The organism is Sorangium sp. So ce124, assembly GCF_051525235.1.
Classification (GTDB): Bacteria; Myxococcota_A; Polyangia; order Polyangiales; family Polyangiaceae; genus Sorangium; species Sorangium atrum.
Genome location: NZ_CP150312.1, coordinates 3,163,446 through 3,221,116, shown reverse-complemented (window position 1 = coordinate 3,221,116; position 57,671 = coordinate 3,163,446). Strand labels below are relative to the sequence as shown.

Below are 57,671 nucleotides of genomic sequence, written 5' to 3'. Positions count from 1 at the left end.
CGTACGCTGCCGGCCATGGCGCCCACCGGCTCCACGACGACGCTCTACCGCCCGGTCAGCCAGGCCGAGTTCGACCTCATCGCGGCGTCCGGCTGCCGCCGCTTCCCGCCGCGCCTGCCCGAGCAGCCCATCTTCTACCCGGTCTGCAACGAGGAGTACGCCACGCAGATCGCGAGCCGGTGGAACACCGTCGAGGGCAAGGTCGGCTACGTGACGCGATTCGCCGTGCGCAGGGACTTCCTGGCGAACTACGATGTGCACATCGCCGGGTCGCGCGTCCACGCGGAGTACTGGACTCGGCCGAGGATCTGGAGGGGTTCAACGACGCGATCGTGGGCACGATCGAGGTGATCGGCGAGCATCGGGCCGATGGGCAGGGCGCAAGATAAGGAGGCGGCCGTGGAAGGAGCGTCACTCACCTCGCCGACATCGCCATGCCGTGCAAACCGCACGGAGCGGTACGGATGGCTCGTCCGCGGGCAGGACACGCGCGATCCGTGCTCCCGGCCGTGAATGTCGTACGTTCTGGAGGCAGCTCACCCGGCAAGAAACGTCTTGAACACCTGCGCCACCAGGTCGCAGAACTCCTGCGTCTTCCCCGCCGCGGCCATCTCCTGCACCGCGCTGGCTTCCAGGAGGGTCGCGCCCGGGCCGTCGTTGAATGTCCGCGCGCTGCCACGAGCGAGAGAGCACAGCGCCTGCCAGCGCGCCTCGTCGCTGGTGGTCGGTCCGTACGCTGCGAATACCACGTCACCGTTGGGCATCGCGGTCACCCAGAGATCGTCCGTCTCCTCATTCTTACGCTTGACGCACAGGTAACGGCCATCCTCCCACTCCTCGAGCTTTTGCTCCTTCGGGTCCCATTCCCACTTCCCCTTCACTTCGAGCTCATCCCGCCGCGTTGCCCGCACCTCAAGCAACCGCGCCCGCGCCCATCGGTACGGGTCGGTGGAGCGACGCACGAGAGCAATATCGTCCGTCATGCGCTGGGCCGCCTGGCAGTAGGTGACGACGTTCGCCACGAGGCGATGGACGAGATCCGTCGCGCCGAGCTCTACCGGGACGAAGCGCAGGTAAACAACGTCCGGCTCAGAGGACATCCGAACTTTCGCCGGATCGTACACCTCGCCCGGCAGGCTCGCGGCAGCGTCGCGCAGCGGGTCGAGGAGAGAGAGGGCGCCGAGTTCGCGAGGAATCGTCGCGCCGGCATCGAGCCAGAGCCACACGCAACAGGAGCCGGGCACACCGCGGCTCGCTCCCGGATACACCTGCACGACGAGCCCCCCGAGCTCACCGAGATCTTTCGGCCTCCACTCGGCGATCGGCTCAACCAGTGAGTCTAGCTCCTTGTCCGCCCAGATCGTGAGCTCGAACGCGCCGCTGGAGAGCGCCTTCACCCGCTCGGCAACGTCCGCCAGTGTCTGCTTGAGAAACTGGACGTAATCGTGCCGCGTCGCCTCAAGCACGTCGAGATCGCGGTCGTAGGCCGCGAGTGCCTCGTTCCATACAAGCTTCTTCCCCATTAGCCCCTCCATGGAGCTTCGGCCTCGCCGAGCCCTTCAAGAATCTCCTGAGCCTCGCGCGCGTCGCGGCTTCGGAATCGGCCGCCTCCGCCAACGCGAGCGAGCAGCGCCTTCGCCGCGCGCAGATGATTGGCGCGCCCGCTCCGATGGATCTCCTCCGCGACGAGCAGGCACAGCGCCCGTCCCCACGCAGTCATGCCCTCGGCTTGGGCCGCCGAGGACACCCACCGCGCGAGATCGCGGTGCACTACCATCCCCGTCCAGTTCGGTGGAACTTCACGATCATGGGGCGCAGCCAAGAACGAGCACGCTTCGACAGCGCCACGCGTCTTGGCCAGGCGCTGCAAGGCATCGTGGTACTCCTCGTACTGCCTGGAGCCCTCGCCGCTGGACACCTTGTTCTCGATCAAGAGGAGCGCCCGCGGGGAAAGGACGAGCAAGTCCGGCACGCGCGACGATCCCGCGCCTTCCGGCCACCGCATCTCGCTGCGCACCGTGATCTGGCTCTTGAAGTCGGCCAGATCTGCTTCGAGTTCCTTACACCCCAGCCCGCGCGCGATCGCGAGCAGCACCGCCCTGCCTGCGCCGTGGTCAGCATCGACGGAGACCAACCATGCGAGCGCGCGGTTGTGGTGCCGCTCGCTGCCATACAGACCCATGACGTCGAAGAGCGAGGGCACGAGGCCGGTCCTTTCCGCCCGCTGGACGGCCTCTTGCAGCGCATCGATCCACCGCTGCGGATCGATCGCGCGCTCACCGAGGCGGGCGACGGCGTGGATCCGACCCGCCGCCTCCTTCCGCTGCGCCGCCACGCGAGCCGCAGCCGCGACCACGCGAGCGATGGCCTCGGTAAATCGGTCGTTGTCCATGCGTGTCACCTGCGCTCCCTCCCCCCGCTTACCTGGAAACCGAGTTGCTAAACAGGACGTTCCGCCGGGTCGCGCATGTGGGCTGCGTCCCCGGCGGGCGCCCGGGCACTGCCTCGCCTCTGCCGAGACGTGCCAGATATCCGGCACGGGGGTGACCGGCGACTGCTGGTCCGTGACAATCCCGCGAAGTCTTGGCGCTCCTGGGCCCTTGGGGCCACCGATCGGGCGATCGTCGGCGAGGGCGACGGCGGCCGGGCACTTCTCGGCGGCGGCGCTGACCTACGCCCCGGCGACCGACGAGGTCTCGCCGATTCGCGCCACCTGCTGCCCGTGCACCCGAGGGTTGGCCGGTCCAGATTCACGCGGTTTCCGAGGAGCGTCGACAACAGAGCCATGGTTACTCCTTCGCCCCTTTCGCGGGTGTGGGTGTTGAAGCAGAGCTTTGCAGCGCATCGCCGCCAAATACCTCCGTGGTCCTCGTGATACGGAGCGCGGAGGTGCCCTCTTCGCGCCTGGCGTTGACGAGGCGGAGCCGCCGGCCCGTCGCCAGGGACCCCTGCACGGGCAACACGTCTGCATCGCAGACGACGGTGAGCTCCCGGCCGGCGCGGTCGCGCGCGATGAATCCCGTACGGCTCACCATGTTCTGGATGACCACCTCCAGGTCGATCCATTCGCTCTGGCGCTGGTCCTCACCGGACCCTCCGCTCCACTGCCAGTAGTCATCACAGAACTGCCGCACGCCGCAACCCGCACAGTGAGGCCCGAGGCTCGCTCCCGCCGGCTTTCGCGAGAGGCCCTCCTGGCACCGGCGGAGCTTCTCCTCGAGCTCTTCCTCCACGCGGACGAGCTCTGCTTCCGTGACCGGCCATGCCTCGACACGCGCGCCGTAGCGGAGCTCGATGCCCGCGGCCAGATCGCCCGTGCTCCGCCACCACATCAGCGCGTAGAGGAGCAATTGCTCGCGGTACTCGGGCTGCGAGGCTCCGGTCTTGAAGTCGAGGATCACGGTCCGACCTTCGCGCCGCACGACCAGATCGATGAAACCCCGGATCGGGAGCCTCGGGTGGCGGATCTCCTCCTCGGACAAGAAGCCCTGCGCCTCCAGAAGCTGGAGGCGAGATCCGGCTTGCCGGATGGCCGCCTCGCGCTGCTGGGGGAGCGGCGCGAGCCTCGCGGCCTGCGCGGAGATGCTCGTGTACTCCTGCCGGAAGGCCTGGGAGACCCTGTTGTAGACGTCCCGCGCGGTTGCCTGGAACCGGAAACCGAGCGCGCGGGGGTTGCCCGCTGCGCGATCCTCGACCCCCTCGATCAGCCTGCGCGCCGTGCCGAGGATATCGAACTGCGCGATGGCCACCCGGAAGGCCTCTGTTCCGAGCTCTGGGTAGCCGGCGAGGGCCATCGTGCGGAACAGGCGGCTCAGCATCTCGTGCACGATGACCCCGAGCTCGGCGGGCTCGCTCGGCCGCTCCGGGCAGCGCGCCAGGTTGTCGTATCTCGAGCTCGCAAGCTGCCACTGCCGCAGGCACGCCCCCATCCGCTTCAAGCTCGAATAGCTGAATGTCTCCGGCGGGCCCGCCCACTCCGTCGGGCCCGTCAGGCGATAGAACGCCGGCGCCTCCATAGTCACCCTTCCTCCACGCCGAGGAGCTTGCAGGCGCGCGGCAGATCGTGGAGCAGAGTGTGCGTATCGAGGGCCACAACCGGCGTCATGGTGGCCTGTGCTTCCTCGATCGCTCGCGCCCCGACGACGTCGGCGTCGACGAGCGGGTGGTGGACGTCGACCCAGAGCTCGCCTCCGGCCAGGTCGAGTCGGAGGGGCACCGGCGCCATCGTGGAGGCCCCCAGCTCGAACCGTACGCCACGCAGCGAGAGCAGCTCGGTGAGCGGAAGGAGCGCGGAAAGCGCCTCTTCGGGGGACACGGAGGGCACGGCGCCCTCGAGCAGATACTCGAGCAGCGCGATGCCCAGCCTGCGATCGAGCGAACCGTGCACGGTCTGGTTATTGTAATGACGAAGGCAGCGGTGGCACGACGAGGTGCAATCGCAGCCGCCGAGAAGTTGCCTCGCCTCCTCGAGAATGGCCCCGAGATTTCTGCGGACCTGATGGGTGTAGCCGGCGCCGCCGGGGAGCAGATCGTAGAGGTAGAGGTCCGCCTCGCGCGTGACGTCGCCGGGAACGGGGTTCCAGTTGCCGGCGAGCTCGCCCTCGTCGATCTGCAGGATGCGCGACGCCGCGAGGCAAAGGGCCTCGACCAGCGAGGTCAACGCCATCCGCCCCGCGCGGCCCGAGCGCGGCGCATCGACGGCGCATTTCATGGGTGAGGCGAGCGTGAGCCGCAGGAGGAGCACATCCGTCGGGAACTGGTGGCCCATGTAGAACGGTCCGGCGACGGTCCCCGTGCACTGGCCGCCCTCCTCGATGGGGTGCGTGTGCACCTTGGCGCGGCCATCCTTGCCCACCAGGCGAGGCGTCGTGAACCCCGGACCGAAGACCGGCTCCGCCGACCCGCACGCGGGGCACACGTGAAAGCCACGGTCCCCGACGCCCTTGTTCACCACGACCATCGTCTCGGGCTGCGCGAGGAGCCTGATCCGTCCGTCAAAGCGCACCTCGTCCCATCGCCTGACGGTCTGCACCTCGAGCTTCGCGGGCGTCGACATCCCCGCGTAGCTGATCGCCCCGCCGCGATCGATATCGCGCTCCTTGTTCACGTCGGGCGCGAAGCCCTCGGGCCGGATAAAATCGAGCGTCGCGAGCTGGGGCTCGCGGCACACCGGGCAAGCTGGGAGCGTGCGCGCCGCAGCGTCCAGCGTCATGTACCCGCACGACTTGCAGGCGCTGTACGCGTTCACCCGGGCGAGGACGTCGCGTACCCCGGGTGGATAGGGGGAGTAGAGCGCGGCCGACTCGAACCGGAACTTGTCAATCGTGAGGGTTCGTCCCGGTGCATACTCGGAGAGCGCGATCTGGAGATCGCGCTGCGGACTGTAATCGAAGCGGCGCTTGTAGGTCTTCGCGCCGGGGCGCCGCCGCTCCGGTACCCAGAACGAGACGGTGTCCGTCGGGAACGCGTACCGGGGCAGGATGGCGCGGTCGATGAGCGTCTGCAAAAGGTGCTCATCGAGCTGCATCTCGAGGCCGGCGCGCTGCGCGTCGTCGAGCCCCTCCGCGCACGCCAGGTCGACCGGCAGATCATGCTCTAGCCTCTGCACCAGCCGCTCGATCGCGCCGTCGATCACGCCCTCCGCGTGCGTCTTCTTCCCGAACCCATGGCTATACGATGGGATCCACGCGCGCAGATCAGCGAGGAGCCGGGCGCGATTGCCATGCAGCCAGGCGACGAGGCGCTCGAGCGAGCAAGCCTCGCCCGAGGTGAGGAAATCGCGGACCGTCCCGAGGGACGCGAAGAGCTGATAGGATGGGCCGGTCGCGGCGACCGTCTCGTGGAAGAAGGCCTGTACGAGGAACGCATGCACATGCCGCTCGAGCACCTTCTGGTTCTCGATGTAGACGACCGGAGGACGGACCTCGCCGGAGATAATGCGCTCCGGATGCTCGTAATACCAGGCGTCGTGCGAGCCGCCGTGGGCATAGGTGATCACGGAGGCGATCGTGCGGCCGCGCCGCCCGGCCCGCCCGGCCCGCTGCTGGTAGTTGGCGACGTGCGGCGGCACGTTCCGCAGCGCGACGCCGGTGAGGGCGCCGATGTCGATGCCGACTTCCATCGTCGTCGTGCAGCTCAGGACGTCGATCGGAGGCTCGCCCTCGACCCGTACGTCCTGGAAGCGCAGCTCGTACTTCTCCGTGGTGGAGAACGCATCATCATCGTTCAGATTGGAGAGCTGGGCCGAGTGCTCCTCGGTCGTCAGCCCGAAGGGCTCGCGGGAGTCGCCCTGCAGGGCGCGGTGCACCTGGTCCCGGTAAAACCCGTACCGCGCGTCGAGGTACAGCGCGTCATCCTCGACCGCCATCCGGCCGAGGCAGTCGGTGCAGCGGCCGCGGATCTCGTGCACGTCGAGCCGGCTGCAGCTCGTGCAGCGCGACCAGCGCTCGTCGGTGCGGGGGCGCAGGACGAGCAGGTTGGGCTGGAGGTAATAAGCGTCGTTCATCAGGACGAGGAATCCCTTGCTCCTGACAAGCGAGACGAACCACGCGGCCACCTTCTTCGCGTTCTCCTCGCCCACGGTGGCGTGCATCCACTCGCCGAAGCGGATGGGGATGAGGTCATTCTTCGCGTCGAGCCGGATGCCCTCGGGCCGCTCCCAGGGCTCTCCGAGCTGGCTCAAGCTGGCCCCCGGCGGCAAAAAGCATTTGCGCTCGAGCTGGGCGCGGAGCCAGGCACGAAAGAGGCCCCGGACCTCCCCGGCGGACAGGCCCACTTCCGGGAAGTCATTGAAGAGGTAGCCCAGGGCGGGCTCCTCCTCGACCGTCGCGAGCCCCATGGCCTGGAGCGAGAAGTACCTGTCGGTGAGCTCGGCGAAGAGGCTCTTCGCATACGAGAGCGTGGCCTGGATGATGTTCTGGGCCGCGTGCTCGAGGAGCGTCTCGAGCGGCAACGACCGCGCCTGCGCGAGGTAGGCGTGGAACTCGCCCTCGTCCGCGGCCGGGAACAGATCGATCCCCCGTCGCGTGCAGACGCGGAGCAGCGCGGGAAACATGCTGCCGATGCGCGGCGATCTCCCGATCGTCTCGAGCTCGCGCGCCGCGAGCAGGAGCACCTGACGGAAAGCGTCGCGCGAGTGGCTCATCTCGAGCGCGGGCGCGAGGCGCGCGGCCCGCTGGCGTCCGTCGCTGAAAACCAGCACCTTGCGTCCCTCGTTGGGCAGGTGGGGGTCGCGCTTCTGCGGCGGCTGCTCGGCAAATTGTGCCTCGATGAGCGCGGTAAACGGCTGCTCGCCGCGGGTGCGCAGGTCCGTGATGAAGGCCCTGCGCAGCACGGTGAGGGGCAGTCCAGGGGGCTGGCAGAGCGGGCAACGCGTGAACTCCGGCTTGCGGCGCCCGGTCTCCCTGTCGCGAGGGAGCCAGATGCGCCGCACGCGGGGGTCATTGGCGTCGCTCGCCGGGACGATGTGGCCCGTGGCGAGCTGGATCGCGGCCTCCTCCACGCCCTCCTCGTTCCGGGGGCGGGTGGGGAGGATCTCGATGGTCTCCAGCTCGCCATCGAGCTCGCCCCAGAGGAACCGGGCGGAGGCAGCCTGGCCCTTCGGCACCCGGGCGAGCAGGTACGCTCCGCCGCAGGTGCGGCACGAGGCGAGCTCGAAGACGCGGGCGCCGCAGGCGTCGCACTGGGTTCGCGGGGTCGCGAAGAGCTTGCCGAGCGGCGCCTCTTCGCCTGGGCGCTCCTGCCGCCCGCAGCAGCGCGGGTCGATGCAGGCGTAGATACCCGCGAGGCCGCGAAACATCATGTGAATGCGCGTCGGCAAGAGGCTCGCCTCCGTGGGCGAGCGCCGCGCCAGCGTCCCGAGCGAGAGGAGCACCTCGGTGGCCTTCCGCGCGACAGGGCTCTCCGGAAAGAGCGCGCTCGAGAGCTCGCCGAGCGGCCTCGCCCGCTCCGAGGTCAACGCGAGCGCCTGGTTCAACCACGGGCGCCCCTCGAGGGCGCGGACCAGGCGTGCGGGGATCTCGGCAGACGAAGGCCGCGATTGCGCATCGCCGAGATGCCGGAGGATCGGCTCCACCGCGTCGACGAGCGCGTCGGGGCCAGCATCGCCTTGCAGGGCCGGCAGATGCACGCGCGCGAGGACCTCGGCGAGCGCAGGATCCCCTGGCGCGGCCGGCGAGGGCTGCTCGCGCACGCCGAAGACGACCTCGAAATGCTCGGGCGGCTTTCCCGTGAGATCCGCGGCGAACCGGCGCGCCGTCTCCTGCGCGTCCCCGCCACCGAGCGAGGCGCTGGTGCAGATGACGCGGACCTTCTCCGGTTTGTCGATGACGCCCAGGCGCGCGAAGAGCCGCCGGAGCAAAAAGGCCACCTCGGCGCCCTTGGCGCCCCGGTACATGTGCGCCTCGTCGAGGACCAGCAGGAGGCTCGCGCCAGGCTGCTCCAGCCAGCGCCGCGTCTCGTCGAAGATGGGCCGCTCGAAGGGACGCATGAGCATGTACTCGAGCATCGAGTAGTTGGTGACGAGCACATCGGGCGCCCCGCCGCGCCCCGTCTCGGGATCGTGCACCATCTCGTGCCGGGTGAGCAGCTCGCGATCATCGCGCCCGGTCTGCAGCCGCTCGGGCCAGTTGTGCTTCGTGTAGGGCTGGCCCTTCTTCTTTCCGGTCTTGTAGGTCGCCTTCTCGGCGCGCTCGGCGGCAAGGAATGCACGCAGATCCTTGGCCGGAAAGCGGCCAAGCTTCTTCAGCTCGAGGGCCAGATCCGCTGGCATCTCGAGGTATTTCTTGAGGAGCGGCTCGACGCTCGCCCCATCCTTGCCGGGATTGCGCGGTCCTGGATAAGGCGTGCGTCCGGTGTACATGCCAAACAGGGGGTGGCGGCGGCCCGGCCCGAGCTCGCGGAACTGGTGCATCACCGCCGTACTCCCGAGGAGCAGGCGCAGGCGCGAGATCTGGTCGTTCACGAGCGCGTTCATCGGGTAGAGGATCAGGCCCCGCACGGCCCGCGTCGCGAAGCTCTCGGGGCGCGCGGTCGCCTCCTCGTAGAGGCGCGCGAGCAGGGGAACGAGGAAACATTCGGTCTTGCCCGACCCCGTGCCCGTCGCGACCACGAGATCCTTGCCGTCGACCAGAAAGGCGCGGAAGGCCTGCTCCTGGTGCTTGTAGATCTCGGGGAAAAGCAGGCTCCTCTCGGGATCGTAGTCGGTCCTCGTTCGCGTCAGCCGATCGAGCAGCCCGGCGATCTCTGGGGGTAGGCCGAAATCGTCGTACGTGCCGCGGAAGACGTGGTAGCGCGGCGTGGTCTCGACGAAGGGCTCCTGCGAGAGGAGCGTGCCGTGATCCGTTTCATCGAGCAGCACGCGGCGCGCCTTGATGAGCGTGGCGTCGCTCAGGGGATAGGCGCTCTCGATATAACGTCGAAGTTGACCGCGGAGGCGGTGCGCGAGGCGGGTCGGGGTGTATTTCTCGTCGTCGTCGGCGCGCTCAAAGACAGCGAGCGGAGCCGCAGGCTGGGGAGGCTCCTGGGGTGGAGCTGGCTTTTGCCTCGTCTTGCGCGCCCCGGAGGGCTCGGCGTCGCCCACCCTGTCCAGCCATTCGCCGAGCGCGTTCGCGACGGGGCCCTCGACGCCCTGGAACGACTCGACCAGCGACTCGGGCTTCATTCCGGCGAACAGCGCATTAAGGAAGGCCGGCGTGATGGAGCGGACCCCCGCGAAATCGAAGACGTCGCCGGGCTTGAGCTTGCGATGGAGGAACTCCGCGTCCTCGACGTTGCAGAGGCCACCGTCCTCCTCTGCATACTTGTTCATCCGGAAAACGGTCACGACGCCTCCTCGACGCTCCACCGCTCGCCCCCGAGGCGGGTGACGGCGATGTCCTCGCAGCCTTCGCGCTCGATCAGCATCAGGCCGCGCATGGCACGGGTGCACGCGACGTAGAGGAGCCGGCGGTGGTGCCGCATGGCCTCCTCGAACGCGGAAGGCTCCTCGTAGTCGGCGGCGATCGGGTAGCTGCCCGGGCGCAGGCCAGAGACCACGACGATCGGGAACTCGAGCCCCTTCGACGAATGGAAAGTAAGAACCTTGATCTCCGGCGCCCCGAGATCGAGGTCGCGCCCCTCGAAGAAGCGCGCGGCGAGACCCGCGGCCCTGAGCCCCATGGCCATCGCCTCGCCGGTCGCCCTGTCCGGGACGAGCACCGCCGCCGCGTGCATCTGGATGCGCAGGTGACGGGCCATCTGCCGGATGAAATGCGCCGCCCAGTGGGCCTCGCGCGCGGGAGGCGCGCCGCGGAGCAGCACGGGCATGGGGCCCTCGTGAGGGCTCGTCGACGCGGGAAGCTCCTCGTCGGGCTCCGGCTCGAGGAGCGCAAACGCCGCCGTGTCGATCTCGACGGTCGAGCGATAGTTGCGCTGGAGAATGGCTGTCCGCCCCTTGAACATGAGCCGCGGATCCGCGCTGCTCCAGCCTGCGCCGCGCGAGTAGATCGACTGCTTGGAGTCCGCTGCGAAGAACAGACCTTCGGGGCTCTTGGCGAGGTGTGCGAGCAGGCTCAGCGCCACGGGTGGCAGGTCCTGGGCCTCATCGACGAGCACGTGTTCGAAGCGTTGCTCGTCGTCACAGGTGCGGGCCATCTCGGCCGCCTCACGGCGTAGCGCGCCGAATGTCTCGGCGCCCGAGGCCTGAAGTCTCGCCCGGAAGGCTTCGTAAAGCTCCCACACGGCGGCGCGCATCTTCGCTCCCAGCGCCACGCCGCGCCCGGGCCGAGGCGCCGCCTCGTACTCCTCCAGCGTGCGGAGCTCGCGCCCTTCGATGATCCACGTCATCTCGTCGAGCAGATATCGATCGGAGATCCTGGCGAGGGCCCGAGCGCGGAGCTTGCGCTCGAACATCGTGGGCCCTGCGGGCAGGAAATTTTCGCGCACGGCGGCGAGGACGGAGAGGGGGTCCGTCTCGATGCGCTCGATACGGCGCCGCCGGGACACGATCTCGCGGGCCAGCTCGTCGCATGTGGCAATGCGCACGCGCTCCATCTCGGCCGGCGTGAGGATCTGCTCGAGGAGCTGGCGGCTCGCGCTCTGCAAGGCGCGCGTGTACGTGGTGAAGAGCGCGGTCTCCTTCCCGGTCGCATGCGGTTGCCTGAGCACGGCCCGCACGCGGTAAAGGGCCACGGTGCTCTTGCCCGTTCCCGCGCCGCCCCGCACCATCGTGGGCCCTTTCAAGGCCCAGGTCGTGAGCTTTTCCTGGTCCGGGTCGAGCCGGAGCAGGAACGAGAAAAGGGTGCCCTCCTTGAAGCGCAAGAGGTCGTGCGGGTCGTGGACCGCGAGGTCGGGCTGCTGCACGACCTCGCGGAGCGGCCTGGGGAAGAGGTTGTCGACCACGCACTCGATCACGTACCGCGGTACGTCCGCCGCGAGCAGCTCGTCCTCGTTGGTGCAGAGGAGCAGGGGCGGGTAGTGCCTTTGCGGGATGTGCAGGGAGGCAAGCCATGCAGGCGTGATCGGAAAAGGTAACTTCTTGCTTGGCGCGGGCGCGGGCGCGTCGGCAGAGAAGGCGAGAGGGGGCCTCTCCGAGGGAGTGTCCAGGACCTCCGCCTCTTGCTCCTCCCCGCGCGGCGGGAGAGCCCCCGGGGCCTCGGCGCCGATCGCAGCCGTCTTGTTGCCGTACGTGCTCGAATCGCGCCGGCGGATGGCAATGAGGCGGATCCACGTATCGCCGAAGCTGTAGAAGACGCGGTAGTCCCCAACGCGCAGGCGACAGAGGCTGCCTTTGCCTTTGAGCTTCTTCTTCAGCTTCCCGTCGGGGATCGGATCGTCGACGAGCCTGGCGAGCTTTTCCCAGAGCACCGCGGCCTGCTCGGACGGGAAGGCCTGGATCTCGTGGGCGCAGCTCGGCTTGATGTTGAGCTCTCGCCGATCTCTCACGGCTCCCTCCGCGCCTCCTCGACGGCGGCACCGAGCCGCTCCCGGAGGAGCACCGCGGCTTGCTCGAACGCACCTTCGTCCAGCAGAACGCGCCGCGGTTCGTCGAGCATCTCGCCCACCGCGGCGAGAAGGCGGTACTCGGCGGCTGGAAGGAGCACCGGCAGCGCGATCTCCTGCCCGCCATCCGTCCGCGTCACGTCGAAGCGCACTGGTAGGCCTGCGGCCGCGTCGACGGCGAACATCGTGCGCCTGGCCTCGTCGCCCGTGAGGGGGACGAAGGCTCTTTTGTCTCCGGAGGTGCGCGCCCATGCGTACGCGGACCATCCGCCTGTCTGGCGCGCGCGGACGAGCGCGGGCTCGTCGCCGAGCGGCACCCTCTCCCACCGCGCCGCCCGGGAGGCGTCCTCCCCCTTGGGCTTATAGATCCCGAGGTCGTCCCAGGAGAGGGCGCTCGCCCGGTCCTCGAAGCGCGAAGCCGCGTCGAGCCGCGCCGCGAGCTCGCCCAGCCAGCGATCATGGGGCGCCGAGCGATCAAGCCCCGCCCAGCGAGCGACGTCGCTCACGCGCCCGCTACGCTCTTCGACCCACGCTTGCACGGCTTGATCTTCGGAGACAGAGAGCCGTCGGGGAAGCCCTGCCATGTGCCCGAGCGTGCTCATCTCGCTCGAGGGCAGCGTCCCCACGAGGAGCCAGCGCCCTGCGCTCACGCGCACGCCCCGAAGCGGCGCGCAGGCCACCTCTCCGCCAGGACCGGCGCTGAGGTCACCGATCGCTTCGAGCGTGCGTACGATCTCCCCGATTCGTTCCGCTGTGACGCCGAAGAGCGAGAGCAGCTTCTCGACCCGCTGCACGAGCACCCAGCGCAGCGTCTGTCCGAGCGCGAAGAGCTCCGCGCGGGTCACCTCCGCGATGACCTCGGTCCCGCGGTCGGGATGGCCGCCGTAGCGGTCGGCGACCCGTCTTGCGTACGAATCGGGTGTGAGGACCTCGAAGCGCATCGTCATATCCATGAACTCAGGCGTGGAATCGCGAAAGGAACGCCTCGAAGAGCGCGCCGGTGCCGTCCTCGACCGCGTCCCGGAGCGCGAGCGGCGCCGCCGCGAAGGCCCGACCTCGCTCCCAGAGCGCCCACGAAAGGCCGTCGGTCAGGATGGCCCGCACGAACCCGTCGCGCCTGCCCAGCCTGGAGGCGAGGTCGCGCGCCGTATCCCTGGCCGTCGAAACCAGATCGACCCCGCGCCGCCCGAGAATCAGGGCGGCGGGCCGCTCCACGGTGATGCGTTCGTCCTCCCGAACCGTCGCCTCCAGTGCGAAGATCGCAAAGCCGCGGGCTCCGCCTGCGTCGTCCAGCATGGGCGCGATCTCGCGCACCTGATAGCCGAGGACGGAGCACACGGGGTCGATCCAGATCGTCCGGAGAAGGGAGAGATCGGGCTCCTCCGCGACGGCCGAGCCCCGCTCCGCTAGGAGCGCGCGGAGTTTTTCCCGGAGATGTTCCGGGGAGAGACGCTGCGTATGTCGCAGGGTGACGGCCCCCAGGTCGCCGAAATCGAGATGCAGATCCCCAATGCGCTCCGTCTCGCGTTCCGCCTGGATCGCGGCGAGCAGGTCCTCGGCGGGCACCTCGCCGCGCCTATTGGCGAAGAGCGGCGGCAAAATCCTCGAGCGCGCGCCTTCCCAGCGTGCGCCGATGCGCCAGAGCGGCGGGGCATGAATGCGCAGGCGTGACGCATCGAGGTGGCCGAGATCGAGATCCAGGCTCACCGCGCCTTCGACGGCTATCGACTCGCCGTCGAGCTCCAAGGAAACCCTCGCGCCGGCGATCCCCGGGGTGCGACCTGCCTGCTCGTCCACCTCGAAGAAGAGCCGCTCCGGCTCGCGCGTCTTGTCGAGGCTAAGCACATCCAGCGCGTAACGGCCGGGGACGAGCGGCCCGAGCTCGACCAGGTGGTCGTTGCCCGGTGGCAGGGGGAAACGCGTCTGCCCGTGGGGCCCGGCCAGAAAGAGCACAAGCGCACCCGGCTCCTTCGTTTCGACGCCGGCCACACGCACGATCGGCGCGTCCTCGGGGCGAAAGCAGGCGTAGCGCTCGCCGCCTCGTCCGAGGCGGTACTCCCGCGCGGCGATGCCGGCGAAGCTCACGTCGAGCGCCGTCTGGGCCACCGCGAGGCCCATGCGCACGAGCCGCGCCGCGAGCTCGGTGGGCACCGGCGTTGGCAGCGTGATCTCGACGCGCTGCCACGGTGCGGGCGTGGCAGGGACGTCCACGGCGGCGAACCCCTCGACCGGGAGCTCGGGCGGGATCACGAGCCGATAGGAGCGACCGGGCGAGAGCACGGCGCCCACGAGGAGCTGGCCTGCCCCGGCGGCGTCGAGGCGGAATGCGCTCGCACGGCTGGCCTGGAGACCGGGCAGCTCGAGGGCCTTGAGCTCCTCGCCCAGGTCCTCGTCGAACGCGCCCGCAGACCACGCGTACTTCTCGGTCGAAGGGCGGACCCGCGTGCGACACGTGCCGCTGCGCAGGTTCGACGCGAGCACCGTGACCCTACGCTCCCCGGTTACGAGATCGAGCGTCTTGACGAACTGCGGGAGCCCGACGAGAGCGGTTGTCACGACGTACAGGTCGTCGTCGAGCTCGAGCGACGCCGTCCACGCGCTCGCCTCCGGCTTGCGGTCCGAGGCGGGCGAGGGGGCGAAGAAGGAGGCGATCGAGGCCTCCTGCCGCTTGTGAATCTGCGCGGTGGCATCAGGCGAGCTGAGGTCCCGCGGCGTCGGGCCTCGCGGAAGAGTCACCTCGCGGACGAACAGCGGGTCCGCGAGGAGGGAGAGGGCTTGCGCCTGCGGGTACGGGACCGGACGCGTGCCAGGCGGGAAGAAGAGCGGAGGGGACGCCTCCACCGGCGGGGGCGCTGGTGGGTCCACTGCGACCGGCCCGACGAGGGGCGGCGCGAGCCGCAACTTGCCGGCCTGCGCCCGCGCCTTGAGCCTGGGGTACTCCTTCAAGAGCTCGAGCGCCTGCTTGATAAGCGAATCAATCTCGACGTCGCTCGGCGCCGCGCCCACCTCGGCGAGAGCCTCCTCGACCTCGTCCGGGCCGCCGATGACGTTGAGCAGCTTGTTCAGTGCATTGATACGGCGGAGCCCATCGAGCCCGCGCGCCCGCGCGACGCGGGCGAGCATCCGCAGCGCCTCCGCGCTCCATGCGGCGAGCGTCCTCTCCGCAGCAGGGCTCATCGCGCCTCGTAGACCCTGAGGACCTCGTCACCGTAATGGTTGATGACCTTGACCCCGATGAGCCCGGAGGAGGGCGGATCGAAGGGCCGGCTCTTCGTGGTGTAGAGCGAGGCCCAGGTGTCCTCGTCGATCTCGGCCTTGAGCGCGCGCTTGAGCTTCTCGTAAGGGTCGTTGGCGCCGGTGAAATAAGCGTGTCGCACGAAGAAGCTATCGCCGCTGTACTCCGTGTCGATGAACCAGCAGGCGATATCGGCGGTCGTGTGGCTGCGGATCTCGCCGGTCGTGGGGTCGTAGACGTCGAGGCCCTTGATCTCGGCGACGAGCTTGCCGTCCTTCGTCTTCTGGAGCGAGATATCTGGCTCGCCGAAGACCATGAACAGGTTGCCTGCGCCGGTCTTCTTGAGGAGCTCTTCCCCCATGGCGAGGTCGGGGTTCATGCGGGAGAGCAGGACCGTGATCGACTTCTGCGCGGGGCTGCCCTTCGGCGAGGGAGGCGGGTTGCTTCCGTTCTTCGGGGAGAACTCCCTGGCGGCCTCGTAGGCGAGGGCATCGAAGGCGAAGCCGCAGACGACGGCGAGGTCGAGTGCTTGAGGGCCTCCTTGGCGGCGCCACGGACCTGCTCGGGGCTGACCGTACCGTGCTCGGGGCCGATGGAGATGGCGGCGCGGCGGATGGCGCCGGACTTGTGGGTGAACTCGCCTTCGGCCTGGATCCACTTGCCGGGGAAGGGGTTCAGGCGGTCGAAGAGGAGGCGCTCGTTCTTGACGGTGTTCTGGACGCCGGCCTTCTTGAGGTTGTCGAGGATGGTGGTGATGAAGGTGCTCGCATTGGCGCCGGCGGTCTGCGACTTGGGGACCGGGATGCTCGCGTCGAGCATGCGGTGGGGGGAGAGGCTCTCGACGGTGAAGGGCCCGGAGACGCGGATGCGCTTGGGGTCCTCGTAGGGCTGATCATAGAGGATCTCGCTCTCGGCGCGGCGAGCGATGGAGGCGTCGATCTCCTTCTGGCGGGCGCGGCGGAGCTGCCACCATTCGGCGTGCGCGGCCTTGGCCTCGGCGGGCCAGGAGGCGTCGGCATCGCGGTGGATCTCCCACTCCTCCCACTTCTTCTTGAGGAGCTTATTCAGCTTGGTGCGCAGAGGAGCGAGCTGTGCCCCGAAGCGGGCATGTATAGTGTCGACTTCGTCATTGTTTGCAATTGACTTCAGGGTGACATGGGGAACCTTCTGGTATACAAATCCTTGCCGGATGTCGCCGTGCCCTTCAAGGGTCGTGGCGGATCCACTGATCTCGCAGGTCTTGCGGATGCCTTCAGGCGAATCCACCAGAAGATAATAATGATATTTGCTGACCATTAGTCGCGTGCGTGCGACGGCGAGAGAAATGCGGCTGGTATCTGTCGTGATCCATCGCCGCCCCCACTGCTCTGCGACGGCGGCCGTTGTGCCCGAACCGCAGGTCGGATCTAGCACTAGATCCCCTGGATCCGTCGTCATGAGCATGCAACGCTGCACGACTAGGTTGGATGTCTGTACGACGTAGACTTTGTCTGAAGGCGCAGAGGTATCTTGCCATACATTCTGCAGCGGGGTAACCGGGTAATCCGAATGCTTGAGCACGTATCGCAGTGTCGCGCCCGACGCATAGGGCTGGAGGCGGTTCGCCACCGCAAGGCGTTGCATGCCTACGATGGGCGTCTTCCAGCACTTCCCATTCGGGAGCTTGTACAGCACGCCCTCATGCTCGAAATCATAGATGCCCGTGGCAAACGTGCCTGTCGGATACATCCCAATAAGCTGGTATACGCTCGAACCCGTAGGCAGCTTGCCGTGATTTGCGATCTGATCCGCGCTCATCTGCACGCGTTCGCCACCTGCCAATTCCACATAGTTCCAGTGCGAGTCGCCTTCGATGACGCTTTCCTGGTAGAGTGCCCGGTATTTTACTTCCGACTTGCTTTTGGCGTACCAGAGCAGGTAGTCGCAATTACCCTCAAGCAAGGAGCCGCCAAGCGGCATGGTCTTTTTGCGGAATGAGATCAGCTCGACGCGATTGTCATGGCCGAATATCTCGTCGAGCAGCAGCGCCATGTAGTCAAGATTCTCGGTACTTATCTGGACGAATATGCTTCCGCTGTTGGTGAGGAGCTCGTGCGCGGCATAAAGCCTGTCCCGCATGTAGGACAAATAGGAATGAATTCCCAGTTCCCATGTGTCTCGGAAAGCCTTAATCTGCTCTGGTTGACGAACGAGATCATCTGACTTCCCGTCCTTTACGTCACGCTTGCGTGTTGATACCTGCCAATTCGAGCCAAACTCGATGCCATAGGGCGGGTCAAATATATCATTTGAACCTTGCCCTTGAGCCCCTCCTTTTGCGCGAGCGAGGACATCACGACCAGCGAATCGCCGAGGATCATCCGGTTCGTCCAGCGCTCGTCGTGCTGGTAAAACTCGATCTGTTCCTCGAAATCGCGCTTCTGCTCGAACGCCTCGAACAGCCCAAGCTGCGGCCTCTTCCCCGCCTGCCGCGCCCGCAGATCCTCGATGAGCGCCTTCGGATTGATCTTCTCCTGGATGTAGATCGGCACCACCGGCACCGCGAGGTCTTTCCGATCCTGCTCGTCCTTCCCCTTCCAGACGAGCTGCGGATCCAGCGTCGGATCCCGCGGATAGAGCATCTCTTGCGGCGTCTCCTCCTCGTCCGCCACGAGCTCGCCCATCTCGCGGGTCGGGATGTTCTTGCGCGTGTCCTTGTGCACGAGCGCGTCGATCGGCGTCTCGGTCGTGGAGGTCGTGCTGCCGCTCTTCTTGCGTCCCGCCATGATCAGCTCTTTCCTGCCGTCGCCAGGCGCCCGAGCGCCCTTCGAATGACGTCCTTCGCGTTCCACGGGTCCGTGACCTCGACGAACGCCCACAATCCGTGCCCCTTGTCGTTGTTCACCGCGGGAACCCAGAGCTTCTGGGCCGTCTCCACCTTGGCGGCCTTGTCCTGCTCCCGCTGCCCCGTCACCTCCAGGACCAGGTGCAGCGGCCCGAGCGCCTCGTGCCGCACCTCGGCGATGAAATCGGGGTGATACCGCCGCTCGATCCCATCGATCGTGTACGGGATCGTGAAGCCGAGGTTATGGTTCTTCGCGTACGACTCGACCTCGTCCATGTCCTCGAGCGCCTGAGCCACCTTCTGCTCCCAGCTCTCTGTGTCCGCGACGACGTGGGAGATGTGGCACTTGTCCTCGCGCGTGAGGTACGTCGGCCGCGCCGTGACGAAGTCCACCCCGTCCGTCGTGCCCACGGCCGCGTCCGGATGGAAGACCGGCAAGACGTGCGCCTCGCCGTCGTGCGCGGTCACGATCGACCGGTAGATCTTGTCCGCCGCGTTGCTCCCGTACTGCGAGAGCAAGAGGAGCTGCGGGAACGTGTCGTCGCTCAGCGCCACGCACTCCGCGAGCCAGCGCTTCGCGATCGCGAGCACCTGCGGGAAGAGCCAGCTCTGCAGCGAGCCGTCGTTCTCCCGGAAATAACGCTGCAGGACGTGCCGGCCCAGCCAGAACGCGACCTCCTGCTCGCGGTGCGCGCGCAGGTGATCGAGCGAGTGGATCACCCGCTCGCCCATGATCGACGACATCTCCGTCTGCGTCGGCGTGTCCCGCGTCGTGAGCACGAGCCGCGCCTCGGGACCGAACCTCGCCTCGAGCCGCTCCGTCGGGAGCTCGAACCGGTAGCCGATCACCCGCGGGAACTGCACCCGCCGCGAGGCGCGCTCCCGCAGCGCGCGTACGTGCGTCCGCGGTTTGTCCTCCGGCAACGGCGTCGTCCCGTCCGTCATCGGGATGAACCGGAACGGCACGCCGTAGACCTCGGCGTACTCCGGCGTGAACATCCCGTCCTTGTCCGGCTGGTAGCTCATCCGCCGCAGGCCCCGGCCGATCACCTGCTCGCAGAGGAGCTGCGTCGTGAACGCCCGGACCCCGAGGATGTGCGTCACCGTGTTGGTGTCCCACCCCTCGGTCAGCATCGAGACCGACACCACGCAGCGCACGCCCTCGCCGAGCTTGCCGGGCTTGCCGACGGTGTTCATCACCTCGCGCAGGAGATCGCCGTCCGTGAGCGCCTCCGCGTCGCGCCCGGGGTGCATGCGCCGGTGCTCGCGCTTGAAGTCCTCGATCTCCTTGGCCGCGATGCGCTTGAACTCGTCGCTCATCGCCCCGCCCGCCTCGAGCTCCGCGCTGTCGACCAGGATGGTGTTGGGCCGCGGGAGCCACCTTCCCTCCTTGACGTTGCTGAAGAGCGCGAACCGCCCAGGGACGGGGATCTTGCTGTCCTCGGGGCCGGGTTTCTCGAAGCCGGCGATGTACTGGTAGACGAGCTGCGACACGGCCGTGTTGTTGCAGACCACGATGAACACCGGCGGCGTCGAGGCGCTGTGCGGCCCGCGCGTCTTCTCCCAGCGGCGGAAGAGGGCCTCGTAGTTCGAGTAGAGGCTCTCGAGCGCGCCCTCGAGCTCCTTGGGGAGCACCGGGTCGCGGCCGTCGGCGTCCTTGCCCGCGCGCTTCTTCGGCAGCGCGTCGCGCACGTGCGGCCAGAGCTCGCGGTAGATCGGCTGCTCGCTCTTCAGCGAGTTGTCCGAGACAGGCACGCGCGGCACCTTCACCACGCCGGCCTCGATCGCGTCGACGAGCGCGAAGTCCGAGACCACCCACGGAAAGAGCGTGCCCTCCTGGTAGCCCGAGCCGCGCAGGAAGAAGGGCGTGGCCGAGAGGTCGAAGACGGCTGGGACGCGCTGCTTGCCCCGGCCTCCCTCGGGCGCGCGCGCGGCGTCCTTGCGGCCGAAGTGGCGGTGGACGTGCTCGAGCCCGGTGATCCAGATGCGCGCTTCTTCCTCGCGCGCCTCGACTTCCTTGCGCTCGTCGCCGGTGATCTTTTCGTCGTTCGGCTTACCGCGGTAGCAGTGGTGCGCCTCGTCGTTGAGGACGATGACGTCGTGGCGCGGATCGAGCCCGCCGCAGACCCTGCGCACCATCTCGGCGGGCGTCTCCTGGAACGGACTGGGGACGCCGGCCTTCTGCAGGATCTCCTTCGTGAGCTTGGGCGCCTCGAGCTTCTCGCGGAGCTGGAAGGCGTGGTAGTTCGTCACGACGATCCGGAGCTGCCCTAGCTGCTCGCGCAGGTCGGCCGGGACGAGATCGAGCGCCCGGTAGTAGTTGCCCGGGTCCTCGGGCAGGAGCACGCGCAGGCGGTCGCGGATGGTGATGCCGGGGGTGACGACCAGGAAGTTCGTCGAGAAGCGCCTGTCCTCGGGGTTCGCCAGCTTGTTGAGGCCCTGCCACGCGATGAGCATGGCCATGACCACGGTCTTGCCGCTGCCGGTGGCCATCTTGAAGGCGAGCCGGAAGAGGAGCGGGTTGTGGGCCGTCTGGGCGCGCCCGAGGATGTCCTCGCCGAAGCGATCCTTCAGGGGACCGGCCGCCTCCAGCAGGTAGATGGCCGTCTCGACAGCCTCGAGCTGGCAGAAGAAGAGCTTCTGCTCGCGCTCCTCGCGCCGCCAGTGCTCGAGCAGGTGCCGCGTGCGGCGCTCGACGTGCATGTAGCCGCCCTGGCGCCACCGGGACACGCGGTCGCGCAGGCCGTTGACGAGGGCGATCTCCTCGCGCCGCTCCTGGAGGACCTCGCCGATGGTGAGCTGGGTGCTCTTCTTCGGCTGGGGGATGGGGATGAAGTAGCTGCTCGGGCGGCGGCCTTCGATGACCGTGTCGGTGATGCCCTCCGCGGTGAACGCGAAGTGCCGCGTGGGCTCGTGGAAGGGAGAGTTGAGGATGGGGTTCTGGATCAACCCACGCCTACTGCTTGCCGTCGTCGCTCGCGTCACCCGCACCTGCCTCGCCGTTGCGCCGGACGAACATACCGCGCGCAGGACCTCCTGATCCACGCCGCGACGGAGGGGAGACGAGCCTCTGTTGGCGACGAGGGGTCCTGGAATGTCTGTCAGGGGTGTTCCAACGTCAACGGGACAAAAGTCCAGTACAGATGTCGGCGAGCATGCGCTCGGCCTAGGGCTCGGTGAGGCCCTCGAAGGGCTCGAGGAGCCAGCGGCTGAGGTAGAGGGGAACCGGGAAAAGCCGTGGCAAGGTTCTCGTGAAGGAGCTCGATGAACGCGCGCCTGCCGAGCTTGCGGCGGAAGCGCTGCCAGCGGGCGAAGTCCGGCTCGGTGAGGTGTCGATGACGGAGGCCGGCGGCCTTCAGGCGGGCGATCGAACGGAGGGGGTCTCGAGGAGGTTTGCCAAGGTGGGCATCAACGGCGGTGACTGTCGCCGGATCCGAGGGGAGAGGCAACCCGGACGGTGCCGCACACGGGAGGACGCGGGAGGTTCGCGAGGCCTTGACAGGAGCGGGGCGACTGCTCCAAGCTCAGGCCTGCGCCAGGGGTTGACTTGCAGGAGGAGCCATCCCTCCCCCCCTAGACGGTGCCGGTGGCGACCCTCTCCGAGGGGGGTCGGACAACAGAAGCCCTTGTTGTAGCCGCCGCCTCATTTACCGCGGGGGGTTGTGGTTCGCGTCGCGCCGTCACCGGCACGATGCAGCAGGGGTTTGCGCTGCCTCACGGCGGCGGTCCGCGGCGAATGGTGGTTCGTCATGCAAAAGACGGAACTCGCGATGCTCCTGCGCGTCTCGAAGGGGGACGTGCTCAAGGTCGCGTTGCACATTTTTCAACAGCAGAAGCTAACCAAGGACGATCACGAATTTCTCTACCAGCACATCCAGGCGTTGACTCTGGATTTCCTGATGGAGTGGATTGCACGCAAGCCGCCGCGATCCGCGCCCATCGTGGAGGCGCTGTTCGCGCAGCTTCCCCAGGGCTCCCAGCTTGGATGGTTCGCGGCGAGCCTGGAAGGGTGGCCGGCCCGACTCGATCCGGAAGCGCTCGAGGATATTGCGGAGCGGCTGCGGACCAGGGTGGATGCTGCGTGCTGGTGGGATATCGCCAGGCACCTCCGAGGGATGAGCCCGTTCTTCCACGGTGTGCTCGAGCGACGGGAGGATTGCGACATCGCGGCGTGGCTGTTTCCGCACCGGCGCGACGACATGGCTTGCCGCGAGGCGCTGCGCGCCGCCGCGGCAAGCGGAGACAGAGAGCTCACCTCGCTCGACGTACTGACGAAGATCGGGGAAGGTCCGGCATTCCACGACGGCACACGTCGAGACGCTGCTGGCGTGGAGGAGGGCAAGGCGGAGGAGCGCGACGCGCAGCTGCCGCTCGTACCCGTGGACGCTGGCCCGCCGCAGGCCGTGCGGACGCTCCGGGGGCGCGCGAGCGTGGTGGCATGGCTCGAGTCGCGCCAGATGCTCGAGATCTTGAGCCCAGAGGACGCGCTGCCGGCCGAGGTGCCGTTCGAGATCTCGGACAAGCTGAATCTAGAGTTGAGACTGGGTCCGAGCGAGGGGCGCTACCTGCTGACCCTGGCACTGCACTGGCCTGGCGATGCAGCGGAACGGATCCGGGCGAGGGCGTGGTATGTAGCACAGTTCCTGGCGGCCGCCCGCAGGGGCGTGCGCTGGAGCCACCTGGTGACGGAGCTCGTGGGTCCGTCTCATGGGTTCGAGTTCGAGGGGGTCTTCAAGGGCCACACGCGGGAGGACCGGGCGCTGGCGGCGGAGTTGCTCGACGAAATCGCGTGGGCGTCGCTCGACGGACCGGTGGTTGCGCCCTGGCTGGTCCAGTCGGTGTACGCGGCGTTCCAGCGCGGCGAGCCCGATGCCTGGGAGCGCGCATTCCGGTACCTGGACCGCTGCTTTTCCGATCCTGGCGTGCTGGATGTCGATCCGGCCGAGGAGGGCAGGCTGGTGATAGCCTGCCGGAGCCTTACCGACGGCGGGTTCCAGTGGATGCAGGCCGGGGAACTGGTCGGCTGGGTCCTGCTGTGGGCGCCACTGCCTGAGGGCGCGGACGAGGCCTTCGAAGAACGCCTCTTCAGCTACATGGGGAAGGCCCCGACTCTCTTCAACGACGTGCCAATGCAGTTCGCGCGGCGCGTGTCGTTCCCGATCACCCCCGCGCGCGCTGCTCGGCTACTGGCCATGGTCCTCGAGAATCCGAACCTTTTGCGCGAGTTGCCGGCATCGAAGCTGAGCGAGATGGCGGCTGCTGTTGACCCGCTGCCGCCGGATCGGCTGCCAGCGCCGGAGGTGCTCTTGCGGCCATACCGCGAGACGTCTATTGCGGACGCCATTGCGGCGTACCGACGCCTCGGCGGGGCCGCCGCCGACGCGCGGCTCCACGGCTGGGCGCAGGCGCCGCTGCGCTGGGAGCGCGAGGGGGCCGGCGAGAACGTGTTGGGGTACGAGCTGCCGGAGGCTCCAATCCTCGTGTCGCTCCAGCGTGCGCAGCTCGCGCCTGATCTTCTGCTCACCGAGGATCTGAAGCAGGAGCTCGCCGCTCGCAGTCGGGGTTTACCGGTGCTGCCGGCAGCGAGGGTGCATGCGCAGGCGCCCTGGCTGCTGGACGAGGCGACGCTCGTCGCGATCGCAGAAGCGCGAGCGGAGGAGCCCGGCGAGCGCTGGTGCCGCTGGCCCGACGAGGTGGATCTGCCTGCCAGCATCGCGTCGGCGGTACGCCGGCGGGCGCGGGTCGTTGCGGACGGACGGGAGTTCCTGGCGCTCGCGCGCTGGCTCGCCAGGCAGGGCGAGCCGCCGGCCGATCTGGTGAGCCTGGCCCTGGACAGGATCGCACAGCGCCCGATGGCGCATGACGCAATGGACGAGCTGATGAGGTGGCTGGCAACGGTGCTGTCGAGCCGGACATTGTGGGAGCAGCACGGACCCCGTGTGATGGAGGTGCTGGTGCAGCAGAAGGCGTGGGCGGCCATCTACAAGTTGATGCGTGACAGCGCGCGTCAGCCGGACCCAGCGACGGGAGAGGCCGCATCGCGGCCCAAGCTCCTCGCCGCGATGCACGAGGCGCTGGCAGTGGTACTGCTGCGCCGGCTAAAGGCTGCGATCCAGGTCAGCGATGCGGAGACAGCATCCGCGGCGCTTCAGGCGCTGGTCGCGCTGCACCCGCCCTCGCGTTTGTCCCGCAAGCTTTACGAACTGAAGGGGCTGCCTTCGCCCTCGCCAGAGGTCAGCGAGTTGCTCGCTCTGAACCTGCGGCTGCTCCGCAAACGGACAACCGGGGAGGCTTCGCTCTCCGACATCGACGCCGCATTGTCGCTCCTCGCGGACACCAGCGCGGCTTGAGTAGCCAGCGGGGAGAGAGCGCTCCGCCCCCGCAGGGATGACGCTCATCCCGCGTCGCGCTCCTCCGGCGGTAATGGGCAAAGATCGATGGCAACCTCCCGCAGCCAGAGGCGGAGCTTCGCTCGGTCCTCCTCCCCTACCCTGTCCAACCGGCGCGCGAGCGCGCGGACCAGCGCCTCTTGATCCGGCTGCCCCAGGGCATAGCGATACAGCGCCAGATCGGCCTCCAGCGCAGAGAGCCTCCCCGCCTGCTCCGAGAAGCTCGGCATGACCGCCGAGCGCAAGATCTCCGCGCCCTCCACCTGCCACCACGGCACCAGCCCGCCGGCCGACTCCTCAGCGCGAAGTCGCGCCGCCAGGCTGCGCCAGGGGCTGCGGTCGTGCGGCAGATCCACGATGCGTCCAGCCAGCGCCCGCCGCACGGCCAGACCCCCGTGGCGATCCACCCGCCCCTCGCGCTGCTCCAGGTCCACCGGGTTGCTGGGCAGGTCCCAGTGGACCACGTGCCGACAGTAGCGGTGGAAATCGAGGCCCTCCTGGCCGATGGACGTGGTGACGAGCGCCATCGGCCGGAACGGCGAGTTGAAGGCGTCGCGCACCCGGTCGCCGCGCATCGCCTGCTGCTCCTCGAGCGCTCCAGCGCCGAGACCGAACGGCAGCACGGCATGGCAGCGGAGCCGCATCGCCTTGCCACGCAGCAGCGTGTGTACCTGTAGTCGTGCACCGTGGTGGACGCCGAGCACCTCGCCGAGCTTCTCCAGCGCTTCGGCCTCACCCTCCTGGTGCACCTCGACCGCATCGACGCCCTGGAGGGTGATCAGGTACTCATCCAGGACCGCCTCGAGGTTGCCGCCCCAGACCGCCGCGCGCACGGCGTCAGCGTGCGACCGCCGCCCGCCCCCCTGCTTCAGCACGAGATGCCACTCGGGTCCGTCGAGGTACGTGCGCAGGGGCCCCAGGCTGATGCGACACACCGCATCGATGCGCTCCCCCTCGTTCTTCGCGCCACCGAACACCCTCCGTACGGCGCGGTACAGCGCCACGCCGGGCCCCGTGAGCGCCAGATCGGCGAGATCCTCCAGATCACCCGAGGAGGGCGATCCGGCCGGCGCCGCCGCGTCGAGCGCCTGCCGCAAGGATCTGGATGCGCGCCCGTGCTCTTTGCCTTCCCTCGCGACCCAGGCCGCTGCTCCCTTGCGCAGCGCGCTCCAGCCGGCGGGGTTCCGCCGCTCCAGCGCGAGCGCCCACCCGAGCGGATCCCGCCGCGTTCGCGAGCGGTCCTCGCCGAGCTGCTCGACCAGCCGGGCGCGCACCTGCTCTCGTGCGGCGGCGTGGTCGAGCGTGCCGCTCGCGATCCCGTACATGGCCAGCGGATCGCCGATCGCGGCGAGCGCCGGGAGCGGCAGGAACATCAGCAGCAGCCTGCGGTTGTGCCCGGACGATGTGCCGAAGGTGAAGGCCTCGGCGGGCAGCGGGCGCAGGCGACGCTTCCCGCGAGGGCGCCGGCCGGCCCTGACCGAGCGGGTCCGGAAGTAACCGTAACGCCTCCGCCCTGCCGCCCCGCCGAACGCGCGCCGCTCGGCCTCGTAGCTGAGCAGCGTCGCGAGCGCGCGAGGAATGGCGCGGAACCTCGAGAATACCAGGGCCTTCGTGGCGCTCGGGAAGTCGGCGAACGGCCCGGCGAGCGGCCACCACGGTCGGGACGGCGGCAGCCAGGGGAGCTTGAGCAGATCCGCGGGCAGCCGCTGGAGCAGGCCGCGGAGCCTGGGATGGGCCCAGGCCTCATGGGTGTAATCGCCGAGGCGAGCGGGAACGAGGCGGGCCGTCTTCGCGAGACCGCCGGCGCGGCTCGAGTCGGCATGCTTGCTGGCGACGTAGTCGTTTCCCATCATCTGGAGCGGGTACGGGATCGAAGACCAGAACGCCTCGACGGCGTAGCGATCGTCGTCGCGGACGCTCTCCAGGAAATGCCTGAAGACGACGAGGTCCTGCGCCGTGACCGGCGCCTCTGCCGTGCTGCGCGTCCTGCTGCGTCGGTCCTGCGCGGGCGGCGCGAGGAGTTCGCGCTCGGTGCGCGCCATCACGCGGCGGAGCCGCTGCTCGATGCGCCGCTTGGCCTCCAGGGCCCGCGCCGATCCGGAGGCGTCGCGGATCAAGGCGTCCCGGTAGGCATCGAAATCGCGCTTCAGCTCGGCGAGGTGCTGGCCAGCGGTGTCGGCGAAGAGGAAGCGGAGGAGCTGGAAGAGCTCGTCGTGGTGCTGCCCGCCCTCGCGGAAGCGCGCAAACAGCCGGTAGGGCGTCGCCGAGAGCAGGAGGACCGCCGGGCGCCGGTCCTGCGTGTGGCCGCCAGCGCCCTCCGGCGCGAGCATGGCACGCAGGACGTGGTGAGCCTCCTCCTCGTGATCCCGTTCGCCCTCGTCCTCGTGGCCGTCCCCGCCCTCCTCGTCGTCGACGAGCATCTCGAAGAAGCGCTGGAACTCGTCGAAGATTACCAGATCCGGCGCAACGACATCAATGACCGCGAGGGTCATGGCCCGCCGCAGCCGCCCCAGCGTGTCGGTGAGAGACGCGTCGTCACCGTCTCGGAGCCGCTGCCTGACCGCGTCCGCCAGCGTCGAGGTCCATGCGTGCTCCTTCAGCCCGAGCTCGCGGCGCAAACGTCGCTTGAACGGCTCTAGGTACGCCTCGGCGTCGTCGGGCCAGGGATTGCTGTCCCACAGGCTTCTCCAGCGCTGCCCGACCGCTCCCTGCAGAGCACTACGGAGCCACTCGGACTCACGCAGCCCGCAGATCTGCTGGAGCGCTCGGCCGATCAGCACACGTTCTTCCGCGCGACCGCGGCCCGTGGTCCTGATCGATGTGTCCGGCGTGAGCGAGTAAAGATGGAACGGGGCCGGCCCCGGGCGCGGCTGGCTCGGGACGAGGCCGAGGCGATCCACCTGAACCCGGGCTGCCTCCCGGTCCTGCTCGGGCAATACCTCGAGCAAACGCGCGGTGTTCTGGTGGGCGATGCCCAGGCTGGAGCAGACATAGAAAATGCGCGGAGGCGACGCGGGGCGGCGCATGAGCTCCTCGATGACCCCGCGGGCGACCAGCGTCTTTCCGAGGCCAACCTCATCAGCCACCAGGAAGCGGCGCGATCCCGCCGGATCCCTGAGCGCCTGGACGGCCGCGGCGACCGTCGCCTTCTGGAACCGCTTGCACGTGGCGCCGAGCTTCACGAGTAGACCTCCTCGATCGCATGCCAGAGCGCCTGCAGCTCGGCGAGCCGGGGTTCCTCAGCGTCGGCCGCGGACAGGTACGCGGCGAGCGCGCGGCCGATCTCCGCCACCTTGGCGCGAGGATCGGGTGCTCTCGCCAGCGCCCGCAACAGGACCTCGACGCCCACGCCCGCCGCCCGATCGCCACCGGCATGATCCTGGTGCGCCAAGCGCGCCGATGCGCTGCGCTCTTCGCCGTCCATGCCGTCCGGTAGATCGTCGTCGAGGAGCCCGCGCAGGTACTCGAGGAACTGCTCCGGCGGCAGCGCGCTCCGGAGGAGGGCGCGATCGCGGGCATCCGGATCCAGGGCTGGCTCGATGCGCACGTGCTGGAGCCAGGCGCGCTCCTGCGCGTCAACGCCGCCGCCGGTGCGGAGGACGAAGAGGAGCAGGGTGCTTCGCTGCGCGAGCTCACAGCCGGCGAGCGTCATCGACGTCGCGCCCGGAGACCAGGCCCAGAGGTCCGCCGGGCGCGCCAGGCGGCCCACGCGGAGCTCGACATCGCGCGCGTCCGCCAGAAGAGGCGGGGTGTCCGCGGAGAGCTCCGCGCCTTCGGACGGTGTGCCCTCCCGCAGCGTGAAGGAGCGCGCAGCGATCCAGTGATGCCATCGGTCGAGCGCCTCCTCGTCCTGCTCCGGGCTGTGGCTGCGCTCCGGCAGGTGGTACTCGGCCGCGACCTGCTCCGACCAGGCCCAGAGCGCGTCGGCGAGGTCCACGCGCCCCTCGAGCAGCAACCAGGCCTCGACATTGGCGCCGAGCCACCCGCGGCCCGTGAGGTTGGCGCTGCCGATCAGGACCGAGCTCGTCCGAGACTTCCAGACCGCGATCGCCTTGGCGTGCAGCCCGCGCGCGTCCTCGAGCAGCTCGGGGTTCTCCGTCGAGGAGCCGTCCGCATCAGCTTCGTCCGGCGCCGCGCGGCGCGACGGCTCCTCGGACGCCGATGGCAGCGAGCGCAGGTCAAGGCGCTCCAGGTACCTCCGGCTCGAGGTCTTCTGTGCGACGCAGTTGAGATCCGCGGTGCCGGCCACGAGGCGTCGGTCCTCGGCGTTCTCGGAGAGCTTCGCCGCTGCCTCCGCCCCCTTGACGTCCAGGAACGGCGAGATCCAGAGCACGCCCTGCGCGCTCTCCAGCAACTCAGGCAAGATGGTCCCGTCCCAGGCACCGGTGCGCTCCTCGCCGTGGAATCCGAACCGCATGAAGCGGACCTTTTCCGGGTGCTCCCATTCGACCTGATCCACGTCCGCGAAGCGGTCGGCAAAGGGCGCGAGGTCCGCGAGGCGGCACGCGAACCGGACGAAATCGCCAACGCCGCGCAGGTTGGCTTCGCGCGGCCCCCGTACATATCCCTGCAGCGCGACGCCGAGATCCCACGACAGATCGCGGGTTAGGTTGCGTGAGCCCACAATGAGCACGTAGCGGACTCCGTCCTCCTGCTGCGCCGCGCCGGGGTGTCGCGCGCGGATCTGCCGAACCAGCCAGACCTTCGGGTGGAAGGCGCCTTCATTGAGCGGACGGTGCGCCATGCGCACGAAGCGGTCCAGCATCGGCAGGAGGGCTTCCTTCGTTCGTTCCGGCGCGTGGACGCATCCCTGCTGCGCCACGACGAAGACCCTCTCCGCGAGGCGCTGCATGGCGCGCAGGGCTGCGGTGAGCCCGAAATCCGCGTTATCCCGCGCGGTCCCGTCGAGGCTGACCAGCGCCGCGGCGCAGGTCACGAGGTCGAGCGAGTAGGTCGTACCGAGCGCGGCATCGGTGACGAAGCCGGGAGGTGGGCGGAGCCAGTCGAGGAGCGCGAGGCCCCCCATGGAGCGAACGCGCTGCTGCTCTTGATCAGACATCGGGCAAGCCCTCCTGGATGTCGCGGAGCATCCTGGAGACCATAGGCCAGCGGTAGTTGATGTCCGCCACCCGGACCGTACCCTGCCCGAAGCCCTCGCGACGCCCGCGGCCGTCACGCCGGGGGAGCCTCGCTCGCGTGCGCTTGCGGTCCCACTCCAGGCCGGTGAACAGCTCCAGGGTGGTATTGTCGAGGAGCTTTGTGTGGACGTCCGAGGCGCGCCGGATGGTGCTCACACGCGCCTGCACGTGGGCCAGAAGCTCCGGAAGCCGCCCCGGAAGATGAATATCGGCCATGAGCCCCTGCAGCGGCAGCTCGCACGCGCGGCGTACCGTCTCACCTTCGTCCTCCTCCCAGTAGCTCCGCAGGTATTCCCGGTAGTAGGCATGGTCATCGGGGAGAGGCAGGCGGCCCGCGGCCCGTAGATCCTGCTCCCGCAGCGCCTCGACGAGCGCGGCGTAGATCGCCCGCACCAGCTCGGCGAGGGCCGAGGCGCCGTCCGCCCGCTGGAGGGCCGCCACGGCCGACGCGGGATGGAGGTCGGGGCCGCTGTGATCGCGCTCGAACACCTCGGCTGCCCGGCGCATGAAAGGGTCTCCCCAGACGGTCTTGGCGGTCGGCCGGAGACGCTTGCCGAGCAGGGCTGCGGCCACGCCGAGGAGGCAGGGAGGGCGGCGCTGGGCGAGGCGATCCCGGAGGAACTCCGCCTCGTGGGGCGCGAGCTGGAAGGAGACGTCGGCGTCCTCCTGCATCCACCATGCAGGCAAGGGAGGCACGTCGAACAGGCCGAGCGGCTGCTGATCGACGCGGTCCTCGCGCGTGTGCACGTCCTTGCGCTGAATGACCCGCGCTCGATCCCATCGAGCGAGGAGCTGTGCTCGCGGGATCCCCTCGTAGAGGCGATACTCGCGCAGCGCCGACCAGTAGACGAAATCAGGCGGCTGGGCCGGCGGTGCCGGGTAGACCCTTCCGCCGATGATACCCTCGTCGTTCTCCTCGGTGTGGGTGCGCAGGCGCCCGGTCAGCCACTGCTCCGTCTTCTCCTTGAGCTCGCGCACGCGTTCGGCCCGAGCCCGCGGGTTGCCCGCGAGCCCCAGGTAGATCCACGGAACGAAGAGCAGGTAGCGCGCCCGGGTGTGCAGTACGGAGGTGCCCGGAAAGAAGAGGTCGGCGTAACCCGTATGGATCGCGCCGACACCCATTTCGTCGAGCACGCTCTTGTCACGCAGCTCCAGCTCGGCACGCAGCTTGCGCAGCGCCGCGGGGGAGATGTCGATCCAGCCAGCGATGCTCTGTGGTGATGCCATGCCACCCCGGCAGCGGAGTAGAGCGCACTCACGCAAGCAGCGTCAAGAGATGCGTGTAGCAGGAGGAAGCACAGGACGGGTGCGCGTGCGCTGGGCTGCACCCGCGGCAGAGAAAACGAGCGACGACGCAATAACCCAATTCCGCATGGGATAAGAACTTGGGAGGTCCCATCTATCGGAAGCTGCCATGAAGAACCACAAATTCCTTGTCAAAGCACTGCGCATCACTGCTGCGGTCCTCGCGATGACCGCCCAGGTGATCCTGGCCTGCGTGGGTTGATTTCTCGTGAGGCCCTGTCCACCGCGCCCCTTCATTACGGATCGCCCGTTTCCATTCCCGTCCAACTCGAACCGCGCCGTCATCGGCGCTCATGAGAGATCCCCATGTCCCAGAACAACGAGAACACCACGTCCGCTGTCTCCTCCTACGTCCTTCGTGTGTTCACGAACGAGGCCGTGAAGAAGGGTGCCGCCGCTGCGGTCGCCGGCCTCCTGGTCGCGGCCGTGTCGGAGGCGATCTGGCCGTCGCGGTGAGCGAGCTCATCTGTGAGGCCCTGCTGGAGCTGCTCCGCCAGGGTCTGCCCCGGCGCGTGCCAACGGCTGCGAGCATGCTCGACTGGATCCGCGAGACGGCAACCCCGCCTCCAGGTGTCGAGCTCTTCAGCGCCGACGGCGCAGCGTTTACCGGCCTCCTGATCGTCGACCGGAACCGGCCGATCTTCATGCTCGCCGCACGACAGAGCCCGGCGCCACGCATCCACATGGGCCCGTCCGTGCCACCCAGCACACCGCGCTACGGTTCGCCGTACGGCCAGCGCTCCCTGTTCGACGAGGACGACGAGTCCTACTGGCGCGACGGCCATGCCGGCTGGCCGCGGTGAGGCCGACCTCGGGGCTCAGCGCCCAGGCGTGCAGCTCGGGGGCGCCCTGGCCGCGCCTGAGGACGAGCTGCTCCGCACCGTGCTGCGCAGCCGGCGCATCGCGGACCGGCTCGCCCGCGCGGCAGGCGGCTGGAGAGACCTGAGCGAGCACGAGCTAGAGCGGCTCGGGCTCACGGGTGTCCAGCGCAGCGCCGTCCTGGCGTTGCAGCAGCTCGTCCGTAGCGGCTACCCCTCGCTGCCGAAGCACAAGTTCTCCTGCTCGGCGGACATTGCCCGCATCTACGCCGACCGGCTGGGCGGGCTCGTCTACGAGGTGATGCTCGGCATCGCGCTCAACGGCCGGAACGAGTTCATGGCCGAGCTCGAGCTGGCACGGGGCGGGAGGCACAGCGCCGCGCTCACCGTCGCCGATGCAGTGCGGCCGGTTATCCGTGCCGGCGCCAGCGCGTTCGTCCTCGTGCACAACCACCCGTCCGGGGATCCGATGCCCAGCTCGGAGGACATCGCGCTCACGATGGCGATGAAAAGGGCTGCTGACCTCGTGAGCATTCCTCTGGTCGACCACATCATCATTGGAGGTCGCGGCGGAGGATTCAGCTCCATGCTCGACCTCTGCATCATTCAGTAAGAAGACTGCCGACAGAAGGTACCGGCTGCATTGTCGAGCCGCGCTGGTCTACAGCCGCGCTGACGGTTCACCACATTACAAGGTCACATTCCTCAGGACGCCCGCCGGCACGAGCTCTCGTGCTCCGGGCGCCTTTCCGTTTTCGAAGAAAGGAACATCTCATGCGCGTCAACGGTCGTACACTCCGCCCCTCGACCCTGGCCGAGCGCCGTCTGCTCTTGTCGCTCGGCACCGCCTCCCTGCGCGTGCCGCGCAGCATGAATCCGTTCGCCGTCGCCCGGCGGCTGCGCCGCGCCGCGCTCGGCAACAGCCCCGATCACGAGTTCGCCCGCGACCTGGTGAAGGCGAAGAAGCGGCTCGACCAACTGCCGGTCCCCTCGCCGGATCTGGATCTTCCGGAGCCCACGAACCCCGACGAGGGCATGATCGTCCATGGCCGGGCGGCGTAGCGGCCTCGCAGGGCTGGAGCGCGTTCTTCGCGCACACGAGCCCGGGTCGCACAACATCGGGGATTACGTCGCCGAGCACGACGAGGAGCTCGCGGTGCTGCTCGGCGTCGACGACAGCGAGCTCCGGGCGCTGGCCCGCCAGCTCGATGAAGCAGCGGCTCCCCGGGTTCGCGCGCTCCTCCAGCACCGAGCTGAAGCCCGTACGCTGCGTCATCAGGCTGCCCGTCGCGACGCCGTCTTGGCGGCAGCCCAGCGGCTCGCCACGATGGCAGTCTGGCGGGAAAGCGCGGCGCTCTTGGATGTGGGCGTCGTCCTCGGCGACCTGCTCGCGGATGTGACCATCCAGCACATCAGCCTGGTGAGCCATGTCTTCGAGGTACATCTGCCCCGCAAGAAGCTGGTTGAGATTGCAGCGGTGCTTCCGAGGCAGTTCCCTGATCTGGTGAGCTGGGTCGATCGAGCTGGGCTCCACTTCCGCTGGCGTCAGGGGCGCGGCGGGCTGAGTCTCTACTCGCAGGCGGTGCCAGCCAGCGAGTCCGACCACGTCCTCCACGTCAACATCCCAGCTCCTGTTATCAGGAAGCACCGGCCAGCTCCGGCTTCAGCTTCCCCGGGACGTTACAGCCAAGACGCCCCACGCCCGAACCCCGCGAATGTAGCGCCAGCTGCCCCTCGCAGCGCGGGATGGCTCGCCGAGGCGCTCACTGAAGCTGCGTTCTCGGCTTAGCAATCCCCGCAGTCCCTCGCCCTCTGGTGGACCGCTGCTCTGGGCAGCGTGCGGTTCGATCCGCACAGCGCCCGCTCCCCTCTTCAACACACGCTCTCTACGACAAGGAGTCTACGCCATGAACAGCGCACCGGCGACGCTCGAGCGCGCCCAGCGGCGGCTCGCCGCCGCGGGAGGTCGCCACCTCGGCGATCTCATCTCCTGGAACACCGACCGGATCGATGTGACGCGCGAGGCAGCTCGCCGCGTCTTTGCGACCGAGGGGCTCGGACACCTCATCCCGGACATGGATCCGGCCACCGCGCTCTCGCGCGCCGCGGCCGAGGTGAAGCGCCCGGCCGGCATCTTCGTTCGACCCTTCGCGCGGCCCAAGGGGGACACGAGCGCCGCGGTCGGCGTCTACGTGCAGAAGACCCGCGAGGGCGAGGCTGGCGACGAGTACGTCTGCGGCGCTCGCAGCCGGGTCGACCGGCACACGGGCACCATCGTGGGCCTGCCGCCCGATGGTGCGCCCTCGATCGCCGAGGCCCTCGCACACGCCGAGGCCATGGCCGCCCACGGAAACCACCTCGTCATGCACGCGGAGACGCGGGACATCTCCTTCGCCATGGTCGCAACGGCCAAGGCGCTCTCCGGCGTGCCACTGCGGGACCGAGGCGGGTTCTACCTGCTGCCGCCGTCCACCTGCGGTGCCTGGCTCCGGCTCCGGCCGGGGCTCGAGCAGCTCGGCGTGAAGCCGATCCGGATCGAGATGCACGACGCGCCCGACAACGTCGCGGTCGCCAGGGCGGCAGCACAGGGCGCGCTGGAGGCGGACGTCGCGGAGCTCATCGCCGACCTCGACAAGGCGGCGTCCGAGGGCATGCGTCAGAACGCGCTCACGCGGCGGGTCGAGCTCTGCAAGGAGCTCACGGCCAAGGCCGAGCTCTACCGCGGCGTCCTCGCTGGTGTCGCTGACCGGATCACGGCGCGAGTCAAAGAGCTCCAGCACAGCTTCCAGCTCCGGCTCGATGGCGGAGATGGCGTGTCGTTCACCATCCCCGTGGTCAACGACTGAGAAGGCCGGGATTGCCGACGGGGAGACGCCTCGCCGTGGGTGACACCGCGGCGAGGCACCGGCGCAGCATGCCCGCTGCGCAGACACATGAGGTGATGATGAAGTCCACGACCAACAACTCGGTTGATATGACCTCTGTGCGGCACAGGTTCCGGACCGTGCGCGACAGCTTGCTTGCCACTTTCCGGGAGCGCGAGAACGCGGTCGAGTGCATCCTGCTCGCTGCCCTCTCGGGCAACCACGCACTGCTCGTGGGCCCGCCGGGTACGGCGAAGAGTGCCTTGTTCTTCGGATTCCTGTCGTGCTTCCCGGACGCGCGGAAGTTCCAGACGCTGGTGACCAAGTTCGGGACCGAGGACGAGTATTTCGGACCGGTGAAGCTCAGCGCCCTGAAGAACGATCAGTGGGAGCGCAACCTCGACGGCCGGCTCGCCGGGGTCGAGTGCGCCTTCCTCGATGAAGTGTTCAAGGGGTCCGACTCGGTGCTCAACGCCTTCCTGTCAGCGATGAACGAGCGGCTCTACAAGGGCAGGCCGATCCCGCTGCGGATGCTGGTCGGGGCCTCCAATGAGCTGCCCGAGGAGGAGAACCTGGCGGCGGTGTACGACCGCTTTCTGCTGCGCGATCTGGTCGAGTACGTGCAGGCGGACGCGACCTGGATGCAGCTCGTCGCGACGCCGCCGGCCTACACGGCCTCGGCCCAGATCAAGCTCATCGAATGGGATGCGGCGCGGGCGGACGTCGGCCGGGTGACGCTGCCCGAGCGCATCGTGCAGGAGCTCCTCCGGATCCGGAACGAGCTCAAGGTCAACGGGATCGTCGTCTCCGACCGGCGCTGGATCGCACTCACCCGCGTGCTCCGGGCCGCCGCCTGGCTCGACGACTGCGCCGAGGTCGAGCTCGATCACCTCGCTGTGCTCCGGTACGGCCTCTGGCAGAAGCCCGACGATCGCGCTCGCGTCGTCGCCGTGCTCGACACGGTGGACCGGAGCGCGGTGGCGAAGGCGATCACCGTTGTCGACGAAGCCCTGCGCGCGTACGCCCACCGGCCCACGGAGGCGGCGGCCTACCTGGAGGCGCTCCCCAAGCTCGCCGCCGACATCACGGACGCGGCCAAGCGCGTGCAGGAGCAGCTCAAGGAGGGCGTGTCCCGCCGGGCGCAGGCGCGCATCCAGCCGAAGCTGGACGAGCTGAAGAAGGTCCATGACGCGCTCAAGGCCGACCTGGCGAAGCGCTACGCCCTGTAGGAGGTCGCGATGGGGACCTTCCTCCAGGCTCGGCGCGCACACCGCGCCGTGGCGGTCGCAGCGGACCAGGATGCCGCTGCGGCCGGGGACATCTGGAACGCGATCGTCGGGGCAGGCAGCGAGCCGCTCGCAGGCTCGTTCGCCGAGGCGGTGCAGGACACCGCGCCGGTGGAGCACGCCGCGCTGCTCGCGTCCGATGACGTCGCGGCGGCGTACGCCTTCGAGCGGCTGTGGGGCTGCCTCCCGGCCCTGCCCCCAAGGGCGTCGCCCTTCGAGCTGCGCGGCATCGCCCGGGAGACGTGGGCAGCCTTCGATGCGCAGGCCCGGCGCGCCGAGCATCTTGCCGGGGGGTTCGGCTGGGACGTCAGCGCGGCGTGGACCCACACCCGCGACGTCGTTCTTGCCCACGGGGACCTCCACCAGGTCGAGCGCATCGCTCGCCTCGCTGGGCGCATGTACGCGGCGCTGCGAGGGGCCCGGGCCAGCCGGGTCCACGGCGTGCCCGCGGAGGTCTACTCGGTCGAGCAGGGCAACGACGTGTCCCGTCTGCTGCCGGCCGAGCAGGTGCTGCTCATGGAGCCCGTCCTGGAGACGGTCGTCCTGGAGCGGATCGCCTCCCGGCGGGCAGCCCAGTACGCCGTGCGTGGCGAGGCGATGAAGTCGAAGGGGCCGCTCGTGATCGCGCTCGACGAGTCCGGGAGCATGCACGCGGCGCGCAACGAGTGGGCGAAAGCCGCGACCGTCGCGCTCTGCCGCGTCGCCTTCGATGAGAAGCGGCCGGTCGCCGTGGTCCACTACTCGACCTCCACCGTGGTGCAGGCCATCGCGCCCCGCGATACGGAGGCCGTGCTGCGGATGGTGCGCCACTTCCTCGGTGGGGGAACAGCCATCGGCCTCGCGCTCGGCATGGCCGTGCAGCAGGTCCGGCAACTCGCCCACCGGGGCCATCAGGGCGCCGACATCATCCTCGTCACCGACGGCGTGGACGGGGACCAGGCGGCTCAGGAAGCGGCTCTCCGCGAGGGCCTGGCGCTCGGGGTGCGGCTCTGGACGGTGGCCATCGAGTGCGAGGTGGCCGAAACCTCACCGCTCCGGGCCAAGGCCGCGCATTACGTGCGCCTCGGTGGCGCTGAGCTCGCGAAGGGTGAAAGCGTCTCTCTCCTGGCCGGCGCCACGTAATCCCGACCGGAGAAAAACAACATGCCGGACGACGACGAGCTCGAATTCGAGGTCATCGAGGCGTACACGCGCGCCCAGGCCATCGCGGATGGCACCCTGATGGACGTGACGTCAACGGCGCGGGAGATGGGGGTCAAGCTTCCCGTCGCCGTGACGCACTCCGTTTGGAGCCGCTACATCATGCTGACTCCGGCAGCGCTGCGGGCCCGCAACGACGAGCACGGCCGATTGTGGGATGTGCTCTGGATGTTCCGCGCGGCGGCTCAGCGCGCACCGGAAGCGAACGAGATCATCTTCTCGCTGTACGTGGTCACCGACTCCACGAAGCCCTCGCCGGTGCAGCTCAAGGCGGTCTGCGGTCCCGGCGACAACGCCGAGCCCGTGATCACCATCATGCTACCAGAAGAGGATTAAGACTACGCAGCTTCGGGCGGGTCCCGAAGCTGCATTCCTACCGCACCTGCAAGCTCTCGCGTGCTGCCAACTCTTCCCCTGACACAGCAGCGCGCTCATCGCACTCTGAAGTAGTGCAGCCCGCGGCGACTGCAATCGCCCGGGCTGCGTGGCCGAAACCTCAGCGTCCGAGGTCCCGACATGCTCATCGTAATCCGCCCGCCCTCCGCGGGCCAAGGGAGCCGTGCGCCTTCGCATCGGCGCCCTCGTTCCCATCCGCCATTCCTGACCGATGCCGAACCGAGACGGCTCCATGCCCCGTTCCGCAACCTGTCGGGGCTGTACGGCTCACGCTCCTGCCCGTCCGGAGTCATCGGCGCTCGCGTCCGAGGCGTCCGGCACACCGCCGCCGACCCGCGTCGCTCGTCGCCAGCCATGGCCAGGCGGGCGGCCCAGGAGGCCAGCGTCCCGGTACCCGGCCGGTTGAGCGCGCCCGGGATGGCCGACTGCGACTCCGAGAGGGGTAGGTGAGCCGCGGGCGGAACGGGGCCCACCGCGCCCCCGCCGCGCTACATCCCCCGGCACGACCGAGCATCGCGGCGGTCATGGCGGAGCGGCCCTTCATCGTGGCCACGCTCATCGCCTGCGGCGTCCCCGCGCGCGACAGCGCCGACGTCGCGCAGGCGGTCGTGCTGGGCGCCTGGAAGGCCATCGAGGCCGGCCGGTATCGTCCCGACCCGGCTGCAAACGCTCGGCAGGTGCTTCGCCGGTGGCTCCGTGGTGTCGCGTGGCGGCAGGCGACGCACTACCTCGAGAGCGCGTACGTGCGTCATGAGGTCCTGCACCACGAGCCGCTCGGTCCTCTGCGCCACGTCGTGGGTCTGAATCTCGAGGCGCAACTCCAGGCGCGCGCCGAGATGGAGGCGCTTCTCGCGCTCTGGCAGATGCCGCTCTGGGCGCGCGAGGTGCTCGCCCTGGCGGCTCTGGGTCATGAGGGCACCGAGATCGCGAGCGTGCTGCACCTGCACCGCGGAACCGCTGTCAGCCGGCTCCGCCGGGCTCGCAAGCTGCTTGCGCGCATGCGTAAGCGAAAGGGGGGCCGATGAACCTCGGGGATCCCAAGCACTGCATGAGTGCCACGTTCCCCGGCAAGCCAGTCACACCGTGCGTATCCCCCCACGACATCGAGACCTACATGGAGTCGAAGGGCTACCAGTCGGTGCTCTCGGAAGAGCGCGACTGGCTCAGGGACATCCCCTACGCCTGGTTGCCGCCCAGCTGGCCGGATCCACGCGCCCCGCCGATCCGCATCCAGCCCCACATCGTGCGGGGACCACGTCTGTGCTCGCAGCCGCTGGAGAAGGTCATCAAGGCCATCGCACACAACGAGGGACGGACGCCCGGCGAGGTGCTGCGCGAAATCACCGTGCACGCGCAGCTGGAGCGCGGCGGGTAGCTTCCTCCGCCCCGCTATCACGACGCGCACCGTGCCCTCTCTTGTGGAGGCAATCCACCATGACAGAGATTCGCCAGTACCCGGCGGACGACGACACATGGGACGGCCGTACCGAGCGATCGCCACCGAACGACGCCATCCGATTCGACGACGCCAGCTACATGCGCAGGTGGATCACTGCGCTTCGGGAGCAAGTGGACCAGGGGCTCAGCGCGGCCGAAGATGCCACGCGCCCCGTCCAGGAGCGCGTTCTCTCCCGACACGAGGCGCGCCGCCGCATCGAGAAGGCGACGGAGACCATCTACAACCTGCTCGACGCTGCGGAGCGCGGCCTCCCCTGACGACCGCTCACGCAAGGGCGCCCGCCTGCGCAGGCCTCGCCTGCTGCGCGGCGCTCTCCTGTCTCGGCAACCCCTCTTCAGCAAAGGACCATCCCCATGAACGCTCATGTCAGCAAGGCCCGCGCCGTCCAGTCCGTGGTCGGCGCCATCGAGAAGCAATTCGGAAAGGGAGCTCTCATGTCCCTCGGAAGTGGTGACAACGTCCCCGAGATCCGGGTCATCCGCACTGGCTCACTCGCGCTCGACGCCGCCCTCGGCGTTGGCGGGTACCCGCGCGGCCGCGTCGTCGAGATCTACGGCCCGGAGTCGTCCGGCAAGACCACCCTGACGCTGCACGCGATGCGCGAGGCCCAGCGGACGGGTGGTGTCGCGGCGTTCATCGACGCCGAGCACGCGTTCGACGTCACCTACGCGCGTGCGATCGGCGTCGATACCGACCGGCTCCTCGTCTCCCAGCCGGACAGCGGCGAGCAGGCGCTCGAGATCGCCGAGATGCTGACCCGCTCCTCGGCCGTCGACATCATCGTCATCGACTCGGTCGCCGCGCTCACGCCGAAGGCCGAGCTCGAGGGGGACATGGGCGACCAGCACCTCGGGCTGCAGGCGCGGCTGATGAGCCAGGCCCTCCGCAAGCTCACGGGCATCGCGCACCGCACCGAGACCACCCTGATCTTCATCAACCAGCTCCGCCACAAGATCGGCGTCGTCTTCGGGAGCCCCGAGACGACCACGGGCGGCAACGCGCTCAAGTTCTACGCGAGCATGCGCCTCGACGTGCGCCGGATCGGGACCGTGAAGGCGGGCGACGACACGGTCGGGGCCCGCACACAGGCGAAGATCGTCAAGAACAAGCTGGCGCCGCCCTTCAAGGAGGCGGAGTTCGACATCCGCTGGGGCAAGGGGATCGACGCCGCCGGCGACCTCGTCGACCACGGCCTCACGACCGGGGTGATCCAGAAGAACGGCGCGCACCTGGCCTTCCGCGGCGAGCACATCGGCCACGGGCGCGATCGAGTTCGTGAGGCGCTACTCGCGAACGGAACGCTGGCCGCTGCCGTGCGCGCCGGCGTCGAGGCGGCTGGGCACGAGCCTGAGGGACGCCATCGGGTCGAAGCCGCGGGGATCTGAGCCCTCAGCAGCGACGGCCAAGAGCAGGTGGACAGCCCGCAGCGCTCGCTGGCGGGCTGTCTCCCCGCCCCCGAGATCCGCCCGCGGTCATCGCCTCGCGCGAGCGGGCTCCAGCCGGGTGGGCCGCACCCCGCTGGAGTTCCCCGCGACGGCCGCCGCTCCCGTCGCGCGGCGCGGGCCGCGCTTTCCCATCAGCAACTGAGGAGAGATCATGCTCCAGAGAGTCCGAATCCGGGGCTTCAAGACCATCGTGGACGTCACGTTGGAGCTCGGGAAGTTCAACGTGTTCATCGGGCCAAACGGCGCCGGGAAGACCAACCTGCTCGAGGGAATCGCGCTGCTCGGTGCGGCAGCGCAGGGTCAGGTGGACCCGGACGCCTTGAACGCACGCGGGCTGCGGGTCACGCGGACCCAGCAACGCCCCCTCCTCAGGACGTCAGAGCGCCGGCAGACGAAGGTGATCATCGAGGCGTGGGCCGAGCGGGCGCGCTACGAAGCCAGGCTCCAGGAACCCAAGACTTGGTCGTGGTCATGGAACTTCGTCCGCGAGCGATTCATGGAGAACGGCGAGGAACTTGCCGCCCGAGAGCGCAACGTGGGGCGCTTGGTGCTGGATCGAGAGACCTGGAATGCGGTCCCAATCAAGCCGAAGCATGACCGCGGGATCGCTCCGTTGGTGTGCGCGACCCATGGCGAGGGGCCGCTCAGCGCACTGCTTCGTGCCTTGGATTTGTTCGCCATCTACAGCCCGCACGGATCCTCCCCTGAGTCGATGAAAGGCGTGTTGTTCGAGTGCGCCCCCGAGCTGCAACGAGAGCGTGTCCTCTGGCGACGGATCGTCGACGACGTGCGCAGGCTCGCGGCGTGGGCCGAGGATGTGTCGGACGAGGGCATCAGCTTCGCCGACCGTCATCTGCGCCGCGATGCGCGATGGATTTCTACCGGCGCCGCTGACGACGGCACGAGGCTCATCCTCTACACGCTCATGTTGCTGCTGCTCCCCGAAGGACCACCCATCCTGGCCCTTGAGAACACAGACCACGCGCTGAGCCCGCGTCTGGCGCTCCGGGTTGCGGAACGGGTGCAGCATATCTTGCTGAACGAGCCCGGACGGCCGCAGGTGCTCATGGTCACGCAGCGGCCGGAGGTGCTCGACGCGCTCGAACTCGGGGATGACCGAGTGCGCCTCTTCATCGTGCATCGGAACAAGGGTGGCGCGACGGCGGTGGATCGGGTCGGGTACAGCGACGCGCTCGCCAGGTGCACGGAGAGGGGGATGGCTCTCTCGCGGCTGTGGCTATCGGGCGCGCTCGGCGGGATGCCCAACCTGTGAGCGCAAGCCTCACATCAGGCACCAACGCAAGTTCGGAGCACGCGCGGGGATAAGAAGCGTGAAGGAGGACGACCATGAACATTCTGCATCGCATCGCCCAGCTCGTGCTCGACATCAACAAGATCCAGGCCGAAGCCGTCGTCAAGGTATACGGTCGATTCGGTCTCTACCGGCGGCTGTACATCGTCTGTGGCTTCCCCGAGGGCACCGCAAAGGGGCTCGAGGAGCGGCTACTCGCGCTCGGCCACGAGGGCGTGGCGGAGCAGCACGAGATCCTGTGCCGGTTCGTGCGGGGTGACATCGGTGGTGTGCAGCTCATCGAGGAGCTGGCGCAGTGGTTCTCGGGCTACATGGAAAATTGCCAAGCCGCCGCAATGACCGAGTTGCAGGCTGCTGCCTGAATCGGGGCGCAAGGCGCAGGAGGATGGACGGAGACTTCCGCCGTTCTCCTTTTAGCTCCACATTGCTCCTTAAGGATGCCCACTCACTCCAGCGCTCAATTACGCTCACGATACTGCACGAGGTGAAGCCCACCTCGCGGTGCTGCTCCACCGCTCTCGACGTTTTATTCAGGTATCACATCAGGAGAGAACCAACAGATTCTCCCGTTTGCCATTTCGTTTGCCTCCGGAACGGCATATTAGCCGGTTCCTCTGCAAGTATAGAGAAATGTTGGCGCGTTCGCCGGGCGACGGGTGTGATTGGCAAGCTGCAGACGGGCTGGCGCCGCGAACGGCGCGACAAGCCGCGGCCCGATGCATGGGCGAGACGGCCGCGCGGGGCCTCCACCACCGCCGGCGCCGATCCGACCTGAACGACGCGGACGCCCTGCACGCAGCGGCCGCTGCGCCGAAAACAGGGTCCCCGCTCCCGCTTTGGCATCGCCTCTTGCCTGCTCGCCCGATCCGCGGCCAAGGCCGACGCCGCCCCGCGCCCAGCTTCATCGACGCCAGCGCGAGGCGTGAGGGCTCCGACCCACGGCGACGGTCGGGCGGTTACGGCTCAGCGGATCGTTAGGGAACAAGGGTCCGCACGTCGCGGCGTTCCTCGGCGAGCTCGTAGGGGCGACGTTCCCCGACAGGGGCGATGTGCAGCTCCAGGCGGCGCGGCAGAGTCCGGTGCTGATGGGCGACCGACTCCGCGAGGCGTTCGAGGACTTCATCCGAGCCGAGTGCCAACGGCAGCCGGTGCTCCTGGTGCTGGAGGATCTGCACTGGGGTGACCTGCCCACGGTGACCCTGATCGACGCCGCGCTCCAAGACGCGAGGGACATGCCTTTCTTCGTGCTGGTGCTCGCCCGCCCGGAGGTCCGCGAGCTCTTCCCGGCGCTCTGGAACGAGCGCAAGGGCCTCCGGATCCGCCTCGCGCCGCTGCCCCGGCGCGCGAGCGAGCGGCTCGTGCGGGAGGTGCTCGGCGACAACCTCGGCGCCGAGCCGGTCGAAAAGCTCCTCGCGCGCGCCGAGGGCAACGCGTTCGTGCTGGAGGAGCAGATCCGCGCGGTGGCCGAGGGCAGGAGCGAACGCCTGCCCGAGACGGCGCTCGCGATGGTGCAGGCGCGGCTCGAGGCGCTCGGCATCGAGGAGCGCCGCGTCCTCCGCGCGGCGAGCGTTTTTGGCGAGACGTTCTGGGGAAATGGGGTTGCCGCCCTTGTAGGCGGCGCGCCGGTGGCGGCGGCGGCAGAGCCGCGGGAGCGCGGGCGGCTCCCCGCTGGTCTCGCCGAGGAAAATCTGGGTCAGCTGCGCGCGCTGGCGGGGGGACGTGTGCGGCGGACGCGGGGGGGCGCTGGCCACGGGGCCCTTTCGATACCGTCGCTCGATGGTCGGGCGTGGTCTCATCGGCCCAACCGGACCTCCGGCGCGGACAGAAAGAGCAATGAGCCCTTCCGCTTTACAGGCTCCTAGGCAACCCCGGGGAGGGTCCACCGTCTCCATCGCCTCGACGGCGGCATCGTAAGGTCGCGAAATCAGTCGACCCAGGTTTCGACGGATGGAGCACGGGATTGCCTAGGACGGATCCAAGTTGACGCGCCTGAGCGTGTCTGATTCTCTGATCGGGGCGCTCCGACGCGATCGGTTGGACGGCGGTCTCGATGGATCACCACGCTCGCTAAGCCGCGGCTCATCACGCAGAGGAGATCTCGACCGGCTGCGATAAGCAGCTCGGCGGCATCCCGCGGTTTGAGGGAAACCTGGTCACGCAGGATGTGAAGTAATCGAGAAGGGAGGGCGCAGATCTCATGTCGATCAGTTTTTCCAGCCGCGATCCGCTCAAGGCCGGGCTTGACTGCGCGGCAGAGGTCAACCCGCTCACCGGCTCGGTCTCGGTCGGCGTCCCGCTCAAGCTCTCCCCTGGCCGCGACGGGTTCGGCCCCGCGCTCGCGCTCGCCTATACCTCGAGCGGCGCCAATTCGCCCTTCGGCGCCGGCTGGGCGCTCGAGGGCGTGCTCTCCGTCGCCGTCGACACCCGCAGGGGCCTGCCCCGCTATGACGGCTCCGACCGCTACAGCTTCGCCGGCATGGAGCTCTTGCCGCAGGAGATCGAGGACGCAGGGGGGTGGCGACCGGTGGCGATCGATCAAGGCGGCTTTCTGGTGCGCCGGTTCCGCGCCCGCGTCGATGCCTCGCGCATCCGCGTGGAGCAGTGGGTCGAGAAGGCGACGGGGCGCGTCCACTGGCGCACGCGAGACGCCGCGAACACGTTGACCATTTACGGAGCCAACCCCGACGGCACGAGCCGGGTGGCCGATCCGGCCGACGAGGGCCGTGTTTTCTCCTGGTTGCCGGAGATCCAGGTGGACGCGCGCGGCAATGCGATGCTCTTTACTTACCTCAAGGAGACCCGGGAGGGCGTCGACCTCGCCTCGGCGGCCGAACGCTCGCGCTTCAAGCCCGGCGAGGCCCCCGCCCAGCGCTACCTGAAGTCGATCCGCTACGGCAACTCGAAGCCCGTGAGCGCGGACGGGGCGGTCGCGCCGGATACGGAGTGGCACTTCGAGGTCGTGCTCGACTACGGCGATCACTCGAGCGCCGACCTGCCCGCGCCGGCCCCCGACCGGGCCTGGCCGGCGCGACCGGACCCTTATTCCACTTACCGTGCCGGCTTCGAGGTGCGCACCTTCCGGCTGTGCCGCCGCATCCTCATGTTTCACCGGCTCCCGGGGCTCGGCGCCGAGCCGGCGCTCGTCGGCATTCACGCGCTAGAGCACGACCTCCGGCCCGAGGGCGCGACGCTCTCGGCCGCGCGCTACGAGGGGCTGCGCAGGCACCTCTCGACCGGGGCGCTGTCGCGCCGCGCGACGCCTGCGCTGCGCTTTGCGTATGCGCGCCCCGAGCCGGAACGAGGCTTCCGAGCGGCGCCGCAAGAGACGGTCGAGAACGTGCCCACCGGTCTCGCCGGGGCTGCCTACCGCTGGCTCGATCTCTGCGGAGAGGGGTTGCCCGGCATCCTCGCCGAGCTGCGTGACGGCTGGTACTACAAGCCGAACGAGGGCGGCGGCCGGTTCGGGCCGCAGCGCCTCGTCATGGCGCAGCCCAGATACCGCCTCGCCGACGTGGCGCTGAACGACTTCGACGGCGACGGCAACATGGATGTCGCCGTGCTGCATGGGCGCGGCGCGGGGTACTTCGAATACGACCGCGAGAGCGGGAGCTGGAACGGTTATCGGGCGCTCGCCAGCCTGCCGCACCAGGAGGCGGCCGGCGGCAGGGCGCAGTGGCTCGACCTCGATGGCGACGGGAGGGCCGACCTCGTGGTCGCCGGCCACGGTCGAGTCGTCTGGTACCCTGCGAGGGGCAAGCAAGGGTTCGATGCCCCCGTCGAGGTCACCGGCGGTCCAGCCGGAGAGGGCGGCCTGCCGGTGGCCGACGACACGCAGCTCGGCTTCTTCTTCGCCGATATGACCGGCGATGGCCTCGCCGACCAGGTACGCATCCAGGGCGGGCGCGTCGAGTACTGGCCCAACCTCGGCCACGGCCGCTTCGGCGCGCCCGTGGTCATGGACAGTCCGCCGGATTTCGGGGCGGACGCCGCGTTCGATCCAGGCCGCATCCTGATCGCCGATCTCGACGGTGACGGCTCGGCAGACCTCCTCTATGTGGGCGCGCAGGAGATCCGTGCCTTCATCAACGCCGAAGGCAACGCCTGGGTGCAGGGCGCGCGCTTCGCCGATCTTCCCGTCATCGACAAGAACGCCTCCTTGCGCGTGCTCGACTTCCTGGGCGACGGGACGCCGTGCCTCGTCTGGTCGACCGCGCTGCCAGCAGGCGGCGCGGCGCCGCTCCAGTTCCTGCCGCTCGCGGGGCCGCCGCGGCCCCACCTGCTGGTCGCCGTGGAGGACGGCCTGGGCCGGGAAATCCGGTTCTCCTACGAGAGCTCGGCGCAGCACTACCTGCAGGCACGGCGCGAAGGCGCGCCATGGCGCACCCGCCTGCCGACCCACGTTACCGTCGCCGCCGCGCGCGAGGAGATCGACCGGATCACCGGCTCGCGCCTCGTGCAGCGATTTCGGTACTACGACGGTGTCTACGACGGCGCGGAGCGGGAGTTCCGCGGCTTCGGCCGGGTCGATCGGTTCGACGCGCCGCTGCACGAGGACGGCGACGGGGCCACCGCGCCGCGCGGGCAGGCGTGCTGCGTGCGGAGCTTCTATTTCACGGGCGGCCTCGTCGAGCACAGCCTGACCGACGCCTGGGGGGGCGATCTCGGGCTGCGCGCGCCGCCCGCCGTGACGGTCGAGCGGGCGAGCCTGCTCGCGCCCGAGGAGCACGCCGACGCGCTGCGCGCCGCCGCGGGGCGGCTCATCCGGCGCGAGGTGTTCTCGGTCAACGCCGACGGCGTGCTCGCAGAGACCCCGCTCGAGGTGACCCTGCTCGCTTACCGGGCGCTCCGCCTGCAGCCGACGCGCGGCGAGGGCCAGCCGGCCGTCGTCGCGATCGAGGAGTCCGAGACGCTGCGTGCGGTCTACGAGCAAGACGCGAGCGACCCGCGCGTCAGCCGTACCCTGGTGCTTGAGACGGACGGCTTCGGCAATGACACGCTGACCGCCGCGGTTCACTACGCCCGCCGACCATCGCCGGCCGGCGCGCCCGCGTCGCCGCAGCAGGCGAAGCCGATCGTCACCGCCCGCCGCACGCGCCTCGCCAACCTGGAGACGGACAGCCGCTATGAGCTCGGCCTGCCGGTCGAGGAGCAGGTGCTCGAGGTGAGCCTGCCTGGCCTCGGCGCGGCGGTCCTCCCCTTCGCGGAGGCCAAAGCCCAGATCGCGCAAGCGCTCGCCGCGCCGCGCGCGTTTCACGAGTCGCTCGCGGGGCTCGCCGCGCCCGCTTCGCGGCTCATCTCGTGGGAGCAGTCATTCTACTGGAACGACGACCTGACGGGCGCGCTGCCGCTGGGTCAGGTCGGCGCGGTCACCCTCCCGCACTCGAGCGCCGAGGCGTGCTTCACGCCCGAGCTCGCCGCGGCCGTGTACGGCGCGCGGGTGGACGGCACCCTGCTGGCGGGCGAGGGCGGCTATGTGCTGCGCGACGGCCATTTCTTCCGGCCCAGCGCGGTCAGCCGCTACGCGAGCGCCGCAGACTTCCATCATCTCACCGGCCTCGTGCGGCCCGACGGCGCGGCGAGCACGCTGGTCCGCGACGCGACCCGGATGTTCCTGGTCGAGGCGCACGATCCGCTCGCCAACGTCATCCGGGCGGAGATCGACCCTTGCGCGCTCGCGCCCTATCGCATCGTCGATCCCAACGGTAACATCGCAGAGGTCGCCTATGATCCGCTCGGCGTCGTCTCCGCCTCCAGCATGAGAGGCACGGTCCTCGACGAGGCCGGCGTCGAGCAGGCCTATGGGCAGGAGCCGCTCTCCGGCTTCGTCCAGCCCGCGCCGCCGACGCTCGCCCCCGTCATCGCGGATCCGGCGGCGCACGTGGGGGGCGTCGCGCAGGCCGTCTACTATGACCTCGAAGCGTTCCGGCGCGACGGCGCGCCGGTCCAGGTCGTGACGCTGGCGCGCGAGTCCCTCGCCCACGACGGCACGGGTGCGCCGAGCGGGACGAGCGACGTGCACGTCACGGTGACGCACATGGACGGCTTCGGCCGGCCGCTCCAGTCCAAGGTGAGGGTGGAGTCCGGTCCCACGATCCAGCGGGGAGCCGAAGGGGAGGTGGTCGTGGGGCCGGACGGCCGGCCGGTCGTCGCCAACGCGACAGAGCCGTGGCTCGCCTCGGGCCATGTGGTCTACGACGAGCGGCAGCTGCCGGTACGCCAGCTCGAGCCGTTCTTCACCGCGTCCTGGCGTTACGAGGGGGACGCGGAGCTCATGGCGTTCGGCGTCTCCTCCGTCACGCAGACCGACGCGCTCGGCCGCGCCGTGCGCACGGACTTGCCGAACGGCACGTTGACGCGCACCGAATACGCCGCGTGGGAGGTGCGCACCTTCGATGCCAACGATTGCGTGAGCGGCTCCGCGTACCATCTCATGCGCAATCCGCTGGCGCCCAGCGCGCCGGAGAAGCGCGCGCTGCTGAAGGCGCTCGAGCACCACGACACGCCGTCCGTCGACCACCTCGACCCGCGCGGCCTCACCGTCCGCCAGAGCGTGCGGTCGACGGGCGGCGCGCAGGCGCGCGAGACCGAGACGCTGCTCGACGCCGCCGGGAATGCGGTCGGCATCGTCGATCCGCGCGGCATCGCGGCGTTCGAGTACCGCCTCGACATGCAGGGCCGCGCGCTGCTCACTCGCAGCGCGGACGCGGGCGAACGCCGCGTGCTACTCGATATCTACGACCGGCCGATCCACACGTGGGACGCGCGCGGCGCGCACGAGCATCGCACGTACGATCGCCTCGATCGGGTGCTCGCCGTGCGCGCCGGCGGTCTGCCCGGCCTGGACCACATCGTCCAGCAGTGCGTTTACGGCGAGGACGCGAGCGTCCCGGACGCGGCGGCGCGCAACCTGCGCGGCCGCCTCGCGGTCCAGCGGGACACCGCCGGCGTGCGCACCCTGCTGGCAGCGAGCCCGCTCGGCCAGCCGCTCGCTGTCGAGCAGCGGATGCGGGAGGAGTACAAGGCCGAGGTGGACTGGTCCACGCCCGCCGCCGTGACGCTGATGCCGGAGCGCTGGGTGACGCGGACACGGTACGATGCGCTCGGACGGGTGAGCTCCCAGCAAACGCCGGACGGCGTCACGCGGCGCTACCGCCACCTGAAGGGCGGCGGCGCGGCGGAGCTGCGCGTCTCCACCGCCGACGGGCGGGTGACGGATCGGATCGTGTTCGACGAGGCCCGCTACAACGCCCGCGGCCAGCGAGAACGCGTGCGCCTCGGCAACGGGGTCGAGATCGTCCACTCCCACGATCCGCTCACCTTCCGCACGGCGCGGGTGCGCGCGACGCGCCTCGCCGACGCGGCGACGCTGCAGGATCTCGCCTACACCTACGACCCCACAGGCAACATCGTCCTGACGCGCGACGCGGCGCAGGAGTCGGGCGCGCTCGGCGCGCCGGTGCGCAACCTCACGGTGACGAGCGAGCAGGAGTTCACCTACGACGCGTTCTACCAGCTCCAGCACGCCACCGGCCGTGTTCATCGCGCGCTGATCGAGCACGATTACCGCGCCGGCGCGGCGGACACGTTCCGCGGCAGCCGCGCCGTCTCGCTCAACGACGGCGGCGCGGTCGACCGTTATACCCGGCACTACGAGTACGATCTCTCCGGCAACCTGCTGCGGATGCGTCACGTCTCCCTGCAGACCTGGACGACGGAGATGTGGATCGCGGCGGGCTCGAACCGCTCGGTGCCGCTGCACACCCCGGGCGGCGGCGCCGTGTCCGACCCCGAAGCCCGGTTCGACGCCGCGGGCCATTGCACGTCGTTGCCGCACCTCGCCTCGATGACCTGGGACTTCCGAGGCATGCTCACCCGCGCGGTGCTCATCGATCGCTCGGCGGAGGGCGGGCCGGACGACGCGGACCATTACGTCTACGACGCCGAGGGGCAGCGCGTGCGCAAGGTGACAGAGCGCCTCGTCGCCGGCGGCGTCGAGGTCACCGAGAAGCTCTACCTCGACGGCTGTGAGATCAAGCGCATCTCCCGCGGCGGAGCGCGGTCGCTCGAGCGCGTCACCTCGCTGCTGAGCGACGGATCCGGGGCGGTCGCGTCGCTGCACCGCTGGACGGCGGACAGCGCCGGGCGGGAGACGGACGACATCGACGTGCCGCGCTGGGTGTATCAGGTCGCGAACCATCTCGGCTCCGCCCGGCTCGATCTCGACGCGCAGGGCGGCGTCATCGCCTACGAGGAGTATTTCCCGTTCGGCGGCACCGCGTTCGTGGCGGGCGACGATCTGCGCGCGGCCTCGTGGCGGGACTACCGGTTCAGCGGCAAGGAGCGCGACGACCTGACCGGCTTCTATTATTTCGGATTCCGCTACTACGCTCCATGGCTTTGCCGGTGGCTGACGCCGGATCCGATCGGGGCCGGGGGTGGGCTCAATCTCTATCAATACGTGCTCAACAACCCGGTCAACCTCATCGATCCGGAGGGGCTCGATCCTCAGCGGCCCGGGCAGCGGCTGCGCACGCGTTACGTCACCTACGAGCAATTCGTTGCGGCGATGCCGGAGGGCCATCGCGCGCAGGTCGATTCTGGCAGGCGCTTGACGGGGCTGTTCTCGTCTGACCAGCAGGGCGGCGGCGTCACCGTGCACGAGTCGGAGTCCACGTTCCGCGCAGCCGCGCGAGGGGCGACGGGGCAGGTGGAGATCTGGATCTACGATCCGCGCTATCAGGAAGGGCTGGATCGAGGGCTCAATGAGCGATCCGCCCGGGAAAGGGCGGAGATCTTCAACAGCATTGACGAGGCCCTACGCCCGCTTCAGGCACCGCCGACGCCGGACGGGGCGGGCGGCGCGGGGGGGCCGGGGCAGCCTGGCCGGGGCGGCAGCGGCGGGCAGACCGGCACGGCGACCGGGGCGGGCGGCTCAGGCCAGCCCGGGGGCGGCGAGCACGGCGAGGACGGCGCCGGCGGAGCGGGTACGGGCGCGGGCAACGCGCCTGGCGATTCCAGCGGTCGGGGCGATGCCACGGACACCGGCGGCGCCGGCGTGCACGCGGGTGACGGCAGCGGTCAGGGGAGCACGGCGGCGCAGGGATCGACCGGGCGCGGTGGAATCGGCCACGGCGCGGGCGTCTCGGGCCGCGGCGCGGGCGGCGGGGGGACCGGACAAGCGGGGGCGGGCACGCAGAGCCGCGGGGCGGGTGCAGGCGCGGGCGCGGGGATGGGCCTGGGCGATGGATCGAGCGGCGCGGGACGAGGTCAAGGCGCCGGGGCGGGCGGCTCGCGTGATGGCGGCGCGGGAGGAGCCGGCCGGCGCGGCTCTCCCGGAGGGGCGCCGGGCGGCACGGGCCAGCAGCCTGGAGGGGCGCCGGGCGGCGTGCCCGGCGGGGTCGACGGAGGGGTGCAGGGCGGGACGGTCGGCGGCGTGCCCGGCGGCGAGACCGGCGCCGGCGCGCCCCTTGGCGCGCCGGGGGGCGTCGACCCCAATGGAGCGACCCGGGGGGCGCCGGGCCAGAGCAGCGGCGGCGTCTCGGCGGACGGCACGGGTGCGGCGCAGAGCGGAGGCGAGGGCGGGCAGACGCAACAGGCCGGCGGCCAGCAGGGGGGACAAGCGGCCGGCGCGCAGGGCGGGAGCGGCCAGGGCGGGCAGGGGCGTGGTCAGCCCGAGAGCGCGATGGATCGGCTGACCCGCTACGCGGGGTACTGGCACCTCGAGTTCGGCGACGACGGGCGCGAGGGCGCGGCGTCCGGCGGGATCCCGGGGGCGTTCGGCAGCATCAACGGCGGCGCGTGGGCGCAGGGATTGTTCCTGGCGCTCACGGCGTTCGATGTTGTCCTCACGGTGCTCACCCTGGGGGAGCTGGCGGCGCTGAAGGCGTCGCTCAAGGGCGCGATGCGGGCGACCGGGCAGGCGATGCGCAGACTCGCCAGCGCTGGGGCGAGTCTTTTCACGCGCGAGTTCTGGCAGCAGGCTGGAGCGCGTATCCTACGCGCCACGTCGACGGGCTCCACAGCAGCGCGGCGTAAAGCTTCGGAATGGGTTGCCTGGTTCCTGGACAAGGGTGGAGAGACGAAGATCGACATGTCACAGAATATCGGTTCGAAGTGGTGGCCGCGATTCAACGCAACCATCACCAACAACGACACACCTGGCACCTGGGCCTTCCGCGACACCGCCGCTCATGAAGGATTCCATGCCTGGGTGGCCAAGAACTTCGGTTGGTATGTGCGCGCTACCTACGCCCGGGTCGGTCCGCTGCAGATCGGTGCGCCGCTGGCGTATATCGAGGAACTCTTCGCCTATGCCATCGGCCATGGTGCGGCGGGGCGCATCCACGCGATACCGTTCGCGTGGGCGGAGGCGTTCGCCAGTCTTAGCTGGCGGGAGCGGGGGAGCATCGCCTTTATGGGGGCAGGGGGCGTCGCCGCATACTTCGGCTTGCGCAACAACAGCCCGTCGCAGGCGGCGCAGCCGGAGGGCGCTGGGCGATGAGCAGCGGCTTCAAATTCCTCGCCCGGCGCCTTCGCGCCCTCGCATACGGGACGGAGGATCGGATCCATGCCTTGCGGAACGCGGGCCGTACCGTCGACTTCGACGCAATTCCGCCAGGAGGTGGAGGAGAGATTGTCGAGATCGATTTCGGCTATGGGACGGAGCTCTGGCTGGTGCCGGAGCCGCCCCCAGAGCTCGACTGTGAGCAGACGTTCATTGAAAACGGTCGATTGATCCTTGAAATGGATCGCAAACTTACCAGCGTACGTCGCTTGCGAGACAAGGGGCTCAAGCTTAGTGGATGGAAGATAAGATTTTAGTCGCATCGCTTGCGGGGTTGCCCTGCCAGAAACGCCTGGATCGTCTGAACGGTCATTGTCGAAGGACGCGTCGCGGGAGCTCTGGAAGCACATGGATTCATGATAAATACCTGATCATCCCCGCCGAAGCTCGGTAGGAGCGCTGAACGACCATGGCGAAGGACGACGCGATCGAGATCGCAAACAGGTTTCTCGCGAGGGAGGTGGCCCCAAGCCGAAGCTGGCGGACCTGCGGTGCCAGTTGGTGCAGGTGTTAGCTCGCGTGGATATCGAACGCCGGTGCGCGTCGTCTACGAGTACAAGCTGGTTGATTCGCCAGGATCCGTCTTAAATGCGTCGCTGACGGTCACTGTCGATTCGGCTACCGGTGAAGTACAGTTCGACGAGTTCAATCTCTCAGGATTCGCGAGCGGGCAGCGGCAGGCACGGTCGCTCCCCGCTCAGCAGCTGACATCAACGTCAAGCTGGGTACTGAACCACCCCGCTGCGTCGCAACGACGAGGAATATCTTATGTCCATCAGCCGTGAGAATCTCATCGCGCTCGGCAAACTGTCGGGCAAGACGCTCAGCGACGTCGCGGCGCTCAATCCGGCGCTGCACGGGGAGCTCCTGCAGGATGTCGCCGAGGAGCGGCATGTGGCGACGGAGGTGGCGTTCGCGGACGCCTCCAGCGGGTTGCGCGCCCTCGTGCGCGCCGTCGACCTCGCCGCCGGCGCCAACCGGGATCGGCCTGTCAAGGCGGTGCTCGCGGATCTGCTGGACGACCGGCAGGTCGAAGCGGCGCTGCGGGCCGAGCTCGCCGGGAAGCTCTCGTCCCTCGCCCACGTGGACGCGTTCGCGGGCGGCGTGTCCAGCGACGTGGCGCTGAAGGAGCACCCGCTCTTCCGCCGCTCCGTGGAGAAGGCCGGCGTGATGGTGCTCGCCGACGCGGCGCAGCTCTCCGCGGGCAAGACGGACGCGCTGCTGAATCAGGTCCACAACGTCACCCAGCTCGACGACGGGCGGCTCCAGCGCCTCGTCCAGGAGCAGGCGCTCACCGAGACCGAGGCCCGGCGCCTCGGGGCCATCGCCAGCGTCGCGAACCTGGCAGGCGGCCATCCCGGGCTCGCGCAGGCCGCCATCAGCGTCGGCAACGTGACGCGGCCGGAGCACCTCTTGCGACTCGACGTCGCGGCGTGGGAGGGCGCGATCACGAGCAGCGGGGCCGAGCCTCCGGACGGGCTCGACGCCCACGCCTACGCCGAGGAGCTGCACCGCCGCCTGGCGGAGCTCTATCCCACCGAGACGGTGATGAGCCGCATCATGCCGCGCGACGTCACGCTGTACAGCCAGGCGCTCAGCGGGGTGCAGCCGCTGTTCCAGCGCAACACGAAGATCACGACGGTCGACTTCGACGCGCTCGACACCACGGGGTTCACCCAGCAGCAGCGGGAGACGCTCCGCGCCGCCCACGCCAACATGCGCGCTCTCGTGCGGCTGCACCCGGGCCTCAGACTCGCCGAGATCGTCGACCGCGAGGGGCTCTCCGTCGCACAGAAGTTCCAAGCGATCTGCCTCCGCCTCGAGACGCTCGACCGGCTCCAGCAGCATAACTGGGATGTCGAGCTCCTCGCGCTGGATCTGACGCCGGACAGCGATGATCTCAAGGCGCTGAATTTCACGGGCATCAACGAGGCGGACCGGCCGTTCGTCGTCTCGGAGCTCAAGGCCTATCAGCGCGCCTACGCGCTTGCCGGCGACATCGGGAAGATCGATGCGCTGCTCCGCGCCGGCTACAGCTCGGCGACCGCCGTCGCCCGCGTCGATCTCGACACCTTCGCCCAGAAGACCGGCCTCGACAGGGACAGCGCATCCAGCATCCACAGGAGGGCGCGGGAGGTGGCGGGGACCGCCGTCGCCCAGATGGGCGCCGTCATCGACATCCTGAAGGGCGGGTTCGATTCCATGGCGGTCGGCAACATCGGCCCGTCGTCCCTCGACTACCTGCGCAAGCTCGACGGCTTCAACGAGCTGTTCGGCTCGCAGGACTACTGCGACTGCGCGCACTGCCAGTCGATCCTGAGCTCGGCGGCGTACTTCGTCGATTTGATGGAGTTCATCGAGGAGCACGTCACGAAGCATTTTTTCACGGGCGCGCGCGCCTCCCATGTCCTCGCTCTGAAGAGCCGCCGGCCGGATCTCTGGACGCTGCCGCTGACCTGCGAGAACACGCACACGCAGGTCCCCACGCTCGACATCATCAACGAGATCCTCGAGAACTACATCGCCCAGCGGCAGGGCTTCGCCGGCGCGCTGAGCGATCGCGTCGCGGTGAGGACCGCCGTGTACCGCGACACCCTGCCCAGCGCGGTCGACTCGTTCCGGCAGCCGTTCCTCCTGCCCTTCGCCCGCATCGAGCAGTACCTCCACCATTTCTCCGTGTCACGGGCCGACGTCGCCGCCGCGATGGGCTCGCCCGCGGGGGTCCGCGCCGCCGCCGCGCTCGGCCTGTCGATGCCGCAGCGGGACACCATCCTCATCGCGAAGCCGCAGATCTCTTTCCTCGAGCACATCTACGGCGCAGATTTCACGCTGTTGCAGTCCGGCAAGATCGATCCGATCGAGACGAAGGTGCTCTTGAAGCACAGCGGCATCCGCCGGGACGAGCTCGAGATCCTGGGCGCGTGCCGCTTCGTCACGGCGCGCGGGGCGGAGCGGCCGCGCTTTGTCCAAGCGAAGCGCAGCGCCGACAGCGTGCAGAACGATGTCGAGCGCGTGCACGACCTCACCCCCGGGGCCCTGGACCGGATGCACCGGTTCGTGCGCCTCGCCCGCCATCTCCCGTGGACGCTCGCCGAGGTGGACCTCGCGCTCGACAGCGTCATGACCGCCGGGCTGGCCGCGGCGCTCGACGAGGCGGCGCTCGCGGCGCTCGCGGCGATCAAGGAGATCGCCGCGCGGTTGCACCTGAAGGTGGAGCAGGCCGTCACGCTCTTCAGCCTCATTCCGAACGTCGCGCCCGGCGAGGGCAAGCCCGGGCTGTTCGATCGGCTGTTCAACGCGAAGCCGTTCACGCTCGCCGACGGGCCGCTGCCGAAGCCGGCCGTGGCGTTCATCCACTCCGCTTTCCGCGACGCCGCGCCGCCCCCCGGCAACGACGCCACGCTGCCGCGCCTGATGGCGGGGCTGCAGGTCGACGCCGAGCAGCTCGCCGCGCTGATCCGCGAGCTCGCCGCGCCGCTCGGCGCGGACCTCGGCCCCGACGCGCCGGAGGCGGCGCGCGGCTTCTTCCTCACCCAGGAGAACCTCGCGTTGCTCTACCGGCACGCCCGGCTCCTGCACGCGCTGAAGGTGAGCGTCGCGCAGCTCTTTCAGCTGATCGCGTTCGCCGGGATCGGCGGGCCGGTTCAGACGCTCGCGCACGTGAGGGCGCTGATCGAGGCGCACGATCTCTGGAAGTCGAGCGGCCTCTCCCTGGACGATCTCGGCTTCGTCACGCGCGGCCGGGTCGAGGACGAGAGCCGCTATCCGAGTGCGGAGGGGGTCGCCGCCACAATCGCCGGCGAGGCGATGCGCGAGCGGCTCACCCAGTTCGCCGATACGGTGTTCGCGTTCCTGCCCTCCGTGACGGAGGATCAGTCCCGCGCCATCGTCGCGGCGAACGCGGCGGCGTTCACGCTCGTGCCCGAGACCGGGTTGCTGCGCCTCTCGGACGACTTCAGCTCGCATGGGCCCCTCACCATCCCGCCGGGCATCGGCCTCACCGCGGCGGCCGCGAGGAGCGCGCTCGATCCGTTTCATGCCCGCGGGATCCTGTTCGTCAAGCTCGCCGCCCACCTCGGTCTGCCGGTGGACAGGCTGCCTGTCATGTGCGCCATGATCGGGGCCGATTTGTCGGCGCCCGGGGTCGTGCAGGCCCTCCACGGCGGGCCGACCGACGCGCTGGAGGCGATCGTCGCGGATCTCGCCCCGCTCGCCATGCTGTTCAAGCACGCCGCGTTCGACGCCGGCGTGCTCTCTTACATGCAGGCTTTTCCCGACAAGTTCGCCATCGCCGACTTCAAGGCGCTGACGCCGGCCTCCATCAGGGCGCTCCTTGCGTACCGCACGCTCGTCGATGTCTCGGCCCTCTCGCCCTTCAGCGCCGAGCCCGTGGCGTCCAACGCCGACGCCATGCGCGGGGCCATCGCCGTCTTCGATCCGGTGACCAAGTTCGCCGCCGATCCGTGGATCGCCGCCGACGCGCTCCGGATCCAGCGCCCGTTGCTCATCACGCTGCTGCAGCACGTGACGCTGCCCAGCACCGCGCTGGAGGCGCTCACCGCGCTGGCGAAGGCCGCCGCGCTCGCCCAGACGCTCGGCCTCGACGGCGAGACGCTGGGGCTGATCCTGGCCGACGGGTATGACGATCTCTCCCGCGCGGCGGACGGCCTCGTCGCCACGTTCCGCACCAACTACCCGGACGAGGCCGAGTTCGACGAGAAGATCGCGCCCTCCGAGGACAAGATCCGCTCCCTGCAGCGCGACGCGCTCGTCGATTACCTCATTCGCTCGATCCACCCTGAGTTCGAGGCGAAGGACGAGCTCTATCAGCACTTCCTGGTCGACGTGCAGCTCGAGGGCTGCGCTCGCACCTCGCGCGTCGTCGCCGGGATCTCGAGCCTCCAGCTCTACGTCCACCGGATCTTGATCAACCTCGAGCAGGATCGCCGCGCGCCGGAGGACCCGGCCCATGTTCACGTCCCGCCCGCCGCCATCCCGGCGGACGAGTGGGCGTGGCGGAAGAACTACCGGGTGTGGGAGGCGAACCGGAAGGTGTTCCTGTACCCGGAGAACTACATCGAGCCGGACCTGCGCGACGACAAGAGCCCGCTGTTCCAGGAGCTCGAGCAGACCCTGCTGCAGCAGGACATCAACGAGCAGACGGTGCTCGACGCGTACACCCGTTACCTCGCCGGGTTCGAGGAGATCGCCAGGCTCAAGATCGCCGGTGTCTACCACGACAAGAACCCGGAGGACCGCACCGATATCCTGCACATGTTCGGCGTGACCCAGAGCGATCCGCCGGTCTACTACTACCGCACCGCGGAGAACGTCCACTACGGTGAGACCGAGAGCGATCGCGCCGCCTCGTGGTCCCCCTGGCGCAAGATCGACGTGCAGATCCCGGTGCGCACCGTCTCCCCGGTCGTGTACCAGGGTCGCCTGATCGTGTTCTGG

At 69.1% G+C, this 57,671-nt stretch carries 33 protein-coding genes and 1 pseudogene (1 of these 34 only partly in view); 21 read left to right on the top strand and 13 right to left on the bottom strand.

The window, feature by feature from the left end; genetic code table 11:
- Nucleotides 1-15: 15 nt before the first annotated feature.
- On the top strand, nt 16-351 hold the full coding sequence (locus WMF19_RS12310; RefSeq protein WP_437899258.1) for an ADP-ribosylation/crystallin J1: 336 nt from the start codon (nt 16-18) through the stop codon (nt 349-351).
- 185 nt (nt 352-536) lie between these two features.
- Here WMF19_RS12310 and WMF19_RS12305 read toward each other — a convergent pair whose 3' ends face one another.
- The 11 genes from WMF19_RS12305 to WMF19_RS12255 form a co-directional block, all read right to left on the bottom strand.
- Complete coding sequence (locus tag WMF19_RS12305) at nt 537-1,523, bottom strand: hypothetical protein (protein ID WP_437899257.1); 987 nt, start codon at nt 1,521-1,523, stop codon at nt 537-539.
- Nucleotides 1,523-2,203, bottom strand: a complete 681-nt coding sequence (locus tag WMF19_RS12300; protein ID WP_437899256.1) for a PD-(D/E)XK nuclease family protein — start codon at nt 2,201-2,203, stop codon at nt 1,523-1,525. Before WMF19_RS12300 ends, WMF19_RS12305 begins: the two co-directional genes overlap by 1 nt.
- A gap of 586 nt (nt 2,204-2,789) precedes the next feature.
- Nucleotides 2,790-4,016, bottom strand: coding sequence for a PD-(D/E)XK nuclease family protein (locus WMF19_RS12295; protein ID WP_437901619.1), 1,227 nt, complete (start codon nt 4,014-4,016; stop codon nt 2,790-2,792).
- Nucleotides 4,017-4,018: 2 nt separating this feature from the next.
- Nucleotides 4,019-9,823 carry a DEAD/DEAH box helicase gene (locus tag WMF19_RS12290; protein WP_437899255.1) on the bottom strand — a complete coding sequence of 1,935 codons (5,805 nt, stop codon included), beginning with the start codon at nt 9,821-9,823 and terminating at the stop codon, nt 4,019-4,021.
- Nucleotides 9,820-11,922 carry a UvrD-helicase domain-containing protein gene (locus WMF19_RS12285; RefSeq protein WP_437899254.1) on the bottom strand — a complete coding sequence of 701 codons (2,103 nt, stop codon included), beginning with the start codon at nt 11,920-11,922 and terminating at the stop codon, nt 9,820-9,822. Before WMF19_RS12285 ends, WMF19_RS12290 begins: the two co-directional genes overlap by 4 nt.
- The gene (locus tag WMF19_RS12280) at nt 11,919-12,920 is read right to left on the bottom strand and encodes a hypothetical protein (RefSeq protein WP_437899253.1); all 1,002 of its coding nucleotides are present in this window, start codon (nt 12,918-12,920) and stop codon (nt 11,919-11,921) included. Before WMF19_RS12280 ends, WMF19_RS12285 begins: the two co-directional genes overlap by 4 nt.
- A 16-nt stretch (nt 12,921-12,936) precedes the next feature.
- The gene (locus tag WMF19_RS12275; protein ID WP_437899252.1) at nt 12,937-15,156 is read right to left on the bottom strand and encodes a hypothetical protein; all 2,220 of its coding nucleotides are present in this window, start codon (nt 15,154-15,156) and stop codon (nt 12,937-12,939) included.
- Complete coding sequence (locus WMF19_RS12270; RefSeq protein WP_437899251.1) at nt 15,153-15,593, bottom strand: hypothetical protein; 441 nt, start codon at nt 15,591-15,593, stop codon at nt 15,153-15,155. The genes WMF19_RS12275 and WMF19_RS12270 overlap by 4 nt, the downstream gene beginning before the upstream one ends.
- Nucleotides 15,590-17,476 (bottom strand): DNA methyltransferase, encoded by a 1,887-nt coding sequence (locus WMF19_RS12265; protein ID WP_437901618.1) that lies wholly within the window; start codon nt 17,474-17,476, stop codon nt 15,590-15,592. The genes WMF19_RS12270 and WMF19_RS12265 overlap by 4 nt, the downstream gene beginning before the upstream one ends.
- On the bottom strand, nt 17,428-17,979 hold the full coding sequence (locus tag WMF19_RS12260; protein WP_437899250.1) for a hypothetical protein: 552 nt from the start codon (nt 17,977-17,979) through the stop codon (nt 17,428-17,430). The genes WMF19_RS12265 and WMF19_RS12260 overlap by 49 nt, the downstream gene beginning before the upstream one ends.
- A gap of 2 nt (nt 17,980-17,981) precedes the next feature.
- Nucleotides 17,982-20,987, bottom strand: coding sequence for a BPTD_3080 family restriction endonuclease (locus tag WMF19_RS12255; RefSeq protein ID WP_437899249.1), 3,006 nt, complete (start codon nt 20,985-20,987; stop codon nt 17,982-17,984).
- Between the two features lie 800 nt (nt 20,988-21,787).
- Here WMF19_RS12255 and WMF19_RS12250 point away from each other — a divergent pair.
- Nucleotides 21,788-24,388, top strand: a complete 2,601-nt coding sequence (locus WMF19_RS12250; RefSeq protein ID WP_437899248.1) for a hypothetical protein — start codon at nt 21,788-21,790, stop codon at nt 24,386-24,388.
- A 44-nt stretch (nt 24,389-24,432) separates the two neighbouring features.
- Here the strand turns inward: WMF19_RS12250 and WMF19_RS12245 are convergent, their stop codons facing one another.
- Nucleotides 24,433-27,609, bottom strand: a complete 3,177-nt coding sequence (locus WMF19_RS12245) for a helicase-related protein (RefSeq protein WP_437899247.1) — start codon at nt 27,607-27,609, stop codon at nt 24,433-24,435.
- Between the two features lie 1,869 nt (nt 27,610-29,478).
- Nucleotides 29,479-30,792: a DUF6361 family protein gene (locus WMF19_RS12240; RefSeq protein ID WP_437899246.1), complete on the bottom strand. Its 1,314-nt coding sequence runs from the start codon at nt 30,790-30,792 to the stop codon at nt 29,479-29,481.
- 384 nt (nt 30,793-31,176) lie between these two features.
- Here WMF19_RS12240 and WMF19_RS12235 point away from each other — a divergent pair, with 384 nt between their 5' ends.
- From WMF19_RS12235 to WMF19_RS12145, 19 genes and pseudogenes are all read left to right on the top strand, one after another.
- On the top strand, nt 31,177-31,326 hold the full coding sequence (locus WMF19_RS12235; RefSeq protein WP_437899245.1) for a hypothetical protein: 150 nt from the start codon (nt 31,177-31,179) through the stop codon (nt 31,324-31,326).
- On the top strand, nt 31,323-31,673 hold the full coding sequence (locus tag WMF19_RS12230) for a hypothetical protein (RefSeq protein WP_437899244.1): 351 nt from the start codon (nt 31,323-31,325) through the stop codon (nt 31,671-31,673). The genes WMF19_RS12235 and WMF19_RS12230 overlap by 4 nt, the downstream gene beginning before the upstream one ends.
- On the top strand, nt 31,654-32,301 hold the full coding sequence (locus WMF19_RS12225) for a JAB domain-containing protein (RefSeq protein ID WP_437899243.1): 648 nt from the start codon (nt 31,654-31,656) through the stop codon (nt 32,299-32,301). Before WMF19_RS12230 ends, WMF19_RS12225 begins: the two co-directional genes overlap by 20 nt.
- 161 nt (nt 32,302-32,462) lie before the next feature.
- The gene (locus WMF19_RS12220) at nt 32,463-32,750 is read left to right on the top strand and encodes a hypothetical protein (RefSeq protein WP_437899242.1); all 288 of its coding nucleotides are present in this window, start codon (nt 32,463-32,465) and stop codon (nt 32,748-32,750) included.
- Entirely contained in the window at nt 32,734-33,477 is a 744-nt protein-coding gene (locus tag WMF19_RS12215) for a hypothetical protein (protein ID WP_437899241.1), read from the top strand. Before WMF19_RS12220 ends, WMF19_RS12215 begins: the two co-directional genes overlap by 17 nt.
- A gap of 118 nt (nt 33,478-33,595) precedes the next feature.
- Nucleotides 33,596-34,534 carry a hypothetical protein gene (locus tag WMF19_RS12210; protein ID WP_437899240.1) on the top strand — a complete coding sequence of 313 codons (939 nt, stop codon included), beginning with the start codon at nt 33,596-33,598 and terminating at the stop codon, nt 34,532-34,534.
- Nucleotides 34,535-34,629: 95 nt separating this feature from the next.
- On the top strand, nt 34,630-35,781 hold the full coding sequence (locus WMF19_RS12205) for an AAA family ATPase (protein ID WP_437899239.1): 1,152 nt from the start codon (nt 34,630-34,632) through the stop codon (nt 35,779-35,781).
- A gap of 9 nt (nt 35,782-35,790) precedes the next feature.
- Nucleotides 35,791-36,960, top strand: a complete 1,170-nt coding sequence (locus WMF19_RS12200; protein ID WP_437899238.1) for a vWA domain-containing protein — start codon at nt 35,791-35,793, stop codon at nt 36,958-36,960.
- 21 nt (nt 36,961-36,981) lie between these two features.
- A complete protein-coding gene (locus WMF19_RS12195; RefSeq protein WP_437899237.1) occupies nt 36,982-37,374 on the top strand; it encodes a DUF6573 family protein in 393 nt (130 codons plus the stop codon).
- 584 nt (nt 37,375-37,958) lie between these two features.
- A complete protein-coding gene (locus WMF19_RS12190) occupies nt 37,959-38,459 on the top strand; it encodes an RNA polymerase sigma factor (protein WP_437899236.1) in 501 nt (166 codons plus the stop codon).
- Between the two features lie 23 nt (nt 38,460-38,482).
- Entirely contained in the window at nt 38,483-38,809 is a 327-nt protein-coding gene (locus WMF19_RS12185; RefSeq protein WP_437899235.1) for a hypothetical protein, read from the top strand.
- 59 nt (nt 38,810-38,868) lie between these two features.
- Nucleotides 38,869-39,150, top strand: coding sequence for a hypothetical protein (locus WMF19_RS12180; protein WP_437899234.1), 282 nt, complete (start codon nt 38,869-38,871; stop codon nt 39,148-39,150).
- Nucleotides 39,151-39,246: 96 nt separating this feature from the next.
- Entirely contained in the window at nt 39,247-40,278 is a 1,032-nt protein-coding gene (gene recA / locus WMF19_RS12175) for a recombinase RecA (RefSeq protein ID WP_437899233.1), read from the top strand.
- A 211-nt stretch (nt 40,279-40,489) separates the two neighbouring features.
- Complete coding sequence (locus WMF19_RS12170; RefSeq protein ID WP_437899232.1) at nt 40,490-41,611, top strand: AAA family ATPase; 1,122 nt, start codon at nt 40,490-40,492, stop codon at nt 41,609-41,611.
- Between the two features lie 74 nt (nt 41,612-41,685).
- Nucleotides 41,686-42,012, top strand: a complete 327-nt coding sequence (locus WMF19_RS12165; RefSeq protein WP_437899231.1) for a hypothetical protein — start codon at nt 41,686-41,688, stop codon at nt 42,010-42,012.
- 606 nt (nt 42,013-42,618) lie between these two features.
- Nucleotides 42,619-43,281 (top strand): annotated as a pseudogene (locus WMF19_RS12160) (serine/threonine-protein kinase PknK); the annotation flags it as partial.
- Between the two features lie 566 nt (nt 43,282-43,847).
- Nucleotides 43,848-52,151 carry a SpvB/TcaC N-terminal domain-containing protein gene (locus WMF19_RS12155; protein ID WP_437899230.1) on the top strand — a complete coding sequence of 2,768 codons (8,304 nt, stop codon included), beginning with the start codon at nt 43,848-43,850 and terminating at the stop codon, nt 52,149-52,151.
- Complete coding sequence (locus WMF19_RS12150) at nt 52,148-52,471, top strand: hypothetical protein (RefSeq protein ID WP_437899229.1); 324 nt, start codon at nt 52,148-52,150, stop codon at nt 52,469-52,471. Before WMF19_RS12155 ends, WMF19_RS12150 begins: the two co-directional genes overlap by 4 nt.
- A 511-nt stretch (nt 52,472-52,982) precedes the next feature.
- Nucleotides 52,983-57,671, top strand: partial view of a neuraminidase-like domain-containing protein gene (locus WMF19_RS12145; RefSeq protein ID WP_437899228.1) — the 5' portion only. 4,206 nt of this gene lie beyond the right edge of the window; 4,689 of the gene's 8,895 nt are visible here — the first part of the coding sequence; the start codon lies at nt 52,983-52,985; its stop codon lies off the right edge, out of view.

What these genes read in the sequence shown, in the direction of transcription:
- WMF19_RS12235 (WP_437899245.1), top strand. Translation starts at nt 31,177, where the DNA reads ATGTCCCAGAACAACGAGAACACCACGTCCGCTGTCTCCTCCTACGTC.
- WMF19_RS12225 (WP_437899243.1), top strand. Translation starts at nt 31,654, where the DNA reads ATGCCGGCTGGCCGCGGTGAGGCCGACCTCGGGGCTCAGCGCCCAGGC.
- WMF19_RS12150 (WP_437899229.1), top strand. Translation starts at nt 52,148, where the DNA reads ATGAGCAGCGGCTTCAAATTCCTCGCCCGGCGCCTTCGCGCCCTCGCA.
- WMF19_RS12200 (WP_437899238.1), top strand. Translation starts at nt 35,791, where the DNA reads ATGGGGACCTTCCTCCAGGCTCGGCGCGCACACCGCGCCGTGGCGGTC.
- WMF19_RS12205 (WP_437899239.1), top strand. Translation starts at nt 34,630, where the DNA reads ATGATGAAGTCCACGACCAACAACTCGGTTGATATGACCTCTGTGCGG.
- WMF19_RS12190 (WP_437899236.1), top strand. Translation starts at nt 37,959, where the DNA reads ATGGCGGAGCGGCCCTTCATCGTGGCCACGCTCATCGCCTGCGGCGTC.
- WMF19_RS12310 (WP_437899258.1), top strand. Translation starts at nt 16, where the DNA reads ATGGCGCCCACCGGCTCCACGACGACGCTCTACCGCCCGGTCAGCCAG.
- WMF19_RS12210 (WP_437899240.1), top strand. Translation starts at nt 33,596, where the DNA reads ATGAACAGCGCACCGGCGACGCTCGAGCGCGCCCAGCGGCGGCTCGCC.
- WMF19_RS12250 (WP_437899248.1), top strand. Translation starts at nt 21,788, where the DNA reads ATGCAAAAGACGGAACTCGCGATGCTCCTGCGCGTCTCGAAGGGGGAC.
- WMF19_RS12215 (WP_437899241.1), top strand. Translation starts at nt 32,734, where the DNA reads ATGGCCGGGCGGCGTAGCGGCCTCGCAGGGCTGGAGCGCGTTCTTCGC.
- recA (WP_437899233.1), top strand. Translation starts at nt 39,247, where the DNA reads ATGAACGCTCATGTCAGCAAGGCCCGCGCCGTCCAGTCCGTGGTCGGC.
- WMF19_RS12220 (WP_437899242.1), top strand. Translation starts at nt 32,463, where the DNA reads ATGCGCGTCAACGGTCGTACACTCCGCCCCTCGACCCTGGCCGAGCGC.
- WMF19_RS12180 (WP_437899234.1), top strand. Translation starts at nt 38,869, where the DNA reads ATGACAGAGATTCGCCAGTACCCGGCGGACGACGACACATGGGACGGC.
- WMF19_RS12170 (WP_437899232.1), top strand. Translation starts at nt 40,490, where the DNA reads ATGCTCCAGAGAGTCCGAATCCGGGGCTTCAAGACCATCGTGGACGTC.
- WMF19_RS12280 (WP_437899253.1), bottom strand. Translation starts at nt 12,920, where the DNA reads ATGCGCTTCGAGGTCCTCACACCCGATTCGTACGCAAGACGGGTCGCC.
- WMF19_RS12240 (WP_437899246.1), bottom strand. Translation starts at nt 30,792, where the DNA reads ATGGCATCACCACAGAGCATCGCTGGCTGGATCGACATCTCCCCCGCG.
- WMF19_RS12195 (WP_437899237.1), top strand. Translation starts at nt 36,982, where the DNA reads ATGCCGGACGACGACGAGCTCGAATTCGAGGTCATCGAGGCGTACACG.
- WMF19_RS12260 (WP_437899250.1), bottom strand. Translation starts at nt 17,979, where the DNA reads ATGGCGGGACGCAAGAAGAGCGGCAGCACGACCTCCACGACCGAGACG.
- WMF19_RS12275 (WP_437899252.1), bottom strand. Translation starts at nt 15,156, where the DNA reads ATGAGCCCTGCTGCGGAGAGGACGCTCGCCGCATGGAGCGCGGAGGCG.
- WMF19_RS12185 (WP_437899235.1), top strand. Translation starts at nt 38,483, where the DNA reads ATGAGTGCCACGTTCCCCGGCAAGCCAGTCACACCGTGCGTATCCCCC.
- WMF19_RS12295 (WP_437901619.1), bottom strand. Translation starts at nt 4,016, where the DNA reads ATGGAGGCGCCGGCGTTCTATCGCCTGACGGGCCCGACGGAGTGGGCG.
- WMF19_RS12270 (WP_437899251.1), bottom strand. Translation starts at nt 15,593, where the DNA reads ATGAACCCCGACCTCGCCATGGGGGAAGAGCTCCTCAAGAAGACCGGC.
- WMF19_RS12155 (WP_437899230.1), top strand. Translation starts at nt 43,848, where the DNA reads ATGTCGATCAGTTTTTCCAGCCGCGATCCGCTCAAGGCCGGGCTTGAC.
- WMF19_RS12165 (WP_437899231.1), top strand. Translation starts at nt 41,686, where the DNA reads ATGAACATTCTGCATCGCATCGCCCAGCTCGTGCTCGACATCAACAAG.
- WMF19_RS12305 (WP_437899257.1), bottom strand. Translation starts at nt 1,523, where the DNA reads ATGGGGAAGAAGCTTGTATGGAACGAGGCACTCGCGGCCTACGACCGC.